Raw genomic sequence first — 41,293 nt, 5'->3', positions numbered from 1 at the left:
ACACCTCTCCCCCACCCCCCCCACCCCCCCCTCCCCCCCCGGGCCCCCCCCCCCCCCCCCCCGGGCCCCCCCCCCCCCCCCCGCCCCCCCCCCCCCGTCCGCTCCCCCGCCCCCGGTTCCACCGCCGGTCAGCCCTCGCCCGGACCACCCGGACCGCTTGGACCACCCGGCGGACGCAACGTCTCCAGTCGGTGCCGGTACTCCTCCGCATCGATCTCGCCCCGCGCGAAGCGGTCCGCGAGCACCTGCTCCGGAGTGGGGCCGTGCCCCCAACCGTGCGGCCCGCCCGGCCCGACGCCCGGCGCTCCCGCGGCACCCGGGCCGTGCGGGAGCGGCTGCCGCGACCGGGTGATGTACCGGAACAGGGCGATGGCCAGGAGCACCAGCACCACCACCACGAGCAGTGTGACGAACGCCATCACCGCGAGGCCCCAGTTGCCCGGTCCGTGACCGGGCCCGAAGCCGTTTCCATGCCAGTGCCTCATCAGGTCCTCCTCCTCCGGCCCTGCGGGCCCGCCCGAGGTGATCGGCGCCTTATCACCATCGTGCGCCCGCGACCGGCCGAAGCGTCGTGAAGAAAGCCTGAGAAAACGTTCCTGCGAACCCCGCCCCTTCCGCCGGGGTAGCGTTGCCGGTCATGAGCCTCCACCCGCCCGACGACCACCGCTCCGCCGAGCAGCTCGTCGCGGCCGGACTGCTCCACCGCCACACCGACGGGCGCCCCGTTCCGGCGCTCGGCCGCTCCCCGATCGGCTACGTGTCCACCGCCCTCCGGGCCGATCTGGCCGCCCTCGCCATCGCCCCCAGCGCCGCCGAGGCCACCGCCGCCGCCCTGCTGCGCACCCTCGCCGACCGGGCCGTGGACGCCGCCCTGGCCCCCGGCAACGAGCGCGCCCCGCGCGACGACCTGTACGTCACCGACCCCGCCCACATCGGCCCGCACCGCCGGGCGGTCTGGTTCCAGCGCTCCGGCCCGGGCGGCCCGATCACCGCCACGTACGCGCCGTAGCCCGCCACCGCCACGTACGCGCCGTGACCCGCCACGGCCCCGCCCGGTCAGCGCCCGCCCGGTCAGCGCTCGACCGTCAGGCCGTCGCAGACCCAGCTCAGCCGGTCCGGCCCGTCGAAGGCCGGCCGGTCGTGGTACGTCCCGTCCGCGACCGACAGGTTGACGATCAGGTAGGCGTGCCACCCGGCCCCGACCCCGTGCAGGTCGGCGTAGACCAACTCGTCCTCCACGTACCAGTCCACCGAGTGCGCGCCGAGCACCACCCGCAGCCCGAAGCTCGCCCCCAGTCCGATCCCGACCCCGCCGCCGTGCCAGTAGCGGAAGCCGCCCCGGACGTGGTTGGAGATCTCCAGCAGGTCGGGGTTGTCCGGGTGGTACTCGAAGAGGTCCACCTCGTTGCCGCCGTCCCGCCAGGTCCAGATCGCCGGCCAGGCACCCAGCTCGACCGGGAGCGTGACCTGGGCCGACACCACGTCCCCGGTCTGCACCTGGAAACCGTCCGGACTGCCCTCGGTGGTCAGCAGGTTGCACGTCCAGAGCCCGCCGGTGCGCCGCCGCACCGCGCTGAACACCCCGTCGGGGCAGTAGTCGTGGCTCAGGTAGTCGAGCTTGTGGTCGCTCCGGTTGGTCGGTCCCATCCGCGGGTACGCACTGCTGCGCCCGGCGGTCCACTGTCCGGTCGAAGTGAAGTCCGCGTCGAACACGACTGTCACGGCCGCCTCCGCAATGCTCCGGGGCCCCGGCAGTCCGAACCGCCGGGCACACAGAGTGAGTTACCCGATACACTCCGCAGTATGCGAAGGGGTTGCCACCGCCCGCCACCAGCGCGGCGACCGACGGTGCGAAAGGCGGCCTTCCGGGCGGCGTTCGCGGCAGCTAGCGTACGAACCGCAGACGCCGTGACGGACCGTCAGAGATCCCGTCCGGGCCTGCGCGGTACGGACGGGACGCCGTGTCCCGTCATCCGCCCACCGCACCCTGGAGATCCCATGAGCCGCACCTCCGCGTCCCGCCGACTGCGCCTGCTCGCGCCCGGCGCCGCCTGCCTCACCCTGTTATGTTCCGTCGTCGCGACCGCGACGCCGGCGCAGGCCTTCAGCGGGGGGAACCACGAGAAGATCACCCGGGCCGCCCTGGGGGCCGCGGGCTGGCACGCCAACTCGCTGACGGCGATGGCGGACGGCAACTCGGGCGCGATCGTGGCCAACGACCACGGCGACTACTTCGGCATCGGCGAACTCCACTGCGACAACGCCGACTACCTCGACCCCCGGTACGACGGCCACTACCCGCGCAGCCGCGAGCAGGCGAACGCCGAGATCATCGACTGCATCGGGAGCTCGATCGACCACGTCAAGCGGGCCGTCGCCGCCGCCGACCGGCTGGTCGACGCGAAGGGGCACGTGGTCGGCGCCCAGACCTCCATCTCCCCGGCCTGCTCGTGGAACGACCGCCCGGGACGGGCGAAGTGCGAGGTGCTGGAGGACCTGGGCCGCGGCTGGCACCAGATCGAGGACTTCTACGCCCACAGCAACTGGGTCGACCACCCCGGCCCGGGCGCCGTCGGCGTCAGGAACCCCCCGGGGCTCGGCAGGACCGACCTGCCCGCGTTCTTCTCGATCAGCCGCTACAGCGGCATGAGCCGCGCCGACTGGGTCAAGGACGCCACCGGCCACATCCCGCACGACCTGGCGACCGGCTGCTACCCGGACCGCGACCACAGCGGGACGGTCTCCAACTGCGCGAACCGGGTCACCCACGACGGGGTGCTGAACAAGGACACCAAGGACAGCCCGCGCTCGACCGTCGGCGGCAACTTCGACCACGCCTACGACCTCGCCGTCAAGGACATCACCCGCCAGTGGAAGGAGTTCAAGGACGAACTCCAGCACAGGTACGGCAACGGCCGGGCCCAGGCGATGGTCTGCGCCATCACCCATGACCACCCGGACAAGACCTGCGGCTGACGCGCCGCCGCAGCGACCGGCGTCCCGCGACCGGTGAGCCCGTGGGCCGTCGCAGGCGCGGTCCCCCGGGCGCGACCACCACGGGGGCGCGCCCGCGGAGGACCGCCCGACGGCCCGGCACGCCCGCCCTCGCACGACCGGCGGCCCTCCGCCGCCCGTCCGGAGAACCCGTCAACCCCCTCAGGAAGGTCGGACATGTCCCTTCGACGTTCAACCCTGCGGATCGCCGCGGCAGCGGCGGCCGCATCGGCCCTCGTGCTGCCGCTCTCCGCCTCGGCCTCCGCCGCCCCCGGGCCGCGGACCGGAGCGGCGGGCGCGCCGGCGGCGAACCAGGCCGGCTTCGTCGTGAGCAAGGCCCAGTTCGACAGGATGTTCCCGAACAAGAACCACTTCTACACCTATGACGCACTGGTCGGGGCGCTGAGCGCCTACCCCGGCTTCGCGCACACCGGGAGCGACCAGGTCAAGCGGCAGGAGGCGGCGGCCTTCCTGGCGAACGTCGGCCACGAGACCGGCGGCCTGCGCTACACGGTGGAGCAGAACACCGCCAACTACCCGACGTACTGCGACACCGGCCGGCCCTACGGCTGTCCGGCCGGACACGCGGCCTACTACGGACGGGGGCCGCTCCAGCTCAGCTGGAACTTCAACTACAAGGCGGCCGGGGACGCCCTGCACATCGACCTGCTCCACAACCCCAACCTGGTGCAGACCGATCCCCGGGTCTCCTGGAAGACCGCGCTCTGGTACTGGAACACCCAGTCCGGGCCCGGTTCCATGACGGCCCACCACGCGATGGTCTCCGGTGCCGGGTTCGGTCAGACGATCCGCAGCATCAACGGCGCCCTGGAGTGCAACGGCAGGAACACCGCGCAGATGCGGGACCGGGTCGACCTGTACCAGAAGTTCGCGAAGATCCTCGGCACCTCCCCCGGTGCCGGGCTGACCTGCTGAGCGGAGAGAAGCCATGCGCAAGCTACTGATCAGGCTGTTGGTCGCGGCCACGGCCACCCTGACCGCGGTGCTGCCGACCGCAGCGCCGGGTGCCGCGGCGACGGACCCGGCGGCGACGGCCGCCGCGCGGTCGGCCCCGGCCGCGCCGGGCGCGGCGATCGCAGCGGTCGACCACACGGTGACCTTCGTCAACCACTCCGGGCAGAAACTGTGGATCGGCAGCGGGGTCAACGCCGACGGGTCGAAGCAGTTCGGCCGGCTGCCGGTCCTGGCTCCCGGCCAGTCCGCGACGGTGACCGTCCCCGAGACCACCGCCCCGTTCCACTGGCGCGGAAAGTTCTTCGCGCGGCAGGACTGCGGCGGCACCTCCGGCAGCACCTTCCACTGCCGGGTGGGCGACTGCGGCCGGTTCGCCGACCACTGCACGACGGGCGAACAGCCCACCAGCCTGGCGGAGTTCAACTTCGACAGCAAGGACCGCGCCGCCCCCTGGTACGACGTGAGCTACGTCAACGCGTTCTCCCTGCCGGTCACGATCACCCCGGTGAACGCCACCCCGGCCGGCGGAGGCTGCGAAGCCCGGGGCTGCACGGCGAGCCTGCTGCCCTACTGCCCGCCCGCCGACCTGACCCGCGGGCCGAACGGCAAGCCGCTGCTGTGCACCAACCCCAGCCGGGACACCCCCAGCGACTACAGCCGCGCGCTCAGCGCTCGGTGCCCCAAGGCCTACACGTGGTCCAAGCAGGACCAGGTGCCGGGCAACAAGGTGATGCAGCAGTGCAGCCACTGCAAGGGCTTCACCGTCACGTTCGGGCCCGCCGCGTGAGCGACCCGTCCGTGGCCCCGTCATGTCCCCCGCAGGAGAGGAGAGGAGCACCGTGCGACCCCGCACACGTCTGTTCGCGGCCCTGCTCGCGCTACTGACCTGGCTCGCCGTCGGCGCTCCGGCCGACGCGTCAGCCGCGCCCGCGAAGAAGAAGGGCGTGAGCGCCTGGAACTTCCCCGACGTCACCAGGGCGCTGGCCGACTCCCGGGTGGGCTGGTTCTACACCTGGGCCGCGGACCGCCAGCAGATCAAGCCGCCGGCCGGCGTCGAGTTCGTCCCCATGATCTGGGGTGCGGCCTCGGTGACCGACGCGCAACTGAGCACGGCGAAGAAGGAGGGCAGGACCCTGCTCGGGTTCAACGAGCCCGACCTGCACGGGCAGGCCGACATGAGCGTGAACCGGGCCCTCGACCTGTGGCCGCGGCTCCAGTCGACCGGGATGCGCCTGGGGGCACCCGCGGTCGCCGGCGGCGGCGACGTCGCGGGCGGCTGGCTCGACCGGTTCATGCAGGGCGCCGCCGCCCGGCACTACCGGGTCGACTTCATCCCCGTGCACTGGTACGGCTCGGACTTCCGCGCCGATGCCGCGACCGGTCAGCTGCGGGGGTACCTCGAGGCCCTCCACAACCGCTACAAGAAGCCGATCTGGCTCACCGAGTACGCCCTGATCGACTTCTCGAAGGGCACCCCGCGGTACCCGACGCCGGACCAGCAGGCCGCGTTCGTGACGAAGTCCACCGCCATGCTCCAGGGCCTGCCCTTCGTCGAGCGCTACGCGTGGTTCACGCTCTCCGCGGACCGCGGCGGCACCGGGCTCTACAACCGGGCGACGCCCAACCGGGTGGGCACGGCCTACCGCGCGGCCGGCTGACCGTCCGCCGGGCCCACCGCGCGGCAGCCCGACCGCTCGCCGGGCCCACCGCCACCGCCTCGGATCCGCCGCGGGCCGGTCGCCCGGGGATCAGCCGACCGCTGACCACCCGACCGTCCGGTACCCGCTCAGCCGACCGAGGCGGTGGCGCCGCCGGCCCGGAGCCGGTCGGTGACCGAGACCACCCCGTCCACCGAGCGGCACAGGTTGAGCACGATCGGCACCAGGTGCGCCTCGGGCACGGTGCCGCTGAGCACCACCCGGCCCTGGTCGACCTCCACCCCGATCTCCGCCGGGCTGACCCCGTCGATCCGGCCGAGCACCTCCTCGACGATCTCCCGCCGGATCACCCGGTCCTCGCGCAGGAACACCCGCAGCAGGTCGCCCCGGCTCACCATGCCGATCACCCGCCCCTCCTCGTCCAGCACCGGCAGCCGCTTCAACCCGTGCCGGCTCATCAGCCGGGCCGCCGCGACCACGCTGCTGTCGGGCGTGGTGCACACCGGCTGGGCGGTCATCAGCTCCGCCGCCGTCACCCCGCCGCCCGGGCCGGCCGTCGCGGACTCGGGCGCGGGGAGCAGGCTGCCCGGATCCTCCTGGGCGGCCAGCGTGCGCAGCAGGTCCGCCTCCGACACCAGGCCGAGCGGTCGCCCCTCCGGGTCCACCACCGGCACGCCGGTGATGTCGTACTCGGTCAGCAGCGCGACGATCTCCCGGAAACCCGTCTCGGGCGCGATCCGGACCACGGGAGTGGTCATCACAGTTTCGACGGTGGCATGCCGCACGCCGGTTCACCTCGTCCAACGATGCTGATCCGATCCGGCGCGGATCGTCCCGGCCGGTATCGGCAGCATGACCCGCGACCGTACGAACCGCCAGGGGCCAAGGGGCCGAACGGGTGGGACCAAGGTCCCTGACCTGTGAACACTCCCCCGACAGCCGCCCCGCCGACGCGGTCCGGGGCCGCCCGGCGAACGGGAGCGGGCCGGCGCCGCCGCGCCCCCCGTCTCGTGCCCGCTCCCCCGGACGGCGCAACCATCACATGATCGACTCGTTGGACCGTCCACCACGACAGCACGCACGGCACCGGGAGGGCCCGTTGGCAGGACGGACGGTGGGCGCGGCGCCGGCGGCGCACTCGGTGGCGGAGGCCGAGGCGGCGCTGGTGCGCCACTACCGCAGGCTGGTCCGGCTGGCGTACCTGGCCCTGCCCGCCGACCGGGACCGGCACAGCCGGGTGCTCGCGGCCCACGCGGCCGTCCAGCGCGCCCTGCCCCTGCCCCTGCGCCGGGCCCGCCGCCTCGACGACCCGACCGGCCCCGGACCCGCCTGGACCGGGACAGTCGAGGGCGGAGCCGTCGAGGCCGGGACCACCCGGACCGGGACCGCCCGGGCCGCGACGGCCGCCACCGACACCGCCGACACCGCCGCCGACGACGCCACCGACGGGACGGACCAGGTGTACGCCGCGCTGCGCCTGCGGGTGCTGCGCGCCGCCCTGCGCCCGCGCCCGGGCGCCCGGCTGCTCGCACCCCGGGTCTGGGGGCTGCGGCTGTTCACCCCGCACGGCGGCGAGCAGGACGCCGAGCTCGACCACGCGCTCGCCGCCCTCGACGCCCCGGCCAGGGCGGCCTTCGCGCTGCGCGTGGTGGAGCGGCTGAACGGCCCGGCGGCGCTGGCCGTGCTGGGGGCGGCCGGGGTGGCTGAGCCGGCGGCGGCGCTCGCGGCGGCCGCCGAGGTCCCGGCGGGGCCGGATGCGGAGCCGCCCGCCTTCGACCCCTGCGCGGTCCGGGTGCAGCCCACCGACCTGCTGCGCCGCCGCCGGACGCTGGTCGCCGCACTGGCGGCCGGAGTGCTCGGACTGACCACCACGGCGGCGGTGCTGGGCGGCGGTTCCGGTCCGGCGGCCGGCCCCCTACCGACCGCTGCACGGCCCGTGGTCGCCGAGGTCGACCAGGCCCGGCTGGTCCGGGTGCCGCCGGACGCCTGGGAGCACACGGCGCGGATCGACTTCACCGCCTGGCCCGCGCGCGGCGACCGGCGCGAGGACGGCGCGCTGATCGGCCGGGCGCTGGCCGCCTGGTCCCAGCCGGGCCCGCGGACCCACGCCGAGCCGGGCACCGACTCCGCCCCGCCCGCGACCCCGCCGCAGCTGCTGTTCGCCGGAACGGTGGACGGCACCGCCGTGGTGGTGCTCTACGACGGCCGGCGGATCGCCCGGTACACCGACGGGCACGACGGCGGGCTGGACCTCGCCCGGGCCGACGACACCGGCCCGACCACGGCGGGCGCGGTGGTGCTGAGCCGCCGGGGCACCGCCCTGCGCTACCTGCTGGCGCCCTGGGTGGAGACCGCCGAGACCCGGCGGATCGACCAGCCCGACACCCCCGCCCGCCCGCTGGACCACCCCGACGGGATCACCGCCGCCGTACCGGGCGGCGGGATCGCGGACTGCCGCGGCGCCACCGTGCTGCAGCTGCGCTCCTCGCCGGTGATCGCCGAGAAGCACACCTTCGTGCTGGCCGACCTGGGCGGCCTGCTGCCCGTGCACCTCACCTACACCCCGCTCCCGGACCGCAACCAGCCCGCCCGTTCACCGCGCGAGGCCACCGGCCCGGACGCCCTGGTGGCCTGGGCGCGGGCCGGCTGCGCGGTGCCGGACGCCACCCCGGGCGTCAAGCAGCTGAACCTGTGGGCCTTCGCGGTGCAGCCGCTGCCGCAGAACGGCGGCTCGGCCGCCTGGTTCTGCCTGCGCGCCGACCGCTGGACGGGCGACGGCAGCGCGGCCACCGCCGTGCTGCTGCCGACCGCCCGGGGCGTGCAGCGCACCGGCGGCGGTCCGGGCCGCTCGTGCAGCCGGTTCGAGCAGGACACCGTGGCCTGGACGTGGTGGCACTCCCCGCAGGGCGCGGACTACCTGCTCGCGGCCGGCAGCCGACGGGTCACCCGGCTCACCGTCAAGGGCCCGGACTGGTCGGCCGACCGTCCGGCCCCGGACCGCACCCTCGCCGTCGAGCGGCCCGCCCGCTCCGCCGTCCAGGTCGAGGCGGTGCTCGACAGCGGCAACCGGATCACTCCACCCCGCTGAGGAGCGCGCCGTAGTCCGGCAGTTCGACGCTGGACACCTGCTTCCCCAGCTCCAGCATCCGGTTCAGCACCCACCGCCGGTTGAGCAGCCCGTTGCGCAGCCGCAGTCCGGCCCGGGTGCGCGGCGCCAGGAACGGGCCGGTGCGGTCGCCGCCCTTCTGGCAGCCCCGGGCGTAGCCGCGCAGCAGCCGCTCGTAGCGGGCGAAGGCCGTCCGGTGGTCGCCGCGGGCCCGGGCCAGCTCGCCCGCGAGGACGTACGCGGCGACCACCGCCGTCCCGGTGCCCATCCCGCCGATGGTGGCACCGCAGGCGGCGTCGCCGAGCAGGGCGATCCGGCCGGTGGACCAGCGGGGGACGTCGGCCCGGCTGATCGAGTCGAAGTACAGCTCGGGTGCGGCGTCCAGGCTGCGGAGCAGCTCGGGCACCCGCCAGCCGAGGCCGGCGAAGGCGTCCCGGACCAGCGCCTTCTGCTGCCCGGTGTGGTGCCGGTCGTAGCGCAGCTCGGGCGAGGCGAAGAGGCAGAAGGCGCCCGCCCTGGCCGGGTCGCGGGGGTCCGCGCCGACGGACATCAGTCGGCCGGGGACGTTCAGGGCGGCCCCGTCGGCCGGCAGTCCGCCGTCGTTCGGCAGCTGCCAGGTCGCCGCGTAGTAGCCGAGGTGGCGGACGAAGCGCCGCTCGGGGCCGAAGGCGATCCGGCGCACCGTGGAGTGCAGCCCGTCGGCGCCGACCACCAGGTCGAACTCGCGCGGTGCGCCGTGCCGGAAGGCGACCCGCACACCGTCCGGCGTCTCCTCCAGGGTCTCGACGGAGTCGCCGAAGACGTACTCGGCGCGGGCGGCGCCGTGCCGGTGCAGCACCTGGGCCAGTTCCCCGCGCGGGACCTCCACTTCACCGCCGGCGAAGTCGCCGGGCAGGTGCAGCAGTCGGCGGCCGTCCTGGTCCACGAAGGTGATCGGGCTGCCGCCGGTGTCGAGGGCGCGCAACTCCTCCAGCACGCCCATCCGCTCCAGCACGGTGAGGTGGGTGCGCCCGCGGAAGTCGACGTTCTGCCCGCCGCCGCGCAGCGCCGGGGCGAGCTCGACGACGGTGACCTCGAAGCCGTACCGGCCCAGCCAGTGGGCCAGCGCCGGGCCGGCGATGCTCGCGCCCGAGATCAGCACCCTGGTACGCGCGGACGTGCCCATGGAAACCCCTCCATCGGTGTTTCGAAAAACTGTGTCCATCGGACACTGTTCATTGCTGTGTACGGTAGACACAGTTGGCGGGCGAGGGCAAGCCCGGCAGGTGGCCCGGGACGGGAGCGGACGATGGACCAGGCGGCGAACGACACGGTGCGACTGCTCTGGGAGCACCCGGCCCGGCCGACCCGTGGGCCGAAGCCGGCCCTCAGCCTGGAGCGGATCGCCGCCGCGGGCGTCGAGGTGGCGGATGCGGAGGGGCTGGGCGCGGTCTCCATGCAGAAGGTGGCCGGGCTGCTCGACTTCACGAAGATGTCGCTCTACCGCTACGTCCCCGGCAAGGCCGAACTGGTCGCGCTGATGGTCGAGTCGGCCGTCGGCGAGCCCGCCCCAGCCACCGAGGGCACCGACTGGCGGGAGCAACTCACCGCCTGGGCATTCCAGTTGACCGCATCCTTCACCCGGCACCCGTGGCTGCTGGACGCCACCCTCGGCCCCCGGGTGCCCGGCCCCAGGGAACTCGCCTGGCTGGAGCGGGTGGTGGCCGCACTGGACGGCCACGGCCTCAGCGGCGCCGAGCGGATGGACGCCGCCGTCCTGATCGCCGGCCATGTGCGCAGCATCGCGCAACAGGCCCGCGCGGCAGGCCCGGACGGCTCCCCCGAGGCCGGTTTCCTGGCCGCCCTCGGCACCGTCGTGCACCGGAACGCCGACCGCTACCCCGCCGTGGCCGCCGCGCTGGCCGAGCCCGGCGGACACGACCGGGCGCTGGACTTCGGCCTGGCCCGGATCCTGGACGGCCTGGGCGCCCTGATCGACCGTCGCACCGGTCCGGGACCGACGGCCTGACCGCCCGGAAACCCGTCGAAGCGGCACCGCCCCGGCCGCTACCATCCGCCCCATGGCGATGTTCGTGCACCTGACCTCCACGGCGGCCGCCCCGCGGATCCGCCGCGCCGGGATCCGGGCCGACAGCCGGGGCCAGGGCGGCGTGCGCGGGGTCTACTGCTTCCCCGTGCTGCCCTCCTACACCCTCACCCACCAGTGGCTGCGCGAGCTGGCCCGGTTCGGCCCGAAGGGGTCGCTGGCCGCCGTGCACCTCCGGCTGGCCGACGCCGAGCAGGTCCTGGTCGGGCACTACCGGGACCGCGCCGAGGACGCCCAGCGGTGGCTGACCGCCGCCGAGGCGGTCGCCCGGATCGCCGCCCTGCCGGACCCGCGCGGCTGGGAGGTGGTGCTGCCGCGCGCGGTGACCGCCCGCGAGGTGCACCGGATCCGCGCCGTGCCCCAGGTCGCGGGCTGGCGCTACCTCCCGAACGCCCACGGCACCCGCCCCTGCACCTGCTTCGGCTGCCGGATCCGCGGCGAGTACGGCAGCCGTCGGCTGCGCGAGCGCCACCCCCACCCACTGGACGGCCCACCGCCGCCCGCCCCCGTCCTGCTCACCCGGATCGACGCCGCCGGCGACCCCGGGGAACCCGCCGCCCTGCGCGACGCCCTGCACTGGTTCGGCCTGCGCCGCCGCGGCCCCCTGGACCGCCTCACCCGCCTGGCCACCCACCCCGACCCGACCGTACGCCGCGAACTGGTCTGGGCCGTCCACCGCTGGTCCACCCCCGGAGTCGACCACCTCCTGGACACCCTCGCCACCGACCCACACCCCGACGTCCGCCAGGCCGTCACCGACGTCCGCACGCTCTAGCCACCGGGCCGGAGCACACCCCCGGACGGCTCCGGCCCCGGCAGACACGGGGCGACCGCGTCACCAGATGAACCGCTGCGCGCCAAGGCCATCTCCGGCCACAACGCCGTCCCGTTGTCCAACGGGGTGATGTGCCCGACCGTAGGTGGCCCGGCAGCTCGATGCGGCCCGCCGACGGACCTCTCGGTCGGGGGCGGGCTGCCGGCGCGCGGGTGAAGGCGGGTGGCGTCCCGGCGCAACGGCAGGCCTGTCGGCCGCCCGCGTCACAAGTCGGCGCGAGTGAGCGCGAGATCGGGGGCGAGGACACCCGACCCGTATCGCTCGCTGTCGCCGTGCGGTGGCCGCGCCGTGTCACGCAGGCGGGCGATCACGCGCGGGGAGTCCCAGTCCGGGTGCGCGGATCGGAGCAGGGCGGCGGCCGCGGAGGTGTACGCGGTCGCGGCGCTCGTGCCGCCGTCGCCGGTGCAGACGGCGAAGGCGGTGGTGGAGTCGGTGCATCCCCGGCTGTAGAGCGGCAGGTCGGCGCCTGGCGCGGAGATGCCGAGGCCGGGGCCCCAGGTGGAGGACGGCGACAGCCGGCCGTCGGGGCCGGTGGCGCTGACGGCCAGGACGCCCGGGTACGCCGCCGGGTAGCTGATGGGGTCGCTGTGGCTGCCCGAGTTTCCGGCGGCCGCGACGACGACGACATCCTTGCTGAGGGCGTAGCGCACGGCCTCCTGCCACGGGTCGAGTGGACCGGGGAGGCCGAACGAGAGGTTGAGGACCTTCGCTCCGTGGTCGGCGGCGTATCGGATCGCGTCGGCGTCGCGCCGAGCCGTGACCTTGGGGCTCGGGGTGACGGCCTTGAGGGGCAGGAGGGTCGCGCCGGGTGCGAGGCCCGGCAGGCCTCGGGCGCCGTTGATCAGTGCGGCCATCATGGTGCCGTGCGACAGCAGTTGGTCGTCGTCGGTCTCAGGGGTCCCCGAGTCGGTGAAGTCCAGGGCCGGCAGGCGCGGCCCGGTCAACGCGGCGTCGGCCTGCACTCCCGCTGTCGACCAGGGCGACGATCACTCCCGCTCCGGTGGAGCTCTTCCAGGCGGCGGTGGCGTTCATGGTCCGCAGCGGCCAGGAGAGTTGAGCGGTCTCCGGTGACACGGGGACTGACGCCGGGCAGAGCGCGGCCACGAGGGCCGTCAGCGCGAGAATGCGGGCCGTCCCTCGTGTCACGTTCCGATTGCCTTCTAGGAGTAGTACTTGTGCATGTCGTCGGAGACCAACCCGGTCCCGTGGTGGAGCGATGCGCTGGAATACGTGCTGCGGATCCGGGCCGCCTGACTCGTGCGCTGCTGCTCGATCAGCAACCCGACCATGTCGTCGGTTTGGGAACGACGCAGCCTGTCCCGCCGGGCAAGGTAAACGATCGCGGCGATGACTGCGAACGCCAACCCGGCCAATAGTGCGACAACGGTTCCCATGTCTCTCCCCCTTCTTGAATCGATGAGCCCAATCCGACAGCGGGGCGACCGAGCGGGACGGAGCGCCCCACTGGAATGGCCATCCGCCTACCGGGCCCGGAGGTGGGAGCCGGCCCCACCTCCGGGCGGAAGATCAGCCCCGACCGCGCAGGCCGCCGGCGAACGTCACCGCACAGGTACGGACCTTGTAGGCGAAGTAGTCATCTCCTCGGTAGCCCTTGTTCCACCAGGACATGACCCCTTCGCGGGCCTCGCGGGTGGGCTGGAAGTAGGTGGTGCATCCGGCGGGACCGTCGTAGTCGCAATGCCCCTCGGTGACCGTCTGCGCCGCACTTGCACTCGCCGCACCCCCGAGCACGGCCATCGCCGAAACAGCCGCAGCCGCCACCACTCGACGTACACCCATCTTCATCTCGCCCTTGATAGACGAATCCCTTGACCGGGAACATTCAAGAGTCTTACACGAAGCATCACGCAACGGTCGAAATCTGAGCGAATATTGAGCTTCCGACTTCTCTCCCCAGAATCCTGGCCACGCCGAAGATCTAGGACACCGAGCACCAGCCCACCGGAGACGGCGATCGGGGCATTCGCCCGAGCCGGTGGACCACGAAGTGGCACCGAAGCCGGCCGACTTGCCGAACGGGCTGAAGCCGCAGCAGCATGACCACCGCACCGCCGCCACGGCATGCCAGGAAGGGACTTCCATGCAACCTGCCCGCGTGAGAACGGCCGCCTACGTGACCCGCGATGCTCCCGGCGGCCGGGAGTTGCTCGTTTTCGATCACCGCGATCATCCCGAGGCCGGCACTCAAGTGCCGGCAGGGGGCGTGGATCCCGGTGAGCTCCTCATCGACGCGGTCCTCCGGGAGGTCACGGAGGAGACCGGTGTCACCGCCGTCACACTCGGCGCAGCCCTGGCCGTTCAGCAGCGGCCGCATCCGCACACCGGCCAACCCCGGGTCACCGTCTTCTTTCACGCGCAGACCGCCGAGACCCGCGACGCCTGGACACACACCGTTGCAGGCCGAGAGCACGACCAGGACCACGGCATGGTCTTCCGGTGCTGCTTCATCCCGGTACAGGAGGCAGCAGGTCTACTGGCTGACGACCAAGGCGAGTTCCTTCCCCTCCTCGAGAAGTCCGGCACCCCGACGACCACCTACTGATCACGATCCGGCTACCGCGACGAGTCCTCGAAGTACTCGAAGCCCGTCTCCAGCTCACCCCGGAACGCCAGCGCGTCGGGGCCGATGCCGAGGGCGCCGAACAGGATGTCCAGCGCCGCGTCGACGTCCTGTTCCGACCGCTTCACCCAGACGAACGTGCTCGGGTCGACGGCCCCCTCGAGTCGGCTGAGCGCGAAGTCCACCCGCTGGATGCGGAACATGGCCACCTCGACGGGGCCCAGGTCTTCCCAGCCGCGTTCCACCGTCAGCCGCAGGCGGTCCGCAAGCGCCTTCAACGGGGGCTTCACCCCCGCTACGAGCCGGAACGTGCCGGCCGCGTGTTCCCACATGCTCTGCTGGAACGCGGGGTTGCTCCCGGTGTAGTACGGCGGGACCGTTGCCGGCTGCCAGTCCGGCTCCGGTCCGGGCACTTCGATCTCAGCCACAGCCCCGCCCTCCGCCAGAACACCGCTTCGACAACGTCCGTGCCCACGCTATCCGAGGGAGCACGCCAGGACCCGACCCGCCCGACGTCTCCGGCCACAGCGCTAGGAGGCGTCCCCGACCGTCCCGGAGAGGCGGTAGGCCGTGGAGGTGTCGACACCGAGGGCGGCGAGCAGGTCGAGGGCTGCGGCGAGGGGTGGGGCTCCGGCCGTACGGGCGGCGGCCAGGCGGGCGGGGAGGCGGCCGGCGGCTATCAGGGGCGTCCACTGGGTGGTGGAGAGGGCCAGGTAGCGCAGGCCGGGGAGGTCGGCCAACAGCGTCAAGTCCGGGGTGGGGCAACGGGACAGGTCGAGGGAGCGCAGCGCGGGCAGGGTGCGGAGTGGGGTGAGGTCGATCGGGGTCTCGGCGCCGATGGCGAGTGCGGCGAGGTGCGGGTGGCCGGTGAGCGGGGTGAGGTCGGCCCCGGGGGCCAGGTCGACGGCGAGGTCCTCGACGGGCAGTGCCGCGACCGGGGAAAGGTCGGTGGTGGCACTGCGGTTGAGGTGGAGGCGACGCAGGTGCGGGGTGGCGGCGAGGGGGGTGAGGTCGACGGGTGACGGGGCGTCGTTGAGGTGGATCGCCTGGACACCCGGCGTGAGCCGTTCGTCGAGGTCGAACACCACCCGCTCGCGCGGCTGATCGCCGTCCGGCTGCGGGGCGTACGGGTCGGGCAGCCCCAGGGTCCGGCCGAGCCAGGCGGTGACGGAGGAGGCGACGTAGCGCGGGCCGTCGTCGAAGTCACGGCCGACCTGGATCACCTGGCCATGGCGGCCGTTCACGGCTGGAGCGAGGTCCACAGCCAGGAAGTTGCCGTCGTACCCGGTGGCGATCGGGAGCCAGCCCGGATGCCCCGAGCAGCGGCGCACCGTGTTCGGCGGGTCGGCGTCGAAGACCACCTGGTTCCAGTCGAGCTGCCAGCCGAACCAGGTCGGGGCACTGATGTAGTCGTCGTGCACGGCCAGGGCGTCGTCGAGCGACAGCCAGGCGTACCCGGCCAACACCTCACTGCCACCGGCCCCGTCGGCCTCCAGGTACAGCGCCCGCAGGTCCGCGGGCAGCGGTCGGCCGAGGCGGCGCTCGGCGGCGGCGAGCTGCTCCTCGGTGACGGGCGCCGGCAGCCCCGGTTCGGCACCGGAGCGCTCGGCGGGCCCACGCAGGACGGCCCGCAGCCGCTCGACCGCCTCCGCCGCGTCCCCGACGGCCCGGTGCGGCTCGGACGGTTCTGCGGTGTCGGCCGCGCCCGGTTCCGAGGGGTGGAAGTCGGGGTCGACGGTCAGTGTCCAGCCGTCCGCGGGGCCGCTGCCCGGCTCCAGCGCGTCCCGGAACACCACCAGGTCGAAGGTGCCCGACGGGCGGCAGGTCAGCTCCAGGACGATGGCCTCCCAGCCGTGGCTCTCCTGGAACCGGTCCCTCAGCACGGCGAAGCCCTGGTACGGGAGCGACGCCCCGAAGAAGGCGCCCGGACGGCCCGGCACCACGTAGCCGCTGCCGGACAGGCCGGTGCTCCCCCGGCTCGCGTGCCCGCGCAGCACACACTCCGTCCAGCCCTCCGGCGCGCGCACGACGGCCTCCGCCGCGATCTGCCGCGCCACCTGTTCCACCGTCAGGTCCATGCCCGCCCCCTCGTCCGTCCTGTTCGGGCGATCATGTCAGCAGGCTCTGACACAACGACCGGCCAGTCGCCCGAGTGGCCGGCAGCGATGCCCGAGGCGGCCGTGACCCGGCTGACGGCGCCGCCGTGCTCGCGGGCGGGACGACCGAACCACGCGGCCCCATCGGGACCGCTGCAGCCCGCCGCCTCGCCGACGACCTCAGGCACAGGTCAACCGGTGAACGGCATGACCGGACGTCCGCTCAGGCCGGCTCCTCGGTTTCGCCGAGGATGGCGAGCAGCCTGCGGGGCGCGTCCTCGCTCTGCAGCAGTTCGCCGAACCTCTCGCCCTCGGTGGCGGACCGGGCGGCGCGCGGGAACATCTCCCGCTCGTACCCGGCGAGCGCGGCCTCGACGTCGCCGGGGTGGGCGGCCAGGGCCAGGGCGAGTTCGGCGCCGTCCAGCATGGCCAGGTTGGCACCCTCGCCGTTGGGGATGGTCAGGTGCGCGGCGTCGCCCACCAGGGTCACCCCCGGCACCCGCTCCCACCGGTGCCCGGTCGGCAGGGCGTGCAGCGGCCGCAGGACCGGTGCGGTGTCGCTGTCGGTGATCAGCGCGGTGAGCTCCGGCGCCCAGCCCTCGAACTCCGCCGCGATCCGGGCCACGGCCGCGCCGGCGTCGCCGAAGCCGAAACCGACGCCCACGCCGACGCCCGCTGCGCCTCCCGGGCCGTTCACGCCGTCGAACCACTCGCGCGGCCTGGACAGCATCACGTAGGTGTGCAGGGTCCCGCCCTTCTCCCGGTGCGCCCCCAACTGCGCCTGCCCCGGCTCGATCGCGAACATCGACCCGCCCCCGACCGCCCTCGCCGCGGCGGGGTGCCGGGTGTCGGCGTCGTACAGGTAGGTCTCGACGAACGACATGCCGCAGTACTCGGGCACGGCGCCGGACAGCAGCGGCCGAACCTTCGACCAGGCGCCGTCCGCGCCGACGAGCAGGCCCGCGACGACGGTCGCGGCGGCTGCGCCGGATCCGTCGACGAAGGTCAGCTCGTGGCGGCCGTCGCCGAGGGCGCGGACCCCGCCGACCTTGTGCCCCCACCGCACGGTGCCCTCCGGGAGCGCGTCGAGCAGCATCTGCCGCAGCTCGCCGCGCTGCGCCTCGGGGCGGCCCCCGGTGCCGTCGTCGCTGCGGTCGAGCAGGACGCGCGCGTCCCGGTCGAGGACGCGGATCGCCTGGCGGCCGTCCAGGACGAGGGCGCGGAACTCCTCGGTGAGGCCGGCCGCGGCCAGGGCGGCCTGCCCGGTGTCCTCGTGGATGTCGAGCATCCCGCCCTGGGAGCGGGCGTCCGGGGAGGCCTCCGCCTCGTAGACGGTGGCGGGGATGCCGTGGACGTGCAGGACGCGGGCGAGCGTGAGGCCGCCGAGTCCGGCGCCGATGATCGCGATGTCAGGGGTCATGGTGGTGCTTCCTTGCCTGTCGCGGGCCCGCCGGCCGGGCGCCGGCGGGCTCTGACCGACACCGTCCCAGCGCGCACCGGCAGGGCGCTGACAGGCCACCGGTACGGGCCGCCGGCCGCTGTCAGGACACCGGTACGGCAGGTGGGCCCGGCGGCCGCGCCACCCGGCCCTCCGGGAGGTCTACAGCTTCTTCGCCTCCCGGACGCTGTGCAGGTGGATCAGGCCGTCGTAGGCCTGGCCGATGGCGACCACGGGCGTCGGGGCGACCGGGAACTGGGTGCCGAAGCTGTACGTCGGGCGCGGGACGTCCAGCCAGTTGCGGGCCGCCACCGGGGCCTTGCGCAGATCGGCGTAGTAGTCGCGGTACCGGACCTGGTCGAGCGTGTACTCGTTCGTGCCGACGCCGGCGGCGGGGACGGTGAACGTCTTCCATTCGCCGAGGAGCGGTTGGTCCTTGGAGAGGAAGGAGCCCTGGTCGAAGGTGGTGCCGAGGGCGAGGTAGTCCGCGCCCAGGGTGTCGCGCAGGAACGAGCCCTGGGTCTTGGGATACATCGCGGGGTCGGAGGCGGCATAGCCGACGTGGTCGTCCTGGGCGGACAGCAGGACCTTGCCGCCGAGGTGCCGCTGCCACCACGCCGTGGTGTCGGCCATCACCTGGTCACGGTAGCGCTCCATGGCGGTCACCGAGGTCTGGTCGGAGAGGTCGATGGTGAGGAAGGTGTAGGTCTGGGCGATGTTGCGGGCGTTCTGCAGGGCGAAATCGAAGTCGCCGTTGCCCGACCTTCCCTGACGTTCCATCAGGTCGATCAACTGCTGCGCCGCGGCCCCGTTCTGCCGGCGTTCCGCGAGCGGCCGGCTCAGGTACTCGCCGATGGCATCGTCGAGCGGACGCAGGGTGGTGAAGAGCTCGGTCAGCTGCGGCAGTGACTCCGGGTGGGTCCGCCGGACGTAGCCGGTGACCGCGTCGAAGACGCGGGCGTCGAGCCTGGGCGCGCTGATGTCGTCGCCCGTGAAGTGGACCGGGCGGTCGGGGTGCTGGACGTTGTGGTCGCGCATCCACTGGACGAGGGTCACGAACTCCTCGCGGTCCCAGGGGGAGTCGGCCATCGTCTCGTGCACGACCTGTCGTGCGTCACCGTTGCCGTGCTGGAGGTAGTCGTCGATGCGCAGCCCCGCCGACCAGCTCATCTCCAGGGTGAAGGTGGTGAATCCCTTCTTCTCGACGAGGTAGCGGAAGAGCCGGTCCTTCAGCGCGAAGAACTCGTGCGAGCCGTGCGTGGCCTCGCCCACGCCGACCACCTTGGCGTCGCCGACCATCGCCCCGAGGGCACGCAGGTCGGCCGTACCGGTGCCCGGCTCGGCCGACAGCAGCGGGTGGGCGATCCGGTCCAGCGCACGGACGGGGTCCGACACGGCGGCGGACGCGGACGCGGACGCGGACGCGGACGCGGAGGCCGCCGGTGACGCGTACGCGACCGTCGCGGGGGCCGCCGCGGCGGCCAGGACGAGCGCCGCCGCCACCAGTCGGTTCCTGTGCGCAATCATGTGATGACTCCTCAGCCCGATGGATTCCGATCCCCGTTGAGAAGATCATCACGTCCACGGCAGTCCGGACGCTCTGGGGCCGACCCGACACTTTCCCGGGGGATAACCCCCGGCCGGGGGCCGCAGCCTGGACGACGCCGCCCGTCCGCACCGATCGCGCGGGCGGACCAGGGTGTCGGGGGCTTGCCGTAGCCTGGCGGGGCCCTACTCCCGATGCGGTTGGGATTCATGGAACTTCGTCAGTTGCGGTACTTCGTGGCAGTGGCGGAGGAACTGCACTTCGGTCGCGCGGCCGAGCGGTTGATGATCGTGCAGTCGGCCGTCAGCCAGCAGATCGGCCGGCTGGAGCGTGAGCTGGGCGTCGCGCTGTTCGACCGCTCGGCACGCCGCGTGCGGCTGACCGCCGCGGGGACGGCGTTCCTGCCCGGCGCCCGTGAGGTGCTGACAGCCGAGGAGCGGGCCCTGGAGCTGGTGGGCGGATTCGTCGCCGCAAGGGAGCGGGTGCTGCGCCTCGGGACGAGTCGGGGAATGGGCGTGCGGTTGGAGCGGGTGCTGGAGACGCTGGAGCGCAGCACGCCCGGCACCCGGGTGGAGCTGGCGTCGGCGGCGCCGGACGAGCGCCTGCGGCGGGTCGCCGACCGGGAGTGGGACGCGGCCTTCGTACGCGGGGAGTGGGCGGCGCCGCACGGCGTGCGGCAGATCCCGGTGTGGCAGGAGGAGCTCCTGGTCGCGCTGCCGGCCCGCCACCCGCTGGCCGGGAAGGGCCCGGTCGACCTCGCCCGGCTCGCGCGGCTGCCGCTCCACCTGACGGAGCGTCGCAGCAACCCGCCGCTGGTCCACCTGGTCCTGGGGGCCTGCCGGGACGCCGGATTCGAGCCCCTGCCCGGACCACCGCACAGCTCGCTCCAGGACACCCTCGCGGCGCTGGGCGCCGGTGTCACCGGCTGGACGGTGGTGTACGCGGTCCACTCCCACCAGTTGCGCGGCGGTCAGGTGGCCTTCCTGCCGGTGCGTTCCCCCGCCGGGGCGCCGGGTGCCGGTCCGGGGCTCTGCCTGCCCACCGTGCTGGCGGTGCACAGCGCCGCCGCCCCCGAGCGCGTGCGCTCCCTGCTGGAGGCCTGCCGGGAGGCGGCACGCGACGATCGCGATTCGTGATCGTCGCGGACTCGAAGTGCCACTGGTTCACAGGCTTCGGCCGGAGTGAACTGGACACCAGCGGCCGCCGGACCCGACCGGTCGCCCGGCGTCACACTGCCCCCGCGTCGGACCGGCGCCGACCGAGCCCACTTCCACCTCCGCACCCCAGGGAAGCGATCATGACGACCACCACGACGGGCCGCGCCACGGGCCGGACCCCGCTGACCGAGCGGCTTCGGCGACCGGCGACGACCCGGTCCCTCCGGCTCGGCGACACGAAGGTGACGTACGTGCCGGACGGGGCGGTGGAACTCAGCGGGCGCGGCTGGTTCCCCCGCAGCACGGACGCGGACTGGGCCGCCCACCCCCAGTACCTCGACGACCGCGGCAACCTGACGGCGGGCATCGGTGCGCTCCTGGTGGAGCGGGGCGACCGTGCGCTGCTGATCGACACGGGCTTCGGCCCGCAGTCGCTCCCGGCCCAGCCGGGCAGTCCGCGCGGGGCCATCCACGGCGGCGCCCTGCTCGACAACCTGGCCGCACTGGGCCGCCCGCCGGCCACGATCGAGGCCGTCGCCATCACCCACCTGCACCTCGACCACATCGGCTGGGCCTGGCATCCCGCCCCGGACAGCGCCACGCCCGCGTTCGCCGGCCGCGACCTGCTGGTCGCCGAAGCCGAATGGGCCCACCGCCACACACTGGCGGCGCGCGGCGTCACCGACGACATCCTCCGGACCATCGCCCCGCAGGTGCGCACCGTCGTCGACGGCGAGGAGGTCTTCCCCGGGGTCCACGTCCTGCTCACCGACGGCCACACCGCCGGGCACGCCTCCTACGTCATCACCGGGGGCGGAGAGCGGCTGATCGCCTTCGGGGACGCCATGCACTCGCCGATCCAGGTGGACCACCCCGATTGGTCGGCCGCCGCCGACCTCGACCCCGACCGGGCCGCGCACGAGCGCCGACGCCTGGTCACCGAGCTGGCCCGGCCCGGCACGATCGGCTTCGGCGTCCACTTCGCGGACGTGGTGTTCGGCCGGGTCCGCCTCGACGGCGAAGGCCCCGCCTGGCGCGCCGTCCTCGACTGAACCGTCCCGCCACTCCCCGCGTCCGGAGGACCGACCGGAGCCCGTGACCGAGCCATTGCACAACCGTCGGGCCGTCAGCGCCTTCCGGCCTCCGCGCCCGCGCCCGCGTCCGCGCCCGCGTCCGCAATGATGGTCAGATGAACAAGGAGCCCTCCACGCCGACGCCCGTCATCCTCGGCATCGACGACCTCCGGCCGCTCCCCAGAGCCACCCGGATCGCCCGCACCAGCCGCGAAGGCCTCCGGCTCCTACAGGAGCACCGCGACACCTACATCGACGAACTCTGGCTCGACCACGATCTCGGCGGCGACGACGACATCCTGCCGGTGGTGACCCTCCTGGAGGAGGCCGCCTTCAACGGGCAGCCCTTCCGGATCGGCACCGTCTTCGTCCACAGCGCCAACCCGATCGGCGCCGCAACCGTCGTCCAGGCACTCACCCGCTGGAACTACCCGGTCCGCCGGGCGACGGCCTAGTGCCACGTCGGGCAACCTTCGCCCCGAACAGGTGCTGAACCGCGAAGCCCCGCCGGGAGGCGGAGCGGCACTCATCGCCTCGGCCGGGCCCCTCACCTGCGACGTCACGCCCCGAGGTGCCCGTTCGGCCGAACCGGGTGATCATGGGACGAACCGCGACTTCGGCGAGTCGGCGCGTCGGTGCACTCCGGCGGCGCCGGAAAGGGTGGACCGCGATGTTCCAGCTCCTGTGGATTCTGCTCATCGGCTTCGTGCTCGGCGTGCTCGCCAAGCTGATCCTGCGCGGACCGCAGTCGATCCCCTGGTGGCTGACCATGCTGCTGGGCGCCGCCGGGGCCTGGTTGGGCAACGCCGTGTCCGGTTGGATCGGCGTCCGCCACACCTCCGGCATCGACTGGATCCGTCACATCCTCCAACTCGGCTTCGCCGTCGCCCTGGTGGCGTTCGTCTCGCCGATCTGGAGCAAGAACCGCGCACCCCGCTGAGCAGGCCCCGGTCCGGGCCGGATCGTCGGTACCGGGTGCGGCACTCGCGTCCGGGCCCACCGAACGGGCCCGGACGAGAAAGTCGACACCAACGACCGCGCCGGCTCAGCCCACGTGCACCGCGGGCCGCCGGCTGCGGTCGGGCTCGGCCTCGCGGAGCACCTCGCGGGTGACCGGCGCGATCTCTCCCTGGCCGAACAGGAAGAACCGCAGGAACTGGGCGAACGGGTTGCCCTCGGTCCACTCGAAGTAGATGTGCGGCTGCTGCCCCGTGAGGTCGCGCACCCGCAGCAGCAGGGCGGCCAGGGCGTTGGGCACGCTGGAGCTGTGCAGCGACAGCACCCGGTAGCGGTCGTGCAGCACCTCGCCGTGCACGGTCAGTTCGGCCTCGAAGTCGGACGGGTCGAGCACGGTGACCTCGACGAAGACCAGGTCGTCCTCGGCCGGGATGTCGTTGTCCCGGCGGATCTGGCGGACCTTGTCGCGGTACTCGGCCAGGTCGCGGCTGTTCGGCTCGTTGGCGATCAGCCGCAGCGGGCGGTGCATGTAGTCCCGGACGAACCGCTCCGCGACCTCGTCCAGCAGCACGTCGGTGACGCGCAGCTCGAAGGCGCGCTTGAGCCGGGAGAGGAAGGAGACCAGCATGATGCCCGCGATGAAGCAGGCACCGATCTTGACGCCGTCCGGCCGCTCGGCGATGTTCACGGCCGTCGTGTAGAGGAACACCGCGGCGATCACCCCGAAGGTGATGCTCCAGCGCCGTTCCCGGGCCTTGCGGGCGGCGATGGTGACGGCGACGGCGGCGGAGCTGATCAGCACCAGCACGCCGGTGGCGTAGGCGCCGCCCTGGGCGTCGACGTTGGCGTCGAAGATCCAGGTGACCAGGAAGGCGATCAGGGTCAGCACGATGACCGTCGGCCGCACGGCGCGGGCCCAGTGCGGGGCCATGCCGTAGCGCGGCAGGTAGCGGGGCATCAGGTTGAGCAGTCCCGCCATCGCGGACGCCCCGGCGAACCAGAGGATGGCGATGGTGGAGAGGTCGTAGACGCTGCCGAAGGCGCTGCCCAGGTTCTCGTGGGCGAGGTAGGCGAGCGCCCGCCCGTTGGCCTGGCCGCCGGGCTGGAAGGCGGCCTTGGGGATGAGCAGGGTGGTGATCAGGCTGGTGGCGATCAGGAAGACGCTCATGATCACGGCGGCGGTGGTGAGCAGGCGCCGGGCGCCGCGGATCCGGCCGGTGGGCCTCTCCTCGGTGTCGTCCGGGTCGCCCTCGATGTGCGGCATCACGGCCACGCCGGTCTCGAAGCCGGACAGGCCGAGCGCGAGCTTGGGGAAGACGATCAGCGCCACGCCGACCATCGCGAAGCCGTTGCCGTGCTCGGCGGTGAGCCCGGCCGTCCAGTCGCCGAAGACGTGCGGCTCCTTGAGCACGTGCCAGATGCCGTTGGCCACCACGACGACGTTGAGCGCGAGGTAGACCACGACCAGGACCACGGCCAGGCCGATGGCCTCGCTGAAGCCCTTGAGGAACACCGCGCCGAGGAGCGCCACCAGGATCAGGGTCAGCATCACCTGCCGCCCGGAGAGGACGCTGTGCAGGTGGGGGTTCTCGATCAGGTGCGCGGTGGCGTCGGCAGCGGACAGGGTGATGGTGATCATGAAGTCGGTGGCCGCGAAGCCGAGCAGCGTCAGCACGAAGAGCTTGCCCTGCCAGAACGACAGCAGCCGCTCCAGCATCGCGATCGAGCCCTGGCCGTGCGGGCTCTCGACGGCCACCCGACGGTAGACCGGCAGCGCGCCGAACAGGGTGACCAGGACCAGCACGATGGTGGCGATCGGCGACAGCAGACCGGCCGCGAGCGCCGCGATGCCCGGCTGGTAGCCGAGGGTGGAGAAGTAGTCGAGGCCGGTCAGGCACATGACCCGCCACCAGTGCGCCCCCTTCTCGTGCGGGGCCTCCGCGTGCGGGCCGGGGTGCTGCTTGGCCATGTCCGACAGGCCTTCGAGCATCCACGCCCGGAACCGCGAACCCCGCGTCGAAGCGGCCGTTCCCGACCCGGCCGAACCCGAGGAGACCACGTACACCCCTGTCCACGACTCGGCCGGCCGCCACACGGTTCCGGACCCCCAAGGCCGCCGGACGGCGGGCCTGGTCAGGCTAGGTGACCGGGCCCGGGGCGCCCGGCAACCGCGGGCGCCAACACGCCGGGGTGCGCCCGGACGGCCCTCCCGGGTGGCGGCCGCCGTCCGGCCGTGCCGGCGGATCCGGCGCGGCGGTGGGCCCGCCCTACCCGATCGGGGTATAGATGTCCGCGCAGCTTGACCACCGGTGTTGACGCAACCGGTCCGACCGGGGCTCGGCACGGGCCGCGGTCGGCGCACCCGGGGGTTCGGCGACGGGCAGCAGACGGGCAGCAGACGGACGGCAGGGAGACAGCGGTGACGGAACCGAGTCGGCGGCGAATTCTGGGCCTGGGCCTGATGGCGGCCGCCGTCACCTCCTGCGGCGCCCGGCACCAGGGCGCCACCCCGCACCCCGGCCCCGACGCCCAGGGCGGTCCCGACACCGCCGGGCCCACACCCGCCGACCGGGCCGGAGCGACGGCGGAGGCCCCGGACGAGCGCTCCCTGCCCGGCAACCCGGACTGGGAGATCACCGACGCCGGTGCGCCCGGTGCCGTCGAGGGCTTCGCCGACCGGGTCAGCGTGCTGCCCGGCGAGCCCTTCGGCCTGCACGTCTCCACCCCCGCCGCCGCCTTCACCGTCTCCGCCTACCGGATGGGCTGGTACGGCGGCGCCCGGGCCCGGCTGGTCTGGCGCCGCGAGCACGTCCCCGGCGGCCGCCAGGCCGCCCCGCACGTCGACCGCGCCACCCGCACCGTGCTGACCGGCTGGCAGCGCACCCTCACCGTGGAGACCGCCGGCTGGCCCGAGGGCGCCTACCTGCTGCGCCTGGACGCCGAGGACGGCACCGGCCGCAGCTACGTCCCGCTCACCGTCCGCTCCGCGAGCACGGCCGGCCGGACCGTGGTCATGAGCGCCCCGGCGACCTGGCAGGCCTACAACGAGTGGGGCGGCTACAGCCTCTACAACGGCCCGACCGGCGGACTGGCCACCCGCTCGCTGCAGGTCGTCTTCGACCGGCCCTACGACTACGACCACGGCGCCGGGCTGTTCCTGGTCTACGAGGCGCCCCTGGTCGCCCTGGCCGAACGGCTCGGGCTGCCGCTCGCCTACACCACCGGGATCGACGTCGCCCGCGAGCCGGGGCTGCTGCACGGCGCCGCCGCCGTGCTGTCGCTCGGCCACGACGAGTACTGGTCCCCCGAGCAGCGGGCCAACGTCACGGCGGCCCGCGACGCCGGGACGAACCTGGCGATCCTGGGCGCCAACTGCTGCTTCCGCCGGGTCCGCTTCGAACCCACCGACCTCGGCCCGGACCGCACCGTGGTCTGCTACAAGGACGCCTGGGCGCAGGACCCGGGCCGCCAGTCCGGCGCCCCGGCGACCACCGACTTCCGGACCGGGCCCGGCGCCGACCCGGAGAGCTCGATGCTCGGCGTGATCTACGACGGCTACCCGGTGGACGCCCCGTACGTGGTCACCTCCCCCGGGCACTGGGCCTTCGAGGGGACGGGCGTGGCGGCCGGGGCGTCCTTCCCCCACCTGGTCGGCGTCGAGTACGACCGGGTGGACACCGCCTTCCCCACCCCGCGCCCGATCGAGGTGATCGCCCACTCCCCCGTGGTCTGCGAGGGCCGCCACTCGCACTCGGACACGGCCTACTACACCGTGCCGAGCGGGGCCGGGGTCTTCGCCACCGGGACGATGCGCTGGGTGGAGACCCTGGACGCCCACGGCCCGGGCGGCGGCAAGGCCGACCACGGCATCGACTCCCGCGCCGGGGACGTCGTCCGCAAGGTCACCGAGAACGTCCTGCGCACCTTCGCCGCCGGTCCGGCCGGGCGCAGCCACCCCGCCCGGGACAACCTGGCCGACGTCTACGGGACGGCGTAACGGTCCATCGCGGTCGAACCGGTTCCCGGGCCGGGAAGCACCCCGCACCGGGCCCCGGGGTGGGCCCTCCACCGCCCGCCCCGGGGCGGGAGAACCCCGTCGGCCCGGCTACACTCGCACGTCTGATCTGCAGCGCAATCGTCCAGGACAACCGACCGGTGCGGCACTGGTGCCGGCCGGCGAGGGCACGAGGGAAACAGAACATGGTCGAGGCCTCCCCGAAGGTCGTTGTCGTCGTCCCCACGTACAACGAGCGGGAGAACCTTCCGGTCCTCGCCGGGCTGCTCGCGGACCTCGCGGTCCCGAACCTGCACCTGCTGGTGGTCGACGACAACTCCCCCGACGGCACCGGCGAGCTGGCCGACAAGCTCGCCGCCGACTCCGGGGGCACCGTCGGCGTGCTGCACCGCACCGAGAAGGACGGCCTCGGCCGCGCCTACCTGGCCGGCATGGCCCGGGCGCTGGACGAGGACGCGGACGTGGTGATCCAGATGGACGCCGACCTCTCCCACCCGGCCGCCGCGATACCCGCGATGCTGGACGCCCTGCTCGCCGACGACACCGCCGTGGTGCTCGGCTCCCGCTACGTGCCCGGCGGCTCGACCGCCGAGGAGTGGCCCTGGCACCGCAAGGCGCTCTCCGCCTGGGCCAACTTCTACGTCAACGCGATCCTCGGGCTGGGCGTCCGGGACGCCACCGCGGGCTTCAAGGCCTGGCGGGCGAGCGCCCTGCGGGCCATCGACCTGCCGAGCGTGCAGAGCAACGGCTACTCGTTCCAGGTCGAGATGAACTACCGGGTGATCCAGCGCGGGCTGACCATCCGCGAGGTGCCGATCCGCTTCGAGGAGCGGATCGAGGGTGCCTCGAAGATGAGCATCGGGGTACAGGTGGAGTCCGCGCTCGCGCCCTGGAAGCTGCGCTTCCACCGCGAGGACTGAGGCCCGGGCCGCGCCGGGCGGGTCGGGCGACCTCCGACAACGCCCGGCAACGTCCGACAGCGCCCGGCAGCGCCCCGCGGCGTCCGACAGTGCCCCGACAGCGCCGGACGGGGTAGTCACCGGCGCGTGCGGCGGTGTCGACGGCGACTCCGGGGATAGAAGGCCGACATGGCCCTTCTCCCGGAGTCCCTGACCAGCCTGGTCCGCCGCGGCGCGCGCGACCCCTTCGCCGTCCAGACCCTGCGGGCCACCGTGGCCGCGACCCTGTCGTACGCGGTGGCCACCCGGCTGAGCAGTGAGCCCGCCCCGCTGACGGCGCCGCTCACCGCGCTGCTGGTGGTGCAGGTCACCGTCTACTCGACGCTCAAGACCAGCGTCCGCCGGGTGGTCTCGGTGGTGGTCGGGGTGCTGATCGCGATCGGCTTCAGCGCCGTGGTCGGGCTCTCCTGGTGGAGCCTCGGGCTGATCATCCTGGCCTCCCTGGTGATCGGGCGGTTCGTCCGGGTCGAGGAGTTCGTCCAGGAGGTCGCGATCAGCGCGATGCTGATCCTGGGCGTCTCCAGGCTGACCTCCCAGGCCTGGGACCGGGTGCTGGAGACCCTGATCGGCGCCGCCGTCGGCCTGCTGTTCAACCTGGTCTTCGCCCCGCCGGTCTGGGTGGACACCGCCGGGGAGTCGATCGAGGACCTCGCCCGGCGGGCCCGGCAGCTGCTGCTCGACCTCGCCGAGCAGCTGGGCCGGCCCACCCCGGTGGCCCGGGCGGCCGAGCGGCTGCACGAGGCCCGCCGGCTGGACCAGGCGATCGCGGACGTGGACGCGGCGCTGCGCCAGGCCGAGGACAGCCTGCGGTTCAACCCGCGGATCAGCGAGGGGCTGCTCTCCCGGCTGGTGCTGCGCACCGGGCTGGACACCCTGGAGATCTGCGTGGTGGTGATCCGGGTGCTGGCCCGCTCGCTGACCGACCTGGCCAAGCGGCGCGGGCCGGAGGAGCGGCTGTTCCCGCCCGGGGTCGCGGTCGGGCTGGAGGAGCTGCTGGCGCACGTCGGCGGGGCGATGGTCAGCTTCGCGGTGCTGGTCACCACCCAGGTGAGCCGCAGCGCCGAGGAGGCCGAGGAGCGGCTGACCGCCGAGCTGGCGGCGGCCTGGAGCTGCCGGGAGAACGTGGCGCAGGTGCTGCTGCGCAAGGTCCAGGAGCACCCGGAGGCCTGGCAGTTGCACGGCTCGATGCTGGCCGAGGTGGACCGGATCCTGGACGAGCTGGACCTGGAGCACCGCAGCCGGCGGCTGATGGAGGAGCTGGACCGGGCCTCGCTGGCGAGCCGGGAGCGGCTGTCCCGGCTGACCGGGCTGCGCCGCGCCCTGCGGGGCCGACGGCGGGACGGGCCACGGGACGGCCCGAGGGGCGGACGGCGGGACGGACGGCAGCGCCCGGCGGCGGGGGCCGGGCGCTGAGGTCGGGCGCGGGGATCGGGCGCTGGGATCGAACCGCGGTCAGGGCATCAGCCAGGGCTGCTGGGGCAGCGGGTGGCCGGTCTCCAGATAGGTCTTGAGGTTGGACAGCACCGCCGACCAGCCCTGTTCGGCGTCCACCCGCGCGGGCTCGTCCGGCAGCTCCTCGTGGGTGACGGTGAGCCGGGTGAGGTCCTGCCACCCCCGCAGGTCGAAGGTGACCCGGGAGGGCCAACTGCCGCGCTCCTCCTGCGGTCCGGCCCAGGTGACGACCAGTCGGTGCGGGCGGTCGGCCACCTCGACGCTGCCGGTCACGTCGGCGACGCCGGAGTCGTCGGTGCGCTGGTGCTCCCAGGGCGCGCCGGGCAGCCAGGTGGAGACGTTGCGGTGGCCCCAGTAGAGGCCGGACTCGTCGGCGTTGGTGAGCGCGTGCCAGACCCGTTCCGGGGTGGCGTGCAGGTAGACGGTGGTGCGGTGGGCGAAGGCGGTCACGGTCTCAGCCCCCGGCCGCGTCGAGCAGCGCCTGGACCTCGATCTTCTGCATCTGCATCATGGCCGCCGTCACGCGGTCGGCCTTGGCCCGGTCCTCGCCGCCGACCAGGTCGAGCAGGACCTGCGGGACGATCTGCCAGGAGAGGCCGAAGCGGTCCTTGAGCCAGCCGCACGGGCCCGGCTGGCCGCCGTCGGCGGTGAGCGCCGCCCAGAGCCGGTCGACCTCCTGCTGGTCCTCGCAGGTGACCTGGAGCGAGAACGCCTCGGTGAACTGGAACATCGGGCCGCCGTTGAGCGCGGTGTAGGCCCGGCCGGCGAGTTCGAACTCGACCGTCATCACGGTGCCGGCCGGCACCGGGGCGCCCTCGCCGTAGCGGGTGGTCCTGGTGACCCGGGAGTCCGGGAACAGCGAGGTGTAGAGGGCGGTGGCCGTCTCGGCCTGGTCGTCGAACCAGAGGAAGGGGGTGATCTGCTGCATGGGCCCGACGGTAGCCGGGGGCCCTGACAGTGCGTCCGAGCCACGGCCGGGGGTCACCGGTTCGGCGCCCCCGGCCGGACGGGGCCAGGGATCAGTGCACCCAGCCCGCGTAGCGCTGCACGAAGCGCTGGCCGGTGTGGGCGGTGACGACCACGTCGTAGCGGCCCTGCTTGTCCAGCGGCCAGGACAGGTCGACCTGCTTGCCCGGCTTGACCCAGACGGTCTGCGCGCTGCCCGCGAAGTCGTTGGGCGCGGCGGTGAAGGCCACGTCGGTCAGGCCGTCGTTGGCCACCTGGAGGGTGAGCTTCAGGCTGCCGTGCAGGTCGGCGGTGACGATCGGCACGCCGATGTCGTTCTGGCCGTCCTGCCCGTCACGGACCACCGTCCCGGCGAAGCGGCGCACGAAGCCGTCCGGGCCGTGGACGGTGAAGTCGTAGCGCCCGTCGGTGGCGGCGGCGTCCCAGACGTGGTCCACGGTGGCGCCGGGGGCGACGGTGTACGGGGTGCCCGCGAACGGCAGCAGGATGTTCGGGTAGACGGTGTACGGGAAGGCGACCGAGCCGTCGTTGCTCATCGTGCAGGTGACCTTGCCGGTCTTCCGGTCCACCGCGACGTCGGCCCACGGCTGGTACGGCAGCGCGCGGTGCGGGCGGTCGCCGCGCTCCTGGACCGGCATCGCCTGGGCGCCGGTCGCCGGGAGGGCGACGCCGGGCAGCTTGGTGCCCGCGTCGGCCTTGGCCATCAGCGCGTTGGTGTCGGGCAGCTTCGGTATCGACGGGTCCGGGGCGGCGAAGTCGAAGCAGCTGGTGAGGTCGCCGCAGACGGTCCGGCGCCAGGCGGAGATGTTGGGCTCGGTCACGCCGGTGACCAGCTCCATGAAGCGCAGCACCGATGTGTGGTCGAACACCTGGGAGTTGACCCAGCCGCCGCGCGACCAGGGCGAGGCCACCCAGAGCGGGACGCGGTTGCCGAGGCCGATGGCGCGCCCGTGGGTGAACTCCTCCGGGGTGCCGGGCTCCGGGGTGGGCGGGACCATGTGGTCGAAGTAGCCGTCGTTCTCGTCGTACATGACCAGGAAGACGGTGTGCTGCCAGACCTCCGGGTTGGACATCAGCGACTGCAGCGCCTGGTTCACCCAGTGCGCGCCGTAGGCCGGGCCGGCCTCCGGGTGCTCGGAGAACAGGTAGGGCGCGACCAGCCAGGAGATGGTCGGCAGGGTGCCGTCCTTGCAGTGGCGGTCGAAGTCGGTGGGGTCGAACTTGGTCATCGCGTTGACGTACCGCGGGTCGTCGTGCGGGAAGTTGTGGAACTGCTTGAAGTACGAGAGCGCGTTGTCGTCGTAGTCGCCGGTGCGGTCGTCCTTGCTGGGGTTGTGGTACACGCGCCAGCTGACGCCGGCCGCCTGGAGGCGCTCGGCGTAGGTGGTCCAGTCGGCGACCGGGTTGTCGGTGACCGGGGTGTTGTCGATCCAGGGACCGGTGGTGCCGTCGCGGCCGGGGCCGGAGGTGCCGGTCCACAGGTAGAGCCGGTTGGGGTCGGTGGGGCCCGCGAGCGAGGTGAAGTAGGCGTCGCAGAGGGTGAACGCGTCGGCCAGGGCGTACTGGTAGGGGATGTCGTCCCGGGTGAAGTAGCCCATGGTGCGCTCGCCCTTGGCGGCGATCCACTTGTTCATCGCACCGTTGTTGATGGCCTGGTGGCCGGTCGCCCAGTCGTGCGGCAGGCCGCCGGCGTTCTGCGCGTTGTACTTCGAGGTGTCCATCCGGTACGGCAGCATCACCCCGCCGTCGCTGCGGCGGCCGTCCGGCTGGCGGAACACGTCGGTGCCGTCCGGGAACTGGAGCGCCTGCTTGTCGCCGAAGCCGCGCACGCCGCCCAGGGTGCCGAAGTAGTGGTCGAAGCTGCGGTTCTCCTGCATCAGGACGACAACGTGCTTGACGTCCTTGAGGGTGCCGGTGAGACCGCGGTCGGGGTCGGTGGCGGGGGCGGCGTCGGCCCGGGCGGCGGACAGACCGGTCAGGGCGGTGGCGCCGACGGCCGCGGAGGCGCCGACGAAGGTGCGGCGGGAGAGCTCGGGCATCACGAACTGGCCTCTCAGAGCTGGAAGGTGGCGACGGCGGCGGCGGTGTCGGACGGCCACTCGTTGGCGGCGGTGTTGGGCTCCGGCTGGGGCCAGTCGGCGACCAGGGTGTGCGCCTCGACCAGCTTCAGCGCCCCGGCGTACTGGACGGAGTCGATCCGGTCCTGCGGCTCGGGGCGGTCGCCGCGCCGCTTGCGGGTGGGCGACCAGGTGGCGCCCGGGGCCTTGACCGGGTCGCGGTTCTCCTCGCGGAAGGTGTCGGTCAGTCCAGCGGCCTGCAGCGTGCCGGTGACCGGCCAGGCGAGCGGGCCGACGCCCTGGTGGGCGGCGGCGGTGGCGGCCGTCCAGTCCAGGTGGGAGGGCGAGGAGAGCGCTCCGGCGACCACCACCGGGATGCGCCGGGCGAGGTCGGCGCGCACGGCGGCGGCCAGCGCCTTGGCCTGCTTGAGCCGCACCGAGGCGTTCTCGGCGGCCAGCACCTGGGCGGCGGTGGAGCCGTCCTGGACGGCGTACGGGCCGTAGCCCGCCTCGTCGAGGTGGGCGGCCCAGAACCGGACGGTGCGGCCGCCGGGCAGCTGGACGGTGGCCGCGACGGCGGGCAGGTCGGCGGTGGCCGCGGTCTGCTCGGTCAGCGGGTAGCGGCTGAGGATGCCGACGCTGCCGGGGCTCTGGTGGGCGTACCAGCCGAGGGCGTCGGCCAGCGTCCTGGCCCGCTCGCCGGCCGTCTCCTGGAGGGCGAGCACGTCCAGGCCCTGGGCGAGGACGACCCGCAACTGCTTCTCCAGCGCGTCGGTGTAGCCGGCGCCGGCGTTGTGGAGGTTCCAGCTGGCGGCCTTGAGCCGGGGGGCGGCGGACCGGTCCCTGACCGGGACCAGCACGGTCACGGTGTCGGTGGCGCCCGCGCTGTCCTTGACGCCGACCACGACCAGCTCGGGGTTGCGGCCCGCGGTCGCGGGCGCCGTGCCGGTGAGGGTGCCGTCGGCGGCGACCGAGGCCCAGGCCGCGCCGCCGAGCTTGCGGTAGCCCGCCGTGCCGGGGGCGTTGCCGGCCGGGCGGGACCACAGGCCGCCGAGCTTGATCCGCACGGCCTCGCCGGGGGCGACGGGGGTGGCGGTGAAGGAGTCCACGACGGCGTGCGGGGGGACCACGGCGGGCTTGGGCCGGAAGCTGAACGGACCGGTCTGCGCGAGGATCCCGTAGCCGTCCTTGGCCAGCAGGTAGGCGGTGTACGGGCCGCCGGTCAGGGCGGAGGTGTCCAGCTGGAGGTCGCCGGAGGTGCCGGGGGTGTACTTCCAGAGCAGCGACGAGCCGGTGCCGGGCTGACGGCTGCCGTCGTAGATGCCGACCCAGTTCTTGGCGTCGGGGGCGTCGGTGGTCCAGTGGAAGGTGAGCCGGTCGCCCTCGACGGGGTTGCCGGATGAGGTCAGGGTCAGGGCGCTGCCTGCGGCCACGGTGGTCCTGTCCGCCGCCGCGGGCCCGGTCCGCCGGGGGACGGAGGCCGGGGCCGCGCGCGGCTGGTCACGGAGAGCGGGAGGGAGAACGCCACAGTTGGCTGTACAACTGTGGGCGGGCTCATTCACCCGAAGGCCAGCGACCGGCGCGTGAACGGCACATGACGCGGCATCGGGCGGTTCGGGAAATCCCCGGCACGACCGCGTCCCGGGCCGGGCGGCCGAACCGGCCCGGGGAAAGCCCGGAGGGCCGTGACGGATCGTCCGTCACGGCCCTCCGGGGCTGTCGTGCACTGCCGGTCGGCCGTCGTCCACGGCCTGCGCCCTGCGCCCTGCCCGGCGGTCAGGCCAGCGCGAGGAAGAGCTTCTCCAGCTCGGCCTCGCTCATCGGCGCGGCGTCCCCGTCCGCGGCGGCCATGCACTGGCGCATCCCGCTCGCGACGATCTTGAACCCGGCCCGGTCCAGGGCCCGCGAGACGGCGGCGAGCTGGGTGACCACGTCCTTGCAGTCCCGGCCCGCCTCGATCATCGCGATCACCCCGGCCAACTGGCCCTGGGCCCGGCGCAGTCGGTTCAGGACCGCACCGACCGCCTCCTCGTCCACCTGCATGTCCGGGCCGCCTCTCCGATCGACTGTCGATGGACAAGTGTACCCGGCGGGGTATTCATTCCCGGGCCGCGGAGATCGCCGCGCGCACCGCCCCGGAGATCGTCCCGCACACCGTCGTGGAGATCGTCCCGCGGGCCCGGCGGGTGCCGGTCAGCGGCGGGCCAGCCGGCGTTCGCCCCCGGCACCGGTCGCGTACGGCAGCTCGTAGTAGGCGAAGACCTCGGGCTCGTCCCCGGCCGGCAGGATGTCGTCCGTCCCGATCGCCGGGGCCTCCTTGACCTTGTTCCGCGGGTACGCCACCCGCAGGTAGGCCGGCCCCGCCACCGCCCCCTCCAGCGGGACGAAGACCAGCCGGCGCTTGGCGATCACGCCGATCGTCACGGTGGCGAAGAACGGCTCGTCGGTGGACGTCTCGACGTAGACCGACTCCAGGGTGCCGATCCGCTTGCCCTTCTCGTCGAGGACGTCCTGGCCCCGCCACTCGCGGATGTCTGCCATAGCGATTCCCATGGGCCCGGACCTCCCGTGTCGCACGCTGCCGCTGCTGTCCCCCCGGTTTTCCGCCCCCGGAGTTCCCATCCTGCGCCGGGACGCGCGCCGGGGCACCACGAAAGGGACATAGGGGGGTGAGCCGACCATCCGCCACCAGGGCGCTGACCTGGGCTTTAGGCTGTCCGCCAAGGTTCGGGAACAGCCCTGCCGGGCGGCGCGCCCCGGCCGGGACGGCCAGAGGGGCGGCAGCCGTGGGGTACGAGAGCATGTGGCAGTCCGGCAATCCGGAGATCGCGGCGGACCTACGGCCCGAGGTCCCCCACCCGGCCCGGATGTACGACTACTACCTGGGCGGCAAGGACAACTTCCCCGCCGACCGGGCGGCCGCCGAGAAGGCGCTCGCCGCCAACCCCGAGTTCCGGGCCACCGCCCGGGCCAACCGGGGCTTCCTCACCCGGGCGGTGCGCTGCGTCGCCGGGCTGGGCGTCGACCAGTTCCTCGACATCGGCACCGGCATCCCCACCGCCGGCAACACCCACGAGATCGCCCGGGCCGTCGACCGGACCGCCCGGGTGGTGTACGTGGACAACGACCCGATCGTGCTCAGCCACGCCCGCGCCCTGATGGCCGGGGCGGGCGACGGTCGGACCACCGTCCTGCGGGCCGACCTGCGGGAGCCGGCGGCGGTCCTGGAGGCCGTCCGGGCCGAGGGGCTGCTCGACTTCTCCCGGCCGGTCGGGCTGGTCCTCGCGGCCGTGCTGCACTTCCTGCGCGACGAGGACGAGCCGTACAAGGCGGTGGCCACCCTGCTGGCGGCGTTGCCCGCCGGCAGTCACCTGGTGCTCTCCCACGGCACCGCCGACTTCATCCCCGCCGCCGTCCGCGACCGGGTCACCGGCATCTACGACAAGGCCACCGCGCCGCTGGTCGGGCGGAGCCGGGAGCAGGTGGCGGCCTTCCTCGACGGGCTGGAGCCGCTCGACCCCGGGGTGGTCACCGTGCCGCTCTGGCGACCGGAGGCGCCGCCCGCCCCGGGCGCGGAGCGGGTCAGCATGTACGGCGCGGTCGCGCGCAAGCCCTGACGGCGGGGCCCGCGCCCGGGCCGGGGTGGTGCGCACAGGACCCCGGATTGGGGGGTTTTTACCACCGACCCGGGCCCCCTCCCCCGATTACTGTCGTCGGGACGGCTCCGGACCGGGGGCGGTCACACGGGGTCACTACGCGACTGACGCGCATGACATGGGGGGAACCACCATGCTCCACCACCGCCGTTACGCCCACCGCCGCCGCACCGGGGCCGTCGTGGCCGCGGGGCTGGCCGCCCTCGCCGCCGGGGCGCTCACCGCCTGTGATCCGGTCGGAACGTCGCTCAGCGACGACGCCGCCGTGTCGGACAAGGTCACCGCGGTCAAGCTCGACAACTCCTCCGGGGACGTCACCGTCACCGGCAAGTCCGGTGGCGGCGTCTCCGTCCACCGGAAGATCACCTACCACAGCGGGAAACCCGGGGCGACCACCCGGGTCGACGGCGGGGTGCTGGTGCTCGGCGGCTGCGGGCACAACTGCTCGGTGGACTACACCGTCGAGCTCCCGGCCGGGCTGCCGATCACCGGCAGCACCTCCGCCGGCGGGATCCACCTCACCCAGGTCGGGGAGGTCTCGGTGCACACCGACTCCGGGGACGTCTCCGTCGACCAGGCCGCCGGGTCGGTCGACGTGCGCACCAACAACGGTGAGATCAAGGGCACTTCGCTCAAGGGCGACCGGATCCAGGCCAAGACCGACAACGGCGGGATCAACCTCACCCCCGGCAAGGCCCAGGACATCAAGGCCACCACCTCCAACGGCGAGATCCACGTCACCGTCCCGGCCGGCTCCTACCACGTCAGCGCCGGCACGGACATCGGCGAGAAGCACATCGGTGTCCAGAACGACCCGAACGGCAAGTTCAAGCTCGACCTGGGCACGGACATCGGCGACATCACCGTGAAGACGGGCTGAACCGGCGGGACGGGCGTCCCGGACCCGTCGGCGCGTGCCGGGCCGCCGGGCTCGGCGGGCCCGTCGGCCCGGTGACTCGCCCACCGCCGGAGGACGCGGTTACCTGGAGGGGACACCCCTGGGCGGCACCGCCCCGGGCTCTTCCCCCCACCTGACCGAAGGAGGTCCCCATGCGCGGAGCAGTGATCCACGCCCCCGGCGACGTACGGGTCGAGGACCTGGACGACCCGAGCATCCTCAAGCCCACGGACGCGGTCATCCGCACCGCGGTCACCTGCGTCTGCGGCTCCGACCTCTGGCCCTGGCGCGGCCTGGACGCCGTCGAGCGGGCCGGCCCGATCGGGCACGAGTACGTCGGCTTCGTCGAGGAGGTCGGCGCCGAGGTCACCGGCCTGCGGCCCGGCCAGTTCGTCGTCGGCTCGTTCGCGACCTCGGACAACACCTGTGCCAACTGCCGGGCCGGTTGGCAGTCGCACTGTCTGGACCGCGAGTTCATGAGCAGCTGCCAGGCCGAGTACGTCCGCATCCCCAACGCCCAGGGCACCCTGGTCGCCACCGACGGCGTGCCGGGCGAGGAGTTCTGGCCCGGACTGCTGGCCGTCTCCGACGTCATGGGCACCGGCTGGTACGCCGCCGACGCGGCCGAGGTCCGGCCCGGCTCGACCGCCGTCGTGGTCGGCGACGGCGCGGTCGGGCTCTGCGCCGTGATCGCCGCGAAGGAACGGGGCGCCGAACGGATCATCGCGATGAGCCGCCACGCGAGCCGGCAGCGGCTCGCCCGGGAGTTCGGCGCGACCGACGTCGTCACCGAGCGCGGCGAGGCCGGCGTCGCCCGGATCAAGGAGCTCACCGGGGGCATCGGCGCCGACAGCGTCCTGGAGTGCGTCGGCACCGCCGAGTCCATGCAGCAGGCGCTGCGCTCCACCCGGCCCGGCGGCAACGTCGGCTTCGTGGGCGTCCCGCACGGGGTCGCGGTCGACGGCCAGGAGCTGTTCTTCTCCCACGTCGGCCTGCGCGGCGGCCCGGCGCCCGTCCGCCGCTACCTCCCCGACCTGATCGACCGCGTCCTGACCGGCCGGATCGACCCGGGCCGGGTCTTCGACCTCAGCCTGCCGCTGGAGCGGGCCGCCGACGGCTACCGGGCCATGGACGAGCGCCGCGCCGTCAAGGCCCTGCTCAGGCCCTGAGCCCGCACCCACACCCCTGGAGGCCCACCTCCCCCGGAGAAGGAGAACGGCCGTGCAGATCACCCGAAGCTCGCTGGACACCGTCAAGGGCCCGGCCGACCGGTTCACCGGCGACGTCTACCTCGACGCCGTCGCCGCCGCCCCGGAGCCCTCCCGGGTCACCGCCAACCTGGTGCACTTCATGCCCGGCGCCCGCACCCACTGGCACCGCCACCCGCTCGGCCAGACCGTCTTCGTCACCGAGGGCGTCGGCCTGTGCCAGCGCCGGGGCGGACCGGTCGAGGTCATCCTCCCCGGCGACCGCGTCCTCTTCGAGGCCGACGAGGAGCACTGGCACGGCGCGGCGCCCAACCGCCTGATGGTGCACCTGGCCATCAACGAGGGCGACGCCGAACACGAGGTCGTGCACTGGCTGGCCCCCGTCACCGACGAGGAGTACGCCATCGCGCCCACCCTCGACTGACCGCGGCGCTCTCTCGGCGGCGGGCGGGGCGTCCGGGCGGCGCTTCGCACCGTGGTCCGGACCCGCCGGGACGCCCCCCGGGAGCGACCCGCTCCGGGTGCGCCCCCGAGCGAGCGGGCCGGAGCGGGCGGGCCCGGAGGTCAGAGGCCGGTCTGGATCTCGGCGCGGTGGCGGATGTACTCGTCGGGGTGCGACCTGGCGATGTCGACCGCCGTCTCCACCAGCGCGTGCAGCTCGACCGGGTAGGCCCGCGCCACCAGCGGCAGGCCGGGCAGGATGCAGCGGCGGACGTCGAGGTCCTCGTTGCCGATGAACTCCCGCAGGGCGGCCGCGTTCCAGCTGTCCCGGACGGCCGCGCCGTCGTCGGCCGTCGCGTTCCGGCCGCCGCCGACCGTCAGCGCCGTCCAGTACCAGGCCCGGGCGGCACCGGCGCGCTCGGGATCGGTGCCGGTCTGCAGGTGGCCCAGCAGCGCCAGGCGGACCCGGCGCTGCCCGAAGGCGATCAGGGCGGGCTCGACGAAGCGGCGGTTGAAGCTCGGGTTGGGGTCGTGGACCGCCGCCTCCAGCAGCGGCTCGAAGTACTCCTCGGGCAGCTCGGACCGCCCGGCGAGCACCTTGTGGACCTCCCATCGGGCCGCGCTCGGGTAGTCCGCCCCCGGTGCGACCTCGACCCCGAGCACACGGAGCAGGCGTGCGAGCCGCAGCTCGAACGCCTGCGATCCCTCGTCCGTGCGCTCGGGCAACGGCTGGAGAATCCGCACCTCGCCGGCCGTGTCCTTGGTTTCCACGAACATCCTCCTCATTCTGAGTCATCGGCAGACTACTCGCTGATACACCCGTTCGGAGGAGCTTTTCGGCCAGGACCGGATCTTGAACGAAACCAGGGACGAACTTTTGACGCCGATTCAGCTCCCGGGCCGGCCCCGGCACGTGGCGCAGCGCGGTTACGTGACCGTCCGTCACCCGGATCGGACGGTCAGGACGGCCGGCCGGGCGGCACCAGCCCGGACTGGTAGGCGATCGCGACGAGTTGGGCCCGGTCCCGGGCGTCCAGCTTGGACATCGCCCGGTGCACATGGGTACGGACGGTGAACGGGCTGACGAACATCCGCTCGGCGATCTCCTCGTTGGTGAGGCCGGTGGCGGCCATCGACATCACCTCGCGCTCCCGGGCGGTGAGGACGGCGAGCCGCTCGGTGGCCGCGCCGGCGCCCGGGGCGGGCTGGGCGAGGAACTGCTCGATCACGGCCCTGGTCGCGGCGGGCGAGAGCAGCGCCTCGCCGGCCGCCACGGTGCGGACGGCGGCGAGCAGTTCCTTCGGGTCGGCGCCCTTGCCGAGGAAGCCCCCCGCACCCGCGCGCAGCGCCTGGGCCACGTAGTCGTCGATCTCGAAGGTGGTGAGGATGAGCACCCGGGTGCCCGACAGCTCCTCGTCCGCGCAGATCTCGGCGGTCGCGCCGAGGCCGTCGGCCCCCGGCATCCGGATGTCCATCAGCACGATGTCGGGCTTGGTGGCGCGGGCGAGCTCCACCGCCTCGCGGCCGTCGGCGGCCTCGCCGACCACCTCCATGTCCTCCTCGGCGTCGATCAGCATCCGGAAGGCGCCGCGCAGCAGGGCCTGGTCGTCGGCGAGCAGCACGCGGATGGTCATGCGTGGTCCTTGTCCTTCCGGATGGCGTGATCGTGTCGGGTGGGGTCGGCGGGACGGACCGGACGGGCGGTGCAGTCGCGCCAGAAGGCCTGGGCGGGCCGGTCCCGGGTGACGGTTTCGGCCGGGCCGCCCGGTTCGGCGGCGTCCTCGCGGTGGGCGGTGCCCCCGCCCCGGGGTGCGACGTCCTCCCGGGCACCGGTGCGCAGCGGGAGTTCGGCGGTGACCAGGAAGCCGCCGTCGGGCCGTCGGTCGGCGGCGAGGCGGCCGCCGACGGCGCCGGCCCGCTCGCGCATGCCGATCAGGCCGAAGCCGCTCTCGCCCGGGGCGGGCGGGGGAAGCAGGGCGGTGCGGGGGCGGCTCGGGGCCGTGGGGCGGCCGTTGGCGACGCTCACGGCGACCCGGCTGCCGCTGTAGGAGAGGGTGACCTCGGCGCCGGCGCCGCGGGCGTGCTTGGCCACGTTGGTCAGCGACTCCTGGACGATCCGGAAGGCGGTGAGGTCGACGCCGGGCGACAGCGGCCGGGGCTCGCCGTCGACGGTGAGCCGGACCGGCAGACCGGCCCGTTCGAAGGCGTTGATCAGCTCGGGCAGCCGGTCCAGGCCGGGGGTGGGTTCGAGTGGGGCGGGCTCCTCGGCGCGGCGCAGCAGGCCGACCGTGGCCCGCAGCTCCTGGAGGGCGGAGCCGGTGGCGTCGGTGATGTGGCTGAGCACCTCGCGGGCCTGCACCGGGTGGCTGTCCATGAGGTGGACGGCGATCCCGGCCTGGGCGTTGGCGAGGGCGATGTGGTGGGCGACGACGTCGTGGAGGTCGCGGGCGATCCGGATCCGTTCGTCGGCCACCCGGCGGCGGGCCTCCTCCTCGCGGGTGCGTTCGGCGCGTTCGGCGCGCTCCTCGATGGCCGCGAGGTGGGCCCGGCGGTTGCGGATGGAGTCGCCGAGGGCGCCGGGCAGCAGGGCCCAGGCGAGGACGCTGAGCCGTTCGCCGATCGGGCCGCCGGGGCCGAAGACCAGCGATATCCCGGTGAGCAGGACGGCGGTGACGATCGAGGCGCGCAGCGCGGTGGAGCGGTCGGTGTGGACGGCGAGGGAGTAGAGGGCGACCAGCAGCGGGGTGGCCAGGGTCGGGGTGAGCCGGGGGCTGACCACGGCGAGCAGCATGGTGCAGAGCAGGGTGACGACGACCACGACGCGCGGGTGGCGGCGGTGGAAGAAGACGACCACGGCGGCGACCAGGGCGAGGCCGCCGGTGACCGGGTCGACCGGGGCGAACCGCCCGCTGGTCTGGTCGACGGTGGCGCCGGCGGCGGTGACCGCGAGCAGGCCCGCTCCGCCGGCGATGTCGAGCACCCGCGGGTGGTCGCGGCGCAGCCGCTGCCAGGTGTCGCTCATGCTCCTGCTCTCCGGGTCGGGGTGCCCTGGCCGCACCCTCGCCGGGTTCTGCCAGTCGGTGTCGCGGCCCGCCCCCCGGTGGGGGGGGGCGGGCGGGGGGGGGGGGGGCGCCCCGGG

Annotated in this window: 41 protein-coding genes; 20 read left to right on the top strand and 21 right to left on the bottom strand. The window is 73.9% G+C overall.

Features of this window, described 5'->3' with window-relative positions; genetic code table 11:
* Positions 1–128: 128 nt before the first annotated feature.
* On the bottom strand, positions 129–485 hold the full coding sequence (locus AB0O91_RS38070) for an SHOCT domain-containing protein (RefSeq protein WP_363443210.1): 357 nt from the start codon (positions 483–485) through the stop codon (positions 129–131).
* Between the two features lie 152 nt (positions 486–637).
* Here AB0O91_RS38070 and AB0O91_RS38065 point away from each other — a divergent pair, with 152 nt between their 5' ends.
* Positions 638–1,009 carry a hypothetical protein gene (locus AB0O91_RS38065; protein ID WP_363443208.1) on the top strand — a complete coding sequence of 124 codons (372 nt, stop codon included), beginning with the start codon at positions 638–640 and terminating at the stop codon, positions 1,007–1,009.
* 62 nt (positions 1,010–1,071) lie between these two features.
* Here AB0O91_RS38065 and AB0O91_RS38060 read toward each other — a convergent pair whose 3' ends face one another.
* Positions 1,072–1,722: a beta-glucanase gene (locus AB0O91_RS38060; protein WP_363443206.1), complete on the bottom strand. Its 651-nt coding sequence runs from the start codon at positions 1,720–1,722 to the stop codon at positions 1,072–1,074.
* A 276-nt stretch (positions 1,723–1,998) separates the two neighbouring features.
* Between AB0O91_RS38060 and AB0O91_RS38055 the strand changes: the two genes are divergently transcribed.
* The 4 genes from AB0O91_RS38055 to AB0O91_RS38040 all read left to right on the top strand — a co-directional run bounded on the left by AB0O91_RS38055 (position 1,999) and on the right by AB0O91_RS38040 (position 5,627).
* Positions 1,999–2,976, top strand: a complete 978-nt coding sequence (locus tag AB0O91_RS38055) for a hypothetical protein (RefSeq protein WP_363443204.1) — start codon at positions 1,999–2,001, stop codon at positions 2,974–2,976.
* 195 nt (positions 2,977–3,171) lie between these two features.
* Entirely contained in the window at positions 3,172–3,930 is a 759-nt protein-coding gene (locus AB0O91_RS38050) for a chitinase (protein WP_363443202.1), read from the top strand.
* Between the two features lie 13 nt (positions 3,931–3,943).
* Entirely contained in the window at positions 3,944–4,756 is an 813-nt protein-coding gene (locus tag AB0O91_RS38045; RefSeq protein WP_363443200.1) for a thaumatin family protein, read from the top strand.
* A 52-nt stretch (positions 4,757–4,808) separates the two neighbouring features.
* The gene (locus tag AB0O91_RS38040; RefSeq protein ID WP_363443198.1) at positions 4,809–5,627 is read left to right on the top strand and encodes a glycosyl hydrolase; all 819 of its coding nucleotides are present in this window, start codon (positions 4,809–4,811) and stop codon (positions 5,625–5,627) included.
* Positions 5,628–5,755: 128 nt separating this feature from the next.
* Here AB0O91_RS38040 and AB0O91_RS38035 read toward each other — a convergent pair whose 3' ends face one another.
* Positions 5,756–6,385: a CBS domain-containing protein gene (locus AB0O91_RS38035; RefSeq protein WP_363443196.1), complete on the bottom strand. Its 630-nt coding sequence runs from the start codon at positions 6,383–6,385 to the stop codon at positions 5,756–5,758.
* A gap of 341 nt (positions 6,386–6,726) precedes the next feature.
* Between AB0O91_RS38035 and AB0O91_RS38030 the strand changes: the two genes are divergently transcribed.
* Positions 6,727–8,715, top strand: coding sequence for a hypothetical protein (locus AB0O91_RS38030; protein WP_363443194.1), 1,989 nt, complete (start codon positions 6,727–6,729; stop codon positions 8,713–8,715).
* Here AB0O91_RS38030 and AB0O91_RS38025 read toward each other — a convergent pair.
* Positions 8,699–9,898, bottom strand: a complete 1,200-nt coding sequence (locus AB0O91_RS38025; protein WP_363443192.1) for an FAD-dependent monooxygenase — start codon at positions 9,896–9,898, stop codon at positions 8,699–8,701. The genes AB0O91_RS38030 and AB0O91_RS38025 overlap by 17 nt on opposite strands.
* Positions 9,899–10,021: 123 nt before the next feature.
* Between AB0O91_RS38025 and AB0O91_RS38020 the strand changes: the two genes are divergently transcribed.
* Positions 10,022–10,741 (top strand): TetR/AcrR family transcriptional regulator C-terminal domain-containing protein, encoded by a 720-nt coding sequence (locus tag AB0O91_RS38020; RefSeq protein WP_363443190.1) that lies wholly within the window; start codon positions 10,022–10,024, stop codon positions 10,739–10,741.
* Positions 10,742–10,793: 52 nt separating this feature from the next.
* The gene (locus AB0O91_RS38015; protein WP_363443188.1) at positions 10,794–11,594 is read left to right on the top strand and encodes a HEAT repeat domain-containing protein; all 801 of its coding nucleotides are present in this window, start codon (positions 10,794–10,796) and stop codon (positions 11,592–11,594) included.
* Between the two features lie 263 nt (positions 11,595–11,857).
* Here AB0O91_RS38015 and AB0O91_RS38010 read toward each other — a convergent pair whose 3' ends face one another.
* The 3 genes from AB0O91_RS38010 to AB0O91_RS38000 all read right to left on the bottom strand — a co-directional run bounded on the left by AB0O91_RS38010 (position 11,858) and on the right by AB0O91_RS38000 (position 13,460).
* The gene (locus AB0O91_RS38010) at positions 11,858–12,616 is read right to left on the bottom strand and encodes a S8 family serine peptidase (protein WP_363443186.1); all 759 of its coding nucleotides are present in this window, start codon (positions 12,614–12,616) and stop codon (positions 11,858–11,860) included.
* Between the two features lie 198 nt (positions 12,617–12,814).
* Positions 12,815–13,048: a hypothetical protein gene (locus AB0O91_RS38005; protein WP_363443184.1), complete on the bottom strand. Its 234-nt coding sequence runs from the start codon at positions 13,046–13,048 to the stop codon at positions 12,815–12,817.
* Between the two features lie 133 nt (positions 13,049–13,181).
* The gene (locus tag AB0O91_RS38000; RefSeq protein ID WP_363443182.1) at positions 13,182–13,460 is read right to left on the bottom strand and encodes a hypothetical protein; all 279 of its coding nucleotides are present in this window, start codon (positions 13,458–13,460) and stop codon (positions 13,182–13,184) included.
* A gap of 190 nt (positions 13,461–13,650) precedes the next feature.
* On the opposite strand from AB0O91_RS38000, the gene AB0O91_RS37995 reads away from it, so the two are divergent.
* A complete protein-coding gene (locus tag AB0O91_RS37995; protein WP_363443180.1) occupies positions 13,651–14,217 on the top strand; it encodes an NUDIX domain-containing protein in 567 nt (188 codons plus the stop codon).
* 11 nt (positions 14,218–14,228) lie between these two features.
* Here the strand turns inward: AB0O91_RS37995 and AB0O91_RS37990 are convergent, their stop codons facing one another.
* The 4 genes from AB0O91_RS37990 to AB0O91_RS37975 all read right to left on the bottom strand — a co-directional run bounded on the left by AB0O91_RS37990 (position 14,229) and on the right by AB0O91_RS37975 (position 19,296).
* A complete protein-coding gene (locus tag AB0O91_RS37990; protein WP_363443178.1) occupies positions 14,229–14,663 on the bottom strand; it encodes a hypothetical protein in 435 nt (144 codons plus the stop codon).
* Between the two features lie 102 nt (positions 14,664–14,765).
* Positions 14,766–16,313, bottom strand: coding sequence for an SMI1/KNR4 family protein (locus AB0O91_RS37985; protein WP_363443176.1), 1,548 nt, complete (start codon positions 16,311–16,313; stop codon positions 14,766–14,768).
* A 241-nt stretch (positions 16,314–16,554) separates the two neighbouring features.
* Positions 16,555–17,751 carry an NAD(P)/FAD-dependent oxidoreductase gene (locus AB0O91_RS37980; RefSeq protein WP_363443174.1) on the bottom strand — a complete coding sequence of 399 codons (1,197 nt, stop codon included), beginning with the start codon at positions 17,749–17,751 and terminating at the stop codon, positions 16,555–16,557.
* A gap of 180 nt (positions 17,752–17,931) precedes the next feature.
* Complete coding sequence (locus tag AB0O91_RS37975; protein WP_363443172.1) at positions 17,932–19,296, bottom strand: erythromycin esterase family protein; 1,365 nt, start codon at positions 19,294–19,296, stop codon at positions 17,932–17,934.
* A gap of 228 nt (positions 19,297–19,524) precedes the next feature.
* On the opposite strand from AB0O91_RS37975, the gene AB0O91_RS37970 reads away from it, so the two are divergent.
* The 4 genes from AB0O91_RS37970 (at position 19,525) to AB0O91_RS37955 (ending at position 22,485) form a co-directional block, all read left to right on the top strand.
* The gene (locus AB0O91_RS37970; protein ID WP_363443170.1) at positions 19,525–20,451 is read left to right on the top strand and encodes a LysR family transcriptional regulator; all 927 of its coding nucleotides are present in this window, start codon (positions 19,525–19,527) and stop codon (positions 20,449–20,451) included.
* A gap of 161 nt (positions 20,452–20,612) precedes the next feature.
* Complete coding sequence (locus AB0O91_RS37965) at positions 20,613–21,524, top strand: MBL fold metallo-hydrolase (protein ID WP_363443168.1); 912 nt, start codon at positions 20,613–20,615, stop codon at positions 21,522–21,524.
* Positions 21,525–21,661: 137 nt separating this feature from the next.
* Positions 21,662–22,000, top strand: coding sequence for a cyclic-phosphate processing receiver domain-containing protein (locus AB0O91_RS37960; protein ID WP_363443166.1), 339 nt, complete (start codon positions 21,662–21,664; stop codon positions 21,998–22,000).
* A gap of 215 nt (positions 22,001–22,215) precedes the next feature.
* On the top strand, positions 22,216–22,485 hold the full coding sequence (locus AB0O91_RS37955) for a GlsB/YeaQ/YmgE family stress response membrane protein (RefSeq protein ID WP_363443164.1): 270 nt from the start codon (positions 22,216–22,218) through the stop codon (positions 22,483–22,485).
* A 105-nt stretch (positions 22,486–22,590) separates the two neighbouring features.
* Here the strand turns inward: AB0O91_RS37955 and AB0O91_RS37950 are convergent, their stop codons facing one another.
* Positions 22,591–24,471 carry an amino acid transporter gene (locus AB0O91_RS37950; protein ID WP_363443162.1) on the bottom strand — a complete coding sequence of 627 codons (1,881 nt, stop codon included), beginning with the start codon at positions 24,469–24,471 and terminating at the stop codon, positions 22,591–22,593.
* 492 nt (positions 24,472–24,963) lie between these two features.
* On the opposite strand from AB0O91_RS37950, the gene AB0O91_RS37945 reads away from it, so the two are divergent.
* The 3 genes from AB0O91_RS37945 (at position 24,964) to AB0O91_RS37935 (ending at position 28,889) form a co-directional block, all read left to right on the top strand.
* Complete coding sequence (locus AB0O91_RS37945) at positions 24,964–26,499, top strand: N,N-dimethylformamidase beta subunit family domain-containing protein (RefSeq protein ID WP_363443212.1); 1,536 nt, start codon at positions 24,964–24,966, stop codon at positions 26,497–26,499.
* Between the two features lie 203 nt (positions 26,500–26,702).
* Positions 26,703–27,437, top strand: coding sequence for a polyprenol monophosphomannose synthase (locus AB0O91_RS37940; protein WP_363443160.1), 735 nt, complete (start codon positions 26,703–26,705; stop codon positions 27,435–27,437).
* A 168-nt stretch (positions 27,438–27,605) separates the two neighbouring features.
* The gene (locus AB0O91_RS37935) at positions 27,606–28,889 is read left to right on the top strand and encodes an aromatic acid exporter family protein (protein WP_363443158.1); all 1,284 of its coding nucleotides are present in this window, start codon (positions 27,606–27,608) and stop codon (positions 28,887–28,889) included.
* 39 nt (positions 28,890–28,928) lie between these two features.
* Here the strand turns inward: AB0O91_RS37935 and AB0O91_RS37930 are convergent, their stop codons facing one another.
* The 6 genes from AB0O91_RS37930 to AB0O91_RS37905 form a co-directional block, all read right to left on the bottom strand.
* Positions 28,929–29,378: an SRPBCC domain-containing protein gene (locus AB0O91_RS37930; RefSeq protein ID WP_363443156.1), complete on the bottom strand. Its 450-nt coding sequence runs from the start codon at positions 29,376–29,378 to the stop codon at positions 28,929–28,931.
* Positions 29,379–29,382: 4 nt separating this feature from the next.
* A complete protein-coding gene (locus tag AB0O91_RS37925) occupies positions 29,383–29,856 on the bottom strand; it encodes a VOC family protein (RefSeq protein ID WP_363443154.1) in 474 nt (157 codons plus the stop codon).
* Positions 29,857–29,947: 91 nt separating this feature from the next.
* Positions 29,948–31,933, bottom strand: coding sequence for a phosphocholine-specific phospholipase C (locus AB0O91_RS37920; RefSeq protein ID WP_363443152.1), 1,986 nt, complete (start codon positions 31,931–31,933; stop codon positions 29,948–29,950).
* A 14-nt stretch (positions 31,934–31,947) separates the two neighbouring features.
* Entirely contained in the window at positions 31,948–33,384 is a 1,437-nt protein-coding gene (locus tag AB0O91_RS37915) for an endonuclease/exonuclease/phosphatase family protein (RefSeq protein ID WP_363443150.1), read from the bottom strand.
* A 343-nt stretch (positions 33,385–33,727) separates the two neighbouring features.
* The gene (locus tag AB0O91_RS37910) at positions 33,728–33,994 is read right to left on the bottom strand and encodes a metal-sensitive transcriptional regulator (protein WP_363443148.1); all 267 of its coding nucleotides are present in this window, start codon (positions 33,992–33,994) and stop codon (positions 33,728–33,730) included.
* A 150-nt stretch (positions 33,995–34,144) separates the two neighbouring features.
* Entirely contained in the window at positions 34,145–34,492 is a 348-nt protein-coding gene (locus tag AB0O91_RS37905; protein WP_363443146.1) for a PRC-barrel domain-containing protein, read from the bottom strand.
* 245 nt (positions 34,493–34,737) lie between these two features.
* Between AB0O91_RS37905 and AB0O91_RS37900 the strand changes: the two genes are divergently transcribed.
* The 4 genes from AB0O91_RS37900 to AB0O91_RS37885 all read left to right on the top strand — a co-directional run bounded on the left by AB0O91_RS37900 (position 34,738) and on the right by AB0O91_RS37885 (position 38,137).
* Positions 34,738–35,568, top strand: a complete 831-nt coding sequence (locus tag AB0O91_RS37900; RefSeq protein ID WP_363443144.1) for an SAM-dependent methyltransferase — start codon at positions 34,738–34,740, stop codon at positions 35,566–35,568.
* Between the two features lie 172 nt (positions 35,569–35,740).
* Complete coding sequence (locus tag AB0O91_RS37895; RefSeq protein ID WP_363443142.1) at positions 35,741–36,487, top strand: DUF4097 family beta strand repeat-containing protein; 747 nt, start codon at positions 35,741–35,743, stop codon at positions 36,485–36,487.
* Positions 36,488–36,657: 170 nt separating this feature from the next.
* On the top strand, positions 36,658–37,674 hold the full coding sequence (locus tag AB0O91_RS37890; protein ID WP_363443140.1) for a zinc-dependent alcohol dehydrogenase family protein: 1,017 nt from the start codon (positions 36,658–36,660) through the stop codon (positions 37,672–37,674).
* A gap of 52 nt (positions 37,675–37,726) precedes the next feature.
* Positions 37,727–38,137 (top strand): cupin domain-containing protein, encoded by a 411-nt coding sequence (locus tag AB0O91_RS37885; RefSeq protein WP_363443138.1) that lies wholly within the window; start codon positions 37,727–37,729, stop codon positions 38,135–38,137.
* 140 nt (positions 38,138–38,277) lie between these two features.
* Here AB0O91_RS37885 and AB0O91_RS37880 read toward each other — a convergent pair whose 3' ends face one another.
* The 3 genes from AB0O91_RS37880 to AB0O91_RS37870 all read right to left on the bottom strand — a co-directional run bounded on the left by AB0O91_RS37880 (position 38,278) and on the right by AB0O91_RS37870 (position 41,176).
* Positions 38,278–38,931: a hypothetical protein gene (locus AB0O91_RS37880; protein WP_363443136.1), complete on the bottom strand. Its 654-nt coding sequence runs from the start codon at positions 38,929–38,931 to the stop codon at positions 38,278–38,280.
* 182 nt (positions 38,932–39,113) lie between these two features.
* A complete protein-coding gene (locus AB0O91_RS37875; protein ID WP_363443134.1) occupies positions 39,114–39,788 on the bottom strand; it encodes a response regulator transcription factor in 675 nt (224 codons plus the stop codon).
* Positions 39,785–41,176, bottom strand: a complete 1,392-nt coding sequence (locus tag AB0O91_RS37870; RefSeq protein WP_363443132.1) for a sensor histidine kinase — start codon at positions 41,174–41,176, stop codon at positions 39,785–39,787. Before AB0O91_RS37870 ends, AB0O91_RS37875 begins: the two co-directional genes overlap by 4 nt.
* Positions 41,177–41,293 lie beyond the last annotated feature (117 nt).

The sequence above is a fragment of the Kitasatospora sp. NPDC089797 genome (genome assembly GCF_040684795.1).
Lineage (GTDB): Bacteria > Actinomycetota > Actinomycetes > Streptomycetales > Streptomycetaceae > Kitasatospora.
The sequence above is the reverse complement of the archived record's forward strand: the minus strand, read 5'-3'. Positions and strand labels throughout refer to the sequence as shown.

Excerpts from the sequence above, each read along its gene's own strand:
- AB0O91_RS38070 (WP_363443210.1), bottom strand. The coding sequence starts at position 485 with ATGAGGCACTGGCATGGAAACGGCTTCGGGCCCGGTCACGGACCGGGC.
- AB0O91_RS38065 (WP_363443208.1), top strand. The coding sequence starts at position 638 with ATGAGCCTCCACCCGCCCGACGACCACCGCTCCGCCGAGCAGCTCGTC.
- AB0O91_RS38055 (WP_363443204.1), top strand. The coding sequence starts at position 1,999 with ATGAGCCGCACCTCCGCGTCCCGCCGACTGCGCCTGCTCGCGCCCGGC.
- AB0O91_RS38050 (WP_363443202.1), top strand. The coding sequence starts at position 3,172 with ATGTCCCTTCGACGTTCAACCCTGCGGATCGCCGCGGCAGCGGCGGCC.
- AB0O91_RS38045 (WP_363443200.1), top strand. The coding sequence starts at position 3,944 with ATGCGCAAGCTACTGATCAGGCTGTTGGTCGCGGCCACGGCCACCCTG.
- AB0O91_RS38035 (WP_363443196.1), bottom strand. The coding sequence starts at position 6,385 with ATGACCACTCCCGTGGTCCGGATCGCGCCCGAGACGGGTTTCCGGGAG.
- AB0O91_RS38025 (WP_363443192.1), bottom strand. The coding sequence starts at position 9,898 with ATGGGCACGTCCGCGCGTACCAGGGTGCTGATCTCGGGCGCGAGCATC.
- AB0O91_RS38020 (WP_363443190.1), top strand. The coding sequence starts at position 10,022 with ATGGACCAGGCGGCGAACGACACGGTGCGACTGCTCTGGGAGCACCCG.
- AB0O91_RS38015 (WP_363443188.1), top strand. The coding sequence starts at position 10,794 with ATGGCGATGTTCGTGCACCTGACCTCCACGGCGGCCGCCCCGCGGATC.
- AB0O91_RS38005 (WP_363443184.1), bottom strand. The coding sequence starts at position 13,048 with ATGGGAACCGTTGTCGCACTATTGGCCGGGTTGGCGTTCGCAGTCATC.
- AB0O91_RS38000 (WP_363443182.1), bottom strand. The coding sequence starts at position 13,460 with ATGAAGATGGGTGTACGTCGAGTGGTGGCGGCTGCGGCTGTTTCGGCG.
- AB0O91_RS37985 (WP_363443176.1), bottom strand. The coding sequence starts at position 16,313 with ATGGACCTGACGGTGGAACAGGTGGCGCGGCAGATCGCGGCGGAGGCC.
- AB0O91_RS37980 (WP_363443174.1), bottom strand. The coding sequence starts at position 17,751 with ATGACCCCTGACATCGCGATCATCGGCGCCGGACTCGGCGGCCTCACG.
- AB0O91_RS37975 (WP_363443172.1), bottom strand. The coding sequence starts at position 19,296 with ATGATTGCGCACAGGAACCGACTGGTGGCGGCGGCGCTCGTCCTGGCC.
- AB0O91_RS37970 (WP_363443170.1), top strand. The coding sequence starts at position 19,525 with ATGGAACTTCGTCAGTTGCGGTACTTCGTGGCAGTGGCGGAGGAACTG.
- AB0O91_RS37965 (WP_363443168.1), top strand. The coding sequence starts at position 20,613 with ATGACGACCACCACGACGGGCCGCGCCACGGGCCGGACCCCGCTGACC.
- AB0O91_RS37960 (WP_363443166.1), top strand. The coding sequence starts at position 21,662 with ATGAACAAGGAGCCCTCCACGCCGACGCCCGTCATCCTCGGCATCGAC.
- AB0O91_RS37955 (WP_363443164.1), top strand. The coding sequence starts at position 22,216 with ATGTTCCAGCTCCTGTGGATTCTGCTCATCGGCTTCGTGCTCGGCGTG.
- AB0O91_RS37950 (WP_363443162.1), bottom strand. The coding sequence starts at position 24,471 with ATGGCCAAGCAGCACCCCGGCCCGCACGCGGAGGCCCCGCACGAGAAG.
- AB0O91_RS37945 (WP_363443212.1), top strand. The coding sequence starts at position 24,964 with ATGGCGGCCGCCGTCACCTCCTGCGGCGCCCGGCACCAGGGCGCCACC.
- AB0O91_RS37940 (WP_363443160.1), top strand. The coding sequence starts at position 26,703 with ATGGTCGAGGCCTCCCCGAAGGTCGTTGTCGTCGTCCCCACGTACAAC.
- AB0O91_RS37935 (WP_363443158.1), top strand. The coding sequence starts at position 27,606 with ATGGCCCTTCTCCCGGAGTCCCTGACCAGCCTGGTCCGCCGCGGCGCG.
- AB0O91_RS37925 (WP_363443154.1), bottom strand. The coding sequence starts at position 29,856 with ATGCAGCAGATCACCCCCTTCCTCTGGTTCGACGACCAGGCCGAGACG.
- AB0O91_RS37920 (WP_363443152.1), bottom strand. The coding sequence starts at position 31,933 with ATGCCCGAGCTCTCCCGCCGCACCTTCGTCGGCGCCTCCGCGGCCGTC.
- AB0O91_RS37910 (WP_363443148.1), bottom strand. The coding sequence starts at position 33,994 with ATGCAGGTGGACGAGGAGGCGGTCGGTGCGGTCCTGAACCGACTGCGC.
- AB0O91_RS37905 (WP_363443146.1), bottom strand. The coding sequence starts at position 34,492 with ATGGCAGACATCCGCGAGTGGCGGGGCCAGGACGTCCTCGACGAGAAG.
- AB0O91_RS37895 (WP_363443142.1), top strand. The coding sequence starts at position 35,741 with ATGCTCCACCACCGCCGTTACGCCCACCGCCGCCGCACCGGGGCCGTC.
- AB0O91_RS37890 (WP_363443140.1), top strand. The coding sequence starts at position 36,658 with ATGCGCGGAGCAGTGATCCACGCCCCCGGCGACGTACGGGTCGAGGAC.
- AB0O91_RS37880 (WP_363443136.1), bottom strand. The coding sequence starts at position 38,931 with ATGTTCGTGGAAACCAAGGACACGGCCGGCGAGGTGCGGATTCTCCAG.
- AB0O91_RS37875 (WP_363443134.1), bottom strand. The coding sequence starts at position 39,788 with ATGACCATCCGCGTGCTGCTCGCCGACGACCAGGCCCTGCTGCGCGGC.
- AB0O91_RS37870 (WP_363443132.1), bottom strand. The coding sequence starts at position 41,176 with ATGAGCGACACCTGGCAGCGGCTGCGCCGCGACCACCCGCGGGTGCTC.